Raw genomic sequence first — 48,088 nt, 5'->3', positions numbered from 1 at the left:
TACCGACGCCGATGTCGAGTACCTCTGGAAGAAGGCGTACAAACCTACGCAATGGATTCTAGAAAATGATAACGCATGGTTAATGGCAAAACTCCGTGCACCTAAAAAAGTTGCAGTTACGGCCGAGAAGTCTGTCGACTCTAGAGACGGCGCGTATGCAGCCCTTATCGAAGCGGGCGTAGATGAGCTATACAAAGTTACGAAAGATCCGAAGAGAGTGAACATTCGGAATTTGCAATCGCTGCTCCCAAGTTCGTTACCTCATGAACTGGATCTGCGCAAGCAGAAGTTTCCCCTTACTTATCAACAGATCAAGATTCATCAAGAGTCAGTATGGCATTTCCGTCTAAGAACTTTGGTGTGGACTGTCTCTGAACTCATCAGGATGAAGCTCCCGGTGAATTACTCGACGGTAAGATTGACCTCAGCGGTAGCAAGCAAGGTTTTCCTGGTTTTTTCCAGTTTCTTCGAGTGGGATCTGGAAAGCTTGGCAAGAACCGGAGTCGACGCGGAGGCCTTGCTCAGATCTACCGGCGTATCGAGGAATTGGGAGGGACCACCGGTTCCAATAAGCTTTTGAGGGCATCTGTATTCCGTCAGCGTCTGCCAACCTCAGGTGATAATAAAAATCCCATCTGGCTCCTAAGCGTAGACGCGGAGCAGGGTCCACCTTTCACATTAGTAACATTCGCGGCAGCTTTCTGAAAGCTTTCACTTGTTACTCTTTAACTCAGAAATAATTGAGCTCTGGAGATAATTATGAAAGCAATGACAGCAATGAAAGGATTTTTTGCCGCTACTATTTTGACCTTATCTGCTTTGGCCATGGCTGAGGGAGGCGGTGACCGCGTTTATGGTCGAATGATGCAAGAGAACCAACAGGCAATGGAACAATACGCCTCAAGAAATGGTAAGACACCTCCTGAAATTGTTCATTATGAATATGGTATGAACCTCGATATCCAGAAGGTCGTCAGTGTCACACAAGCCAATAAAACCTGTGGTATTGCTCCTTCGCGCATGACCTACGAAGACTCTACCGGCAAGCTTAACACCGTGGAATATAAGGTTATGGCCGACAACTGCCCACATGGAAGCTAGACCATGCAAATTATTTAAGCGCAACATAATTTTCCGTTTGTCCGAACAAGCTTACTGCCCGCTGACGTAGAAGTAATTTTCAGGACAGGCTGAAGTTATCCATTTTATGAAATCATCTCTGTCAGTTGAAAGGTTTCTAACGCGCAGTGAAGTATTGCTCAACCACCAGATACATCCCGCCTCCTTGTTTCTCCTTTGGTTTGGGAGGCGGTTTAGGCGCCCTAGTGGCGCCTTTTTTACGTTCAAAATGAGCTATGTCCTCTGCACTGCCATGACCCTGACCATGCAGGAACAAGATTAGAAGATCAGTTTCCGGGGTATTCAGCAATGACGTGGTCTGTGCCTGCTTTGGACAAGCCGATTACCTTATAAGCGTCATGTTTCCCGTCCACTTCCATTCCTGGGGAGCCGGCCGGCATGCCAGGAACGGCGATCCCGAGAAGGTCGTCACGTTTGCTCATCGCAATGATTTGCTCGGCGGGCACGTGACCTTCAACAAACTTTCCATTGATCATTGCTGTGTGGCAGGACGAGAGTCGTGGAGCAACACCGAGATCCTGCTTGACCGCGCTCATGTTGGTTTCTACATGATCAACGACGGTGAAGCCGTTAGCTTCAAGGTGCTGGATCCACTTCTTGCAGCATCCACAGTTAGCGTCACGATGGACGTCGATCGTCAGCGACTCTGCTGCATGACCAGCTGAACTGATAAACAGAGCCGCAAATGCAGCGAGGCGAAGTGCCCGACCGGGACGAAGAAAGTTATTTCGCATGGGTATGTTCCTTCCCATCAGCGTGGGTATGAGTTTTTGGCTGAGTGGCCGGAGTTTCAGGGGCGTCATGTGAAGCCTCCACAACCTGAGGATGGGCGTGTTCGGTACTTTCATCCTGAGAAGGCGCTGCGGCCGCCTCATGGGCATGAGCGCTGTTTCTCTCGCCATGATGGTCGCCTGCTTCGGCTATCTCTTCGGCTGCACTCGCGTCATGATGCCCCGCGACAACGCCTTTTTGGCCCTCATGCTGGCCTTCATGGTTATGCATTTTGCTCTCACCGCCACCGTGTTGATGACCACCGCTGCTGGTTGCTAGAGCTTTGTATTGCTCTGCATCCAATGAAGGCAGTTGCTGGAGAAAAGCGACCATTCCCCATATGTAGGGATCGGCCATGCTTTTACCCCAAGCGGGCATGCCTGTGGATTTGATTCCATGCTTGATGATCCAGAAAGCTGCGGCAGGGTTTCCATCAACGCCCAGTTTTGAAAGATTCGGAGGTGCAGGGTAAAGGCTATTACTTAACTCGGTTCCTGCAATACCCGGAGCCAGATGGCAACCGATGCACATAGAGTTGTAGTTGCCAGCACCTGCGCGGATGAGAGCTTCTTCGCTCAGGTCGGGGACTTTAATGTCGCGTGAGCGCACTTCGATCGAGCGATCCCGAGCGGTGGAAAGTAGCGCGTAAACGGGATCGGAATGTGGTTCATCCGCCCCAACATTGATCACACCAAAATAAACCACGCCGGCACCTGTTATTGCGGCAACCACCCCGGCAGCAGTCAATGTTTTCAATGTTCTTTTCATGTCAGGCCCTCAAAACCACATCCGAATACCGGCGACAAACCGGGCCTCGTTGGCATCCTCTCCTTCATCGCTGGCCAGATCTGCCGTATTGCCGTAGGAGCGGCTCCAGCTAACACCAATGTAAGGGGCAAATTGGCGAACAATCTCATAACGCAATCGGAGCCCTACTTCGGTGTTTGCCAATCCAGACCCAATGCCGCGCTGGGGATCATTTTTTCCGTAAAAATTGGCTTCGGCCGTCGGCTGCAAGATCAGGCGATTGGTCAGCAGAATGTCGTAGTCGCCTTCCAATCGAGCAGCGGTTTGACCGTTCTCACCGATGTAGGCGGTCGCTTCGGCTTCAAAGTTATAGAGGGCCATGCCCTGAATACCGAGCGCTCCCCAAGTTTGTGGTGACCCGGGTTTGAAGTCTTGTCGTACGCCGGTGACGACATCCCACCATGGACCGATGGAGTGCCCCCAAAGTGCTGAGAGTTCAGCGTTTTCCGTTACGCCATTGGTACGTTCGCCTTCCGAGCGCAACCACAGTCGGTCAACGTCACCGCCGATCCATCCTTTTGCATCCCAGGCCAATGCACTACCGTTGTCAGCATCCTGGTACTCAAATTTATCCAGCAGCATGAAGGAATTTAGTTTTTTGTCGTGGACACCATGACCAGCGACATCTGGAAAGGCGGCTGCACGGTCAGCGTCGGTAAGTACGGGGACTGGGGTTCGACTGGTGGTAGTCGCCCCTCCATCCATACTTTCCATTCCGTCCATTTGCCCGTCATCCATACTCATCTTGCTGTGATCCATAGCCCCCATCTTGCTATGGTCCATAGCTCCGATTGAGCCGTGGTCCATCTTGGAGTGATCCATCTCTTCAGCGGCGTGAACCACGACAAAGAAAGCAGGACTGGTAGAGACTGCCAGTGCTATCAACGTTGGGCGTAAAAACTTACTGGTCATGATCTCAATCTGCCTTTTTGGTTTTTTGGTCATGATCCATCGACTCATGGCTCATCTTGCTGTGATCCATTGACCCGTGATCGGGCTTTGACTCGTTTGTCGCAGTTGGAGGCTTGCTCGTTGCTTCCGCAGGAGTAGCAGGTGAATGAACACTACTATCTTCGACTGCCAGCGCCACGGACGAGAGTCCACCCATCAAGCCGACGGCAAAGAGGCAACCGACCAGCGATTTACGATTTAGGTATGTGCTCACAGATCGTCTCCTTTACTCATCAACCCGTACTTCACGGAACATGCCCATTTCCATATGGAAAAGCAGGTGGCAGTGATAGGCCCAGCGACCTAAGGCATCGGCGGTGACTCGATAGCTGCGCTTGGTACCTGGTGGCATGTCGATTGTGTGCTTGCGCACCATGAACTTGCCGTTCTCATCTTCAAGGTCGCTCCACATGCCGTGAAGGTGGATGGGGTGGGTCATCATGGTGTCGTTCACCAGGGTGATACGCAGACGCTCCCCATACTTCAGACGAAGCGGCTCGGCGTCAGAGAATTTGATGCCGTTGAAGGACCACGAAAACTTCTCCATGTGACCGGTCAGATGAAGCTCAATGGTGCGATTGGGCTCGCGACCGTCAGGGTCTTGGAAGGTGCTTTTCAGGTCTGAGTAGGTGAGCACTCGACGACCATTGTTTCGTAACCCGATGCCTGGATCGTTTAGCTTGGGCGTTGGGTTCATGGCTTGCATGTCAACCAACGGGTTGTTGGTTTCGGACGCTGGGTGAGTTTGCATTTCGCCACCCATACCGCCCATCCCTGCCATCTTGCTGTGGTCCATGCCAGCCATGTTGGACATGTCGCCTTTGTCCATTCCCGCCATCTTGCTGTGGTCCATGCCGGCCATGTTGGACATGTCGCCTTTGTCCATTCCCGCCATCTTGCTGTGGTCCATACCGGCCATGTTAGTCATGTCACCGCTGTCCATGCCGGTCATCCCGGTCATGTCACTTTGGTCCATTCCCGCCATTTTGCTGTGGTCCATGCCCGCCATGCCTGACATGTCACCTTGTTTCATATCGCCGCCGCCCATACCAGCCATGCTGCCATGGTCCATGCCCGCCATACCGCCCATACCCATGTCATCCATGGTCAAAAGCGGCCGAGGATCGATCGCAGGTACCTGTGCCTTTAATCCTTCGCGAACTGCCAAGGTTCCACGTGCATAACCGGTTCTATCCATGGACTGGGCGAAGATTGTGTAAGCTTCTTCGCTGGCAGGTTCTACGATCACGTCATACGTTTCTGCCACGGCGATGCGGAATTCATCGACGCTGACTGGTTCGACATGTTGGCCGTCAGCCGCCACAACGGTCATTTTCAAACCAGGGATGCGGACGTCGAAATAGCTCATAGCTGAGCCGTTGATAAAGCGCAGGCGCAGCTTCTCGCCCGGCTTGAAAATACCGGTCCAGTTACCGTTAGGCGCCTGGCCATTCATGAGATAGGTGTAAGTATCCCCACTGACGTCTGCGAGATCAGTGGGGTTCATTTTCATTTCAGCCCACATCTTCCGGTCGGCCACGGCAGCAGACCAACCTTGCTTGCTGACGTCGTCGATAAAGTCGCCCACGGTACGTTTGTGGTGATTGTAGTAGTCCGATTGCTTCTTGAGCTTGGCCATGACGCGACTAGGATCTTCATCGGTCCAGTCAGTCAACATCACCACATAATCGCGGTTGTATTGAAAAGGTTCAGGCTCTTTCGAGTCGATGACGATTGGACCGTAAACGCCTGCCTGCTCCTGCAAACCAGAGTGGCTGTGGTACCAGTACGTACCGTTCTGATGCACCTTGAATTTGTACTCGTACATGCCATCGGGCGCGATGCCATGGAAACTCAAACCCGGTACACCGTCCATATTGGCGGGCAGAATGATCCCGTGCCAATGAATGGAGGTGTCTTGGTCTAGGCGATTTTTCACACGCAGTGTGACCGTCTCGCCTTCGCGCCAGCGCAGCAAAGGTCCGGGCAACGAACCATTGATGGTCATGGCTGTGCGCGGCGAGCCAGTTATGTTTACAGGGGTTTCACCAATAAACAGATCAAATTCGTTACCGGTGAGAACGCTCGGCAGACCAGGACTGGTCACTGCCCATACAGGAGTGCGCCACAGACCCAGGCCGCCGAGAATGCCACCAGCGGCCAGGCCTTTAACGAATGTCCGCCTAGAGGTTTTGGAATGCATGCCGTTTATGTCCGATCAGTCAAAAGGGAAGCCGTGCGAAACAACCAATGAGTTGCTCAAACAGGTGAAGGCACTCTCTCGGGGGGTGTAATGAGCCCGAATGAGCTCGCTCGCCGTCACTAAAAACGAGTTCTTACGGCAAGCGAGCTCAGAAATTGCCACATTTGAACCACCACAGTGATTACATTTCTGTCAGCTTGGGAGCGCAGCAAGCTATTCAGCAATTCTTGTGGTCCGTCGATTTGGCTTGGCTTTCTGCGATGGGAGGTTGGGTGCTTTGCTTTTGGGCTACTTGATACGATTCCATTGAATTATTCCTAGCCGCTTCCATACGTGCGAACGCCCGGTCACCACCGCCTTCAGCCATTGCCAAAGAAGAGACGGTCAGGGCTGCGATGACGAACAAAGTTTTGATGGGGTTCATTTGAATTTCCTCGGATGAGTATTGGTAACCCCCGAATCCACATCAAGTGATGATTCTTAGGGGTGAGCTTAAGGCTCAATAGGACTATAAGACTCATCCCCTGTCAGGAACCTTAGGTGAATATTACAGTTGTGTCAGGTTGCGATATTTCTCTTGAGGAACACGCTATTTAATCCGTAAGGTCTCGATCTTCCAGCGTCACACCGCTATTTACTGAGTATCAGTTTGAGGTGCGTGACTTTGTAAGTTTCCGTTAACTTTCAAGGGGAAGATGTTTTTTTAGTTTCTTTACTGGAACTGCATATCTGAACCTGGATGCACCGCGTCAACACTTAAGTGTTCGATGTTCATGGGAAATAGTAGCGCTACTGAGGGTGATTTAGCGTGAGTATTAATTTTGAGAAAGCGCTTGGCTTCGCAGAAAGAGCGTTAATTTATCGTAGTCAAAGAGCTGAGATCCTGAGTAACAATATCGCAAACGCTGATACGCCGAACTTCAAGGCCCGAGACTTAGATTTTTCTACTGTGCTTGCAAGCCAGACAACAGAAACTCCTGCTACTCCGTTTTATTTGAAAACAACAAATGTAAAACACGTTACCGAAAAAGAATCAGCAGGTGATATTTACGGAGGTGCGTTGCTTTACAGCACACCAGCTCAACCTGCCATTGATCAAAATACTGTCGATCAGCAGGTCGAGGTCGCAAAATACACAGAAAATGGAATACGTTTCGACGCCGCTTTTACTCGGTTGAATGGAGCATTCAAAGGTTTGCTCAAAGCTCTGCGAGGTGATTAGTAGCGCAAGGGCTTGCGAGCGGTAATTGTGGCCGACGCGGCTGCTTCGGTACTCCCTGAGGGTTCACCAAGGGGAGCCCCCTGCATACGGGGCTCTGACTAGGGGCAGGTGTCAGCATTCAAGCGCTGATCTGAGAAGGAAAACCTAACGCCTCGACAGCTTTACGAATCTGCTCTGGGCTTTCGCTGCTTTCAACACTCACCTTACCGGCTGACCGATCCACGGAAACCGTAGCTTCGTTGTCCAGTGACTGAATCGCTTTGGTAATTTTGCTGACGCAACTGCCGCAACCAATGCCTGATACATCTAAGACGAACATGGTTATTCCTCTCGTGCTGAGCGGTCTCTTTTCACCGCACCGACAGCATCAACGTTGACACGATGGCAAGGTCAATAGTTATCTGTTTCGGGTTGTGAGCGTCATTCATGGGTAATTGCACAGTCTGGACCACCCTTTTGCATTTGACCTAACCAGCCATTTGCATCGGATTCGACCAGTACGCTTCTTGGCCATGACCGGCAGAGAACGGCCAAAACCGGACGCTCATCACGAACGTCTGAAGCTTGAAAGCCTGACTGACAGGCCAACACGCACAGCACCTATTAACCCTGCCTTCGCAACCCCTTCTCCAGTTGGTCTCGCCAAAACCCTAGCTCTATAGGGCGGCTTTCCAAACGCCAAGATTAGGAGTAATGTAATACTGACTACATATTAAATAGCTATCTCTACATGAAAAATTGGCTGACTCTGATTCTTGGCTTACCCACCGCTAATGCCACCGAACGCATGCGGGCTTGGCGCGCTTTGAAAGCTTCAGGTGCGGCAGTTTTGCGCGATGGTGCTTACCTGCTGCCTGATACCGGTGTCTGTCGTGAAGCGTTAGCGTCTGTCGAACGCGACATCCTGGCCATCAACGGCACCGCTTACGTCTTGCCCGTCGTCGATTCTCACGGTGAGCGCTTTGTCGAGCTGTTCGACCGTAGCGAGGACTACACCAAGCTACGCACTGAGATCGAAGCATGCCGTGCACAGCTCAATGCTGAGAACGCACTGGCCACCACCAAGCAGATTCGCAAGCTGCGCAAAGCCTACGAACAACTGGTCAACATCGATTACTTTCCAGGTAAGCCGAAGCAGCAAATTAATTTGGCTTTGCAGGAGCTAGAGACAGCGGTTAGCAGGGCCCTGTCTCCGGATGAGCCACACAGCAGCAACCAAACAATAACGACACTCTATGTTGATGATTATCAGGGACGCGTCTGGGCAACACGCAAGCGTCCCTGGGTCGACCGACTGGCGTGTGCCTGGCTCATTCGTCGCTTCATTGACGCGCAAGCTCAGATCCTCTGGCTGAACACGCCACAGGACTGTCCAGTCGGTGCCCTGGGTTTTGATTTCGATGACGCAACCTTCAGCCATGTTGGTAACCGCGTCACCTTCGAAACCCTACAAGCCAGTTTTGAGCTTCAAGAGCCCGGCCTAAACCGTATCGCCGCATTGGTGCACTACCTCGATATCGGAGGTATCCAGCCGGTGGAGGCTGCCGGTATCGAACGGGTGCTGGCAGGGCTACGTGAAACCATTACCCATGACGACCATCTGCTGGCAGCTGCAAGTGCCATCTTCGATGGCCTGCTCGCCGGGTTCGTGAAAGAGGAGCAACCCAATGAGTAAGGTTTTGGCACCAGAGGTTGAAGAGGATATGTCGAGGCCTGAACCGATTAGTCTGCGTGAGGCGTTCTGGTTCTGGCTGAAGCTCGGCTTCATCAGTTTCGGCGGGCCAGCCGGACAGATCTCGATCATGCACCAGGAGCTGGTGGAACGGCGACGCTGGATTTCCGAGCGCAGATTCCTGCATGCCCTCAATTACTGCATGTTGTTGCCTGGGCCTGAAGCTCAGCAGTTAGCAACCTACATTGGCTGGCTAATGCATCGAACCTGGGGCGGAGTTATTGCGGGTGCTTTGTTTGTACTGCCCTCACTTTTCATCCTGATCGCTCTTTCGTGGATGTATATCGCCTTTGGCGATGTCCCCGCGGTGGCCGGACTTTTCTATGGGATCAAACCCGCCGTAACGGCCATCGTGGTGCAGGCGGCACATAGAATCGGCTCTCGGGCATTGAAGAACAATTGGCTGTGGGCAATAGCGGCGGCTTCATTTACCGCGATCTTTGCATTCAATGTTCCGTTCCCGCTGATCGTCTTGGGGGCCGCGTTAATCGGCTATGTCGGAGGTCGCCTGGCTCCCGAGAAGTTCAGAGCTGGGGGGCATAGCGCCGCCAAAAAGTCCTTCGGCCCAGCCTTGATCGATGACGACACTCCGTCCCCGGAACATGCCCGGTTCAGCTGGTTGAAATTGGCATCGCTCGCACTGATCGGCGCCGTGCTATGGGCTTTGCCGATGGGGATTTTGACCGCCCTCTTTGGTTGGGAAGGAACCTTGACCCAGATGAGCTGGTTCTTTACCAAGGCGGCATTACTGACCTTTGGCGGAGCCTACGCAGTGCTCCCATACGTCTACCAAGGCGCGGTCGGTCACTATGGCTGGCTAACCCCGACGCAGATGATCGACGGGCTGGCTCTGGGGGAAACCACGCCAGGGCCGCTGATCATGGTGGTGGCTTTCGTCGGCTTTGTCGGGGCCTATGTCTTGCAAGTATTCGGTGCCGATCAAGTATTTCTGGCGGGAGCTGTGGCCGCCGCCCTAGTGACCTGGTTCACCTTTCTACCATCGTTCCTGTTCATCCTCGCGGGTGGCCCGCTGGTGGAGTCGACCCACAACGAACTCAAGTTCACGGCACCCCTTACCGCCATTACGGCGGCGGTGGTGGGAGTTATCCTCAATCTGGCGTGTTTCTTCGGCTATCACGTACTTTGGCCGAAAGGCTTCAGCGGTAACCTGGACTGGCCCTCCGCGTTGATCGCGATTGCTGCGGCGATTGCCTTGTTCCGCTTCAAGCGAGGCGTCATTCAGGTACTGATGGCCTGCGCGCTCGTCGGGTTGGCTGTGCATTTGCTGCGCTAGAAAGCATGAATTGATTAGCAATCTTTGGCGGGCATTGGGCTCGCCTGACCACCCAGCCTATTGAGCTAGGCAGGAGGTGTTCCATGAGGTGGATTACCCGTGAACGACCCAAGATCGATCGGGTTGCTTGTCCTTGGCTGATCACTCGCTTTATCGATCCACAGGCCGAGTTCTTGTACGTACCCAGCGGTGATGTGCTGCGGATTGCAGCTGAGAAAGATGCGACACCCTACGACATTCCGGGCGTAGAGCTTACCCATGAGGGTGAGTTGTGCAGCTTCGACGCGTTTGTGAAGAAGTACCAGCTCAATGAGCCCGCCTTGCAGCAGCTCGCGAAGATCGTGCGGGGAGCAGATACCTCTCGTCTGGATCTGACGCCACAATCGGCTGGGCTGTACGCCATCTCACTGGGGCTGTCGCAGCGATATTCCGATGATCATGAAATGCTTTCGCATGGACTGATCCTGTACGACGCGCTTTATGCCTGGTGCAAGGAATGCCAAGGTGAATCGCACAACTGGCCTCCTCAAATGTAAAGAGACCAGCTCGCACTGAAGCCCAGCCTAGCGCTGGGCTTTTGCCGTTTAGTGGCAGTGGTAGTCGTTCGTTTTATGGTTGCGATGGCAACCTTTTGAATCAGTACCACCACTATGCGCGAAGGCAGCAGCGGACGAAATCGAAAGTAAAGCGGCGATCAAAAGGGCAGACAGTTTCATCAGGGCTTGCTCCATGCTCATGTTTTTATACTCGTGAGACCTCTCACGCCTTGCAGAGTATGGCCAATTGCCTTCATCGAGCAAGCAACTTCCTCGCTGTTTCCCTGACATTCGATGAAAGGCTGAGTGCCTATTTCTTGAGCTGTCCCCGCCTCTAGTTTAGGATGTTGTGATATCCCCCTAGGGAGGATATAAGAACATCTATAAACGAGAAACTCGTTGCTCTCTTTCTTCGAGAAATGCTCGACAATCTAGTGGTCACACGCCTCTCCATGTGAGATTTCTCATGCTGAAAATCCTAGCCAACCGCACCTACCGTCATCTCTTTCTCGCCCAAGTAATCGCGCTCGTAGGGACTGGACTCGCCACCGTCGCGCTGGGGCTACTGGCATTCGATCTTGCGGGCGCCCAAGCGGGCGCCGTCCTCGGTACAGCCTTGGCGATTAAAATGACGGCCTACATCGGCGTGGCGCCGATTGCCGCCGCTTTTGCAGAACGCCTACCCCGTCGAGCGATGCTGGTCTCGCTGGATTTGATACGTGCCGTGGTTGCACTGGCGTTGCCGTTCGTGACCGAAGTCTGGCAAATCTATGTGCTGATTTTCGTCCTTCAGTCCGCCTCGGCAGCGTTCACTCCGACGTTCCAGGCGACCATTCCAGACATACTGCCGGATGAGGACGATTACACCCGCGCCTTGTCGCTATCACGTCTCGCCTACGATCTTGAAAGTGTCGCCAGCCCAATGCTCGCCGCCGCGTTGCTGACCGTGATCAGCTTCCATAACCTGTTCGCCGGCACCGTCATCGGGTTCCTTGCCTCAGCGGCCTTGGTCGCCACAGTACTCCTGCCAAAGGCGAAACCGACGCCACGACGCAGCATCTACGAACGAACCACTCGTGGCCTGCGCATATTCCTGGCCACTCCTCGCTTGCGGGGGCTGCTGGCTCTCAATCTGACGGTAGCGGCTGCTAGTGCAATGGTCATCGTCAACACCGTAGTGCTGGTGCAGTCGCGCTTCGCTCTGCCTCAGAGTTCTACGGCATTAGCGCTGGCTGCGTTTGGTGGCGGCTCGATGGTCGCTGCCCTGGTCTTGCCTCGATTGTTGAAAAACATCAAAGACCGAACGGCCATGCTGTTTGGCGGAGGCATATTGGTCGCAGGCTTAGCGGTTGGCATCAACCTGACCACCTACAACTTTCTGCTGCCGCTGTGGATGGTGCTTGGGGTGGGCTACTCCTTGGCCCAGACTCCGAGCGGTCGACTGTTGCGTCGCTCTGCACATGCCGAAGATCGCCCGGCGTTGTTTGCCGCCCAATTTGCGCTATCCCATGCCTGCTGGTTGATTACCTACCCATTGGCGGGATGGCTGGGTGCCAACATCAGCCTCACGGCCTCGTTTGTTGGGCTCGTTGTCGTGGCAGGTAGCGCATTGGCGGTCAGCATCGTGATCTGGCGTCCGGCCCATGATCAAGAGAGTATCAGGCACAGCCATGAGAATCTGTCGGATGACCATACTCACCTGGACGGACACAGCGGCACCGATCATGAACATCCATATGTCATTGATGATCAACATCGTCGCTGGCCGAATAGGTAACCGCGTCAACACCTGCTTTAAGGCTGCTCCAGGCAAACTGCATGATTGGCCGCCAAAATCTGAAGAGACCAGCTCGCCCTGAAAGTCAGCCTGGAGCAGGCCGGTTCCTCGAAGCACTGCCGTGGGAGTACTGCGTGCTGCAAAGCAACGGCAGATATGCACTCCATCGCTCAATCCAGAATTCACGGATCGACTTGAACATGCCGGCTGATCGGTATGTTATTATGTAACTATAAAAATCAATGAGTGATGCCGCCTTGCCTCGCCTCTCTTCCCTTTTGCCCGCCGTGACCCTGACTTGGTTGGTGGCCGCCTCGGCCTTCGCCGAACCCCGTGTTCTAACCAGCATCAAACCGCTGCAACTCATTGCTGCGGCCGTGCAGGACGGTGTCGGGACACCTGATGTGTTACTACCAGCCGGTGCTTCACCTCACCATTACACGTTACGTCCTTCGGACTTGCGTCAGGTAAAAGAAGCAGACCTGGTTTACTGGATCGGGCCAGACTTGGAGGGCTTTCTGCCTACCGTACTTGAGGGCCGAAAGGGCAAGAGCGTGGCTGTGCAGGACATGCAGGGGCTGCACCTAAGGCATTTTGGCGAGGAGCATCGACATGACGACGAGCCTGTCGGAGATCAATCTGAGGGGCATGATGCAAAAGAGCAGGCAACAGAATTGCAGGTCGATAATCATGACCAACTTCATCGACCCGGTGCACTGGATGCCCACCTCTGGCTGAGACCTGAGAATGCACGGTTGATCGCCAAACACATGGCTTCGGATCTGGCTCTTGTCGATCCAGGCAATGCCGCTCGCTACCAAGCAAATCTGGATGCCTTCGAGCAACGCTTAAAAACCCTCGATATCAAACTAAAAGCGCGCCTCAAGCCGCTGGAAGGCAAACCGTTCTTCGTCTTCCACCAGGCTTTCGACTACTTTGAGGAGGCCTACGGATTGCAGCACACTGGAGTTTTCGCAATCAACGCCGAGGTCCCGCCTGGTGCACGCCACGTCGCAGAGATGCGAGAGCGCCTCAAGGCTGCTGGACCTACCTGTATATTTAGCGAACCACCCATGCGTCCACGTCTGGCGCAAACCTTGAGCGATGGCCTGCCAGTGCATTTTGCCGAACTAGATGCGCTGGGCTTTGGTCTAAAACCCTTGTCCAACAACTACGAGCAATTGCTGATGAATCTCAGCGATGGTCTTGCTGGGTGTCTTGATCAACTTTGAAATGGAATTATGCATACGATTGAGCCGAACTGGATGATGATCGGCACAATATTTCGGGCCATAGGTCATCGCCTTTTCAGTGAAGATACGCATCTATGGCTTTGATGGGATTGCCAGACATGTCCTGCGTCAGCTTCTGCGCGGCCTCAATCTCTTGTGGCGTCATTGAAGCGGTAATCCTATCGCGCTCTTCTAACGCAATGCTGTCAGGAGCGCTCGCGGCCGCCAGGCTAAAGAGCGCATAAGCTACCACGTGATTCTGCGGCACCCCATAACCATTGGCGTATAGCACTCCGAGGTTGGATCGAGCGAGGGCTGCCCCCTGCTCGGCAGCGAGGCGATACCACTTGATGGCCTCCTTGAAGTCCTGCGGCACGCCTTTGCCCTGGACGTACATCATTCCGAGGTTGGATTGTGCGGCAGCGTTGCCCTGTTCAGCTAAAGGTCGCCATTCACGTAAAGCGGCGGTGAAATCTCCTCGCTGAAAAGCCGAGAAACCTTCATCGAAACCTGCATAGACCGTGTTCAGAACACCAAGCAGCACAAGGTAAACTGGTACATGGCGGGCGTGCATGGCGAATCCTGATTTTGTCTTGGAGCACTATCGATAATCCTAGCAAAGAATCCACCCGTCACCTTTAAGCCATGATCCGTATACCTACTTAAGGGATGTGCTGGCGTGGCCTCCTCTACCGCGAGCGAGTGAAATTGAAGAATTGCCGCCGCATAAGTGCGAACCACAAGGGCGGCCCAAGGTTGCCGTGCGCTCAGGTACTACTAAATTGAGGTTTTTGGCCAGACCAGTAAATTCGGTTCATGGGCGAGTGCCTTTCCCTTAGCGGCCGAGTCAAAGTTCAACTATGACGCCATACTTTTACCGAGGAAATCAGGAGAATGGCGGCGAGCAACGGGAGGAGATATGTTGTCGGGATCAGACCTAGTAATTGCCCGCCGATGAATGTTCCTATGATGGAACCCGCTGCCATGACCAGTATGAATGGCCGTTGAGCGCGGATTATCGAAAAGCTCTGGTCGCGGCTGTATCGCGTGAAACCCACAATCATTGTGGGCAGGCTCACAGCAAGTGAAAGACTGCCAGCGAGCTTGATGTCAGCACCGAATAGTAGAACGATTGTGGGTATTAACAACTCACCGCCAGCAACCCCCATCAATGCAGCAACTACTCCGATACCGAAGCCAACCACGATCCCGACTATAGCCAGTGTCTCGCCTTGAAGCAGGGCGACCCCAGTTGCGCTTGCCTCATGGCCGAACAGCAAAGCAACAGCGATGCCTACGAGCAGCACTGCCAAAACGCGGTACAAGGTTTTACTCTTGAGCTTGGTTGCCCATCCCGCTCCAAACCAAGCACCCGCAAGGCTTCCAGCCAGAAGCGTGACGATGATGTCCCACCGTTCAAAGACCGCAGAGTAGGGAACGCTGAATGCGCGAAATGGAAGAGCTGTGGCTACCACCACGAGGCTCATGGCCTTGTTGAGAATGACAGCCTCCAACGCACCGAAACCAAACAATCCGATGAGTAGTGGCAGCCTGAACTCTGCGCCACCCAAGCCAATCAGCCCACCTAGGGCACCGATAATAGTGCCGCTACCAAATACTATTGGTTTGTTTTTTTCTCTACTTGAGGTCATTGCTCATTTTTCTTTTCAGCGCCCTGAAACTACAAAGCTAGACTAGGATCTTTCCTGGTCCTTCTGCCAAGCTAGATAAGTGTTCACTGGAGGGCGTCGGCTGAAGTGTTGCCGTAGCCCATCAAACAAAGAGTTCGCCAACGCTTGCTGATGGCGTGCGCTGACTAACCGCTGGCAGTCCTGTGCGTTAGGGATGGTCTGAAGTAGCCATGTATTTCCCCGGCATACCACCTAGCGCAACTTTTAAACTCGCCAAATGATCAAAAAACAATCAATTCGACGAGTATTTCTTACGTTTTCGCCACCCGGACCCCACTCCGGTGGCCATTTCCCGCATTACAGGCGCACCTCTCCTGCATTCGTCAGTAAATGTCGGCGCGCCATCCACAGGTTCGACAGAGCGAACAGTGTCACCAGTTGCGCCGTGTTTTTGGCCAAGCCGCGAAAGCGCACCTTGGTGTAACCGAACTGGCGCTTGATTACCCGGAACGGATGCTCGACCTTGGCGCGCACCTGAGCCTTGGCCTTTTCAATCTTGCGCTTGGCTTTGTACAGCACGCTGCGCTTATCGAGTTTTTTGTAGGTGCTGCGGCGTGCCGCCACCTGCCAGATAACTTCACGTCCTTCATGCTCGGGCCGCTTTTCGACACCGGTGTAGCCTGCATCGGCGCAGACCACGTTTTCGTCGCCATGCAGCAATTTGTCCACCTGGGTGACATCCGCCACATTGGCCGCCGTGCCCACTACGCTGTGCACCAGACCCGATTCGTCATCGGCGCCGATGTGGGCCTTCATGCCAAAATAATACTGGTTTCCCTTCTTGGTCTGGTGCATTTCCGGGTCGCGCTTGCCGTCCTTGTTCTTGGTCGAACTGGGCGCATTGATCAGCGTTGCATCGACGATGGTGCCCTGGCGCAGCGACAGGCCGCGGTCGCCCAGATAGCCATTGATGACAGCGAGGATGCCGGCCGCCAGCTCGTGTTTCTCCAGCAAGCGGCGGAAGTTGAGAATGGTGGTTTCGTCGGGGATGCGCTCCAGGTTCAGCCCGGCAAACTGGCGCAGGATCGTGGTTTCGTACAGCGCTTCCTCCATCGCTGGATCGCTGTAGCCGAACCAGTTCTGCAGCAGATGCACACGCAGCATCGCCATCAACGGGTAGGCCGGACGGCCACCTTCACCTTTCGGATAATGTGGCTCGATCAAAGCAATCAAGCCCTTCCACGGCACCACCCGATCCATCTCGATCAGGAACAACTCCATGGGGTTTGCTTGCGCTTGCCAGCGTACTCGGCGTCGGCGAAGGTCATCTGCTTCATCGGGAAACTCGGTGGGTGGGGTCGCGGTATTTTGCCAAATCAGAAAGTCTTTTTCAGAGTTTCCCTAGGCTGACAAGCCAAGCGCTGGATCGCAACCATCCATCACCTTATCCAGCTAGATCTGCCTCCTCCAATAAGTGCCGCACAAATCCCGGCGGGTGCAGATTTCCGGGAGGTTTGCGCCAGATCAGTTGGAGACGCTTTTCAAGCCCCGGGATGGGAAGAGCTACCAGCGCGCCACTGCGAACTTCGTCTTGTACTGCGGAAGCCATCACCAACGACACGCCGAGTCCCGCCCTCACTGCTTGTTTGACTGCCTCGGTGCTGCCTAGCTGCATACCGCTGCGAGGCACGCCCAGTTCGCCAAAGTATTCGGTCAGAAGCCGTCCGGTACCGCTACCCGGTTCACCTCCCAGCATCGGCAGGTCCACCAGACGATCACGTTCTATGCACCCTGCTTCAGCCAGCGCATGGTCGGGGCTGACGATAAGCACCAGCGGCTCGACCCGCCAGAGGCGGTGTTCGAAGTCGGGGTGAGGTAGCCACCATTCCATGATCGCGGCGTCGAGCTGGCCCGCCAGTAGCTGGTCGGCCACATCCGGGTTGGCGGCGATGCGCAGATCCACCTCGCCCCTCTCATTTGCGGTCGTCAGATAGTTGCGCACGAATGGCTGGAGAAGGTAGGTGCCGATGTTGGAGCTGGCCCCGACGCGCTCACGATTGCCATGCAGGGCTTCTAGCGCCCGGGCGTGCATGTCGAGCAAGGCGGTCGCATGCGGCATGAAGGCCAGCGCCCGTGTGGTAGGCTGGCAGCCGCTACGACTGCGCTGCACCAGCGTTACGCCGACCTGCTCTTCAAGCTTCTGCAAGTGCTGCGACACCGTCGGCTGGGCCAGCCCCAACGCCCTCGCCGCGCTCTGAAAACTGCCTGTTTGAACGATCGCTACCAGGCTCTTCAGCCAGACCGGATTCAACATGCGGCAGGCTCGGCCTTGGGCAGACGGTTCGCAGCGTTGATTGGGCGCGCACCTGCCAATACCTGGATGATGTTCTGCGCTGCACAACGTTCAATCTCCAGGCGCACCGCGCGCACTGCCGACCCTATGTGCGGAGTGAACAGCGTATTCGGATGCGCGAGCAGCGCAGGATCGATCAGCCGCGGCCGGTCCGCGCGAGCCCAGTCTTCCATTTCGAATACATCCGCCGCATACCCGCCGAGCTGGCCTCGCTCAAGCGCCGCGAGCACGGCGGCTTCATCCACTACCGAACCACGACAGGGGTTTACAAGCAGAGCGCCCGGCCGTACGAGGGCAAGCAGCTCGGCGTTGACCAGATGCTGGGTATCGGCATTCAAGGGAAGCGCCAGCAGGATGAAGTCCGAGCTGGCGAAGAGTTCGCTGCACGCCACCTGGCGCAGGCCGAGCCGTTGCTCGGTTTGTGTATCCAGAGCCTTCGCCTCGTGGTACTGCAGGGTCGCGCCCCATCCCTGCAAGCGATCAGCCATGGCCAGTCCGATGGCGCCCATGCCAAGGATGCCGACCGTAGCGTTATCCAGCCCCGTGCCGTAGAACTGTGGTTGCCAGCCCTGGAACTCGCCAGAGCGGACGAACGCATCTGCTGCCCGCAGATGCCGCCCCAGCCCCACCGCCAGTCCGATCGCCAGCTCGGCAGTCGGGACCGTCAACAGATCAGGCACGAAGGTCAGCCAGACCCCGCGGGCAGTACAGGCGTCCACATCGAAATTGTCGAAGCCCTTGAGCGCGCAGCCGACTACACGCAGCTCAGGGCAGGCTTGAAGAAAGTCTGCATCGACCCGATCGGGCATGAACGCCATCATCGCCTGAGCATCGCGGCAGCGGCGCAGAATTTCCTCGCGCGTCAGCGTGCTGTCGGTCTGGTTGGTCATCAGCTCGCAATGTGGCGCCAGCAGTTGCAGGATCTCATCGTGTACTCGGTGAGTTATAACGAGTTTCGGCAGCATGGTTTGTCCTATTTGAAACGTTTGCGCAGCACGCCACTGAAGGCGTCTACTAGCGTGACCATGGCCAGGATGACCAGCAGGATTGCTGCAACCTCCTGGTACTGCATGATGCGCAGCGAGCCCATGAGTTCGAAGCCGATACCGCCGGCGCCAACCATGCCCATCACGGTGGAGGCGCGAAAGTTGTATTCCCAGCGGTAGATCGCCACGTCGGCGAACTGCGGCGTCACCTGTGGCAAAACCGCGTGCAGCAGCACTTGCATCGGCGTAGCCCCCGCCGCCCGAGCGGCTTCCACCGGCGCTTCGTCGACGTGCTCGATGGCCTCGGCGAAGAACTTGCCGACCATGCCGACCGAATGCAGACCCAGGGCAAGCACGCCCGGCAAGGCGCCGAACCCTACGGCTGCAACGAAGATGATGCCCATGATCAGCTCCGGCACCGACCGCAGGGCATTGAGCAGCACCCGGGCAACACCGAACACAAGGGGGTGCGGCGCCGTATTGCGCGCTGCAACGAAGGCCACCACCAGCGAGAACACCACTGCGATGGCCGTACCGGCGATGCTCATCGCCAAGGTGTCGATCAAGGGGCGAATCCAGCTTCGATAGCCCGAAAAGTCTGGCGGCATGGCCTCGCCTGCCAGGGTCGCGATGGAGGGCAGCCCGTTCAGCAGCGTGGTGGCATCGAGCAGCCCCACGTACCAGCAGGCCAACAGCACCACTCCGAATACAATCGCCACCTGCCCCAGCTGGCGCCACCAACCGAGGCCGAAGCCTCGAAGGATGTGCTCGCGTTGCTCTGCAGGCAGCGCCTGCACGTCGTAATGAGTAGACATATCGGTGCTCACATCGTGGCGAAGTCGAGGCCGAGCAGCGATCCCATGTTGCGGATCACATCGTAGTCGGCGTCGGTGATTGGCGCGAAGGCCTCGGCCTTGAAGTTGCGCAGCACTTCGGGATCGTCGATACCGACGAATACATCCCGCACCTTGGTTTTCAGCTCGGGGCTCAGGTTCGAGCGCATCGCCCAGGGGTACTGGGGGTATTCGCCGCTGTAACCAAGTACTTTCACCTTGCTCGGATCGATTAGGCCACGTTCGGCTACGTGATTGAAAATTACCTCCGACAGCCCACCCGCATCGGCGTTGCCGTTCGCCACGTTGACGGCAACGGCGTCATGCGTGCCCACAAAATGTTGTTCGTAGTCCTGCCCACCCGTCAAATCGGCCGTCTCAAGAAGCACGGTTTTGGGAATCAAATGGCTGGACGTCGATGCCCGGTCACCATAGGCCATCTTCTTGCCCTTAAGGTCGGCATACTCATTCACGCCTGACGCCACATTGGCGATAATCACCGAGCGATAGGTCGGCTTGCCGTCGATGACCATGGCAGCGAAGGGCTCGATGTCGCTTTTGCTTTTGGCCATGACGTAGGACAGCGGACCGAAATACGCCAGGTCGATACGGCCAAAGCGCATCGCCTCAATCATCGAGGAATAGTCGGTGGTTACGATCAGCTGCACCTTCTTGTCCAGATGCTCTTCCAGATAATCCTTCAGCGGCTGGTTACGCTTGATCAGCTCGGAGGCGTTTTCGTCCGGCAGCAGGGCAACCTTTAGCACATCCGGATCGGCATCGGCCGCTAGGGCGGACAAACTTGAAACAGCGGACAGCAAGCAAGTCAATAAGAGCGCGGATAAGCGTTTCATCGGGACATCTCCAGTGAAGGTTCGAGCATGACAGGTGGTTCAGCCGGAGCATTCGCTGGCTGAGTCGTAGAGCGGCCTGCATAGATGCGCTCAAGCTGCGCATCGGTGAGTTCCGAGGGCGCGGCATCGAAAACGATCTGAGAATCGGCCAGCCCGACGACGCGATCGGCGAAGCGGCGGGCATATTCGAGTTGATGCAGCGAAACGATGGCGGTGATGCCGTCTTCCTTGCAGATGTCGCGCAGCAATCCGAGAACACGGACCGAAGTGGCCGGGTCGAGACTGGCTACCGGCTCATCGGCCAGAATGATCGCCGGCTGTTGCGCTAGCGCACGCGCGATGCCTACCCGCTGCTGCTGGCCACCGGACAGTTTGTCCACCCGGCTTAGCGCCTTGTCTGCCAGACCGACCCGAGCGAGGCAACTGAGCGCAATCTCCTGATCGGCACGCGGCAGAGGAAACAGCGAGCGGAGCGTGTTGTGAAAGGCCAGCCGACCGGTAAGCACATTAGCCAGTGCGCTTTGACGTTCGATTAGCTGGTGGTGCTGAAAGATCATGGCGGTACGCCGACGATGCTGACGCAAGGCCGAGCCGCTGCCGAGTTCACCGAGTTCGCTGGTGACACTGCCGCCAGTGGGCGTGACGAGTCGATTGAGACTACGGAGCAAGGTCGACTTGCCTGCGCCCGAGAGACCAAGCAGCACGGTGAACTCACCACGCCGAAATGCAATCGAGGTATCGCGTAGGGCTGTCACGCCGCCTGGATAGACGACGCTCAACCGGTCGACCCGCAGCACGGCGTCCTGTATCGGATGGGGCGTCATTTGATCACCTTTCGCAATATTGCTGGCCGCACAATTGCGGTTCGCGATGCAAAGGGTAGAAATTCCTTGTTACCGCACTGCTTCTAAAGGATGACATTTCGATGAATACTTCGAATCTGCCGTAGCGGGGCGGCAAGCGAAGCCGTGGAAGAACGGGCGCAACGTAGCGTCTTTCTTCACGCGGGATACAGGAGGCTTTGATTGATACTGCTGCGGATTCGCTACAGTAACGTTGGGCCAGAACGTAATGCCATCCAAGCAAGAGAGCGCACACTAGCGGACTATAGGAGACATTCTATTCTTGCCCGTCGATTGACCTAGGCCGTTATGTGGCTGGTCGAAACCTTCAGGTGCCGCCCAACTAGACGTCTGTTGTCGCGCCCAGCTTAATGCTAGGGAAACTCTGAAGAAGACTTCCAGATTTTGGCAAAATACCCGGATTCCACCCACCGAGTTTCCCGATGAAGCAGATGACCTTCGCCGACGCCGAGTACGCCGGTAAGCGCAAACAAACCCGCAAAGAGTTGTTCCTGATCGAGATGGATCGGGTGGTGCCGTGGAAGGGTTTGATTGCCTTGATCGAGCCGCATTATCCCAAGGGTGAAGGCGGTCGTCCGGCCTATCCGCTGATGGCGATGCTGCGCGTGCACCTGATGCAAAACTGGTTCGGTTACAGCGATCCAGCGATGGAAGAGGCGCTGTACGAGACCACCATCCTGCGCCAGTTCGCGGGGCTGAGCTTGGAGCGTATCCCCGATGAAACCACCATCCTCAACTTCCGTCGTTTGCTGGAGAAGCACGAACTAGCCGCCGGCATCTTGGCTGTCATCAATGGCTATCTGGGCGACCGAGGGCTGTCGCTGCGCCAAGGCACGATCGTCGATGCCACGCTGATCAATGCGCCGAGTTCGACCAAGAACAAGGACGGTAAGCGCGACCCGGAAATGCATCAGACCAAGAAGGGTAACCAGTACTGTGTGTCACGAACACAGGTCAGATGACCTGTGCTGCTGTGCCGAAGATGGAAGTAGGCCTTCCGAAGTCGGCTTGCAGGAGCGGACTTCAAACCACCCGGTGCTGCTGCATCCAAAAGGTGTGGTGGTGAGCGACCGAGGAAAAGTCATCCCTGAGGATGGCAGGTGAGTATGGAGAAGATGAGCGAAAGCAAACCGTCCGATGACGCATCGTTATGCCCAAGGTGCTGCCGAAACTGAGGTGGAGTACTGGCTTCAGGACAAGTCGGGGCGTTACCTGCTTACGGACCCGATGGCAGCCGGTGTATAGGCGGCATGATCTTCATACAGGCTTTGGTACGGAACGTGAGAACCTTGTTCCAGATGCGAAGGAAAATGACAAATGGCCAACACCATGAGGAAGAATACCGATGCTGGAACGAGGGGCGGAGCCTCCCGTAGTAGCGATGAAGCCTCTGTAATGGAGGTGGAGCGAAGGGGCGGCGTTATCCGGCCGACGAGCGTTGCCAACCTCCGGGGATGAGTGGCGTGAGCTCGGCGAAACCTTATGACATAGCGAAACGCACGGTATGGGACGCCTACCAGCAGGTCAGGGCCAACCGCGGTGCTGCCGGCATCGACGATGAAACCATCGCCGATTTCGAGCGGGATCTGTCTAAGAATCTCTACAAGCTGTGGAATCGGATGTCGTCGGGGTCGTACTTCCCGCCTCCGGTCAAGCAAGTAGAAATTCCCAAGGCATCGGGAGGCACGCGCAAGCTGGGAGTGCCCACGGTTGGTGATCGTGTCGCGCAAACCGTGGTCAAGCTTCTCATCGAGCCGGAGCTGGACTCGATCTTCCACTCGGACTCCTATGGGTACCGGCCGGGACGATCAGCGAAGCAGGCGGTGGCGATCACGCGTGAGCGCTGCTGGCGATACGACTGGGTGGTGGAGTTTGATATCAAGGCAGCCTTCGATCAGATCAATCATGGGTTGCTGATGAAGGCGGTGCGCCTGCACATCAAGGAGGACTGGATACTTCTGTACATCGAGCGGTGGCTGGTTGCGCCGTTCGAAACGGATCACGGTATGCGCGTCCGACGCGAACGCGGCACCCCGCAAGGTGGAGTGATCAGTCCCCTCCTGATGAATCTGTTCATGCACTATGCCTTCGACACCTGGATGCAACGTACCAGCCCCAACTGCCCGTTTGCCCGCTACGCCGATGATGCGGTGGTGCACTGCCGCAGTCGAAAGCAAGCGGAGTACGTGATGCGCTCCATTGCTTCACGGCTGGCTGCCTGTGGCTTGACGATGCACCCCGAGAAATCGAAGGTCGTGTACTGCAAGGACAGTAACCGTCGCGCAGGTTATCCGCATGTGAGCTTTACCTTCCTCGGCTTCACCTTTAGGCCGAGGAAGGCGCTCAGCAAACAAGACCAGCTCTTCACGAGCTTCCTTCCGGGAGCGAGTGCGGATGCCTTAAAGCGGATGCGGCAAGCGGTACGCAGGTGGCGACTCAATCGCCAAACCCACGTGACGCTGGTCGACGTGGCTCGGCTCTACAATCCAGTGATACAGGGGTGGTCGCAATACTATGGCTCGTTCTATCGGACAGCCATGCTTGGCATCTTCCAGCACATTGACCGCGCGCTTGAACGCTGGGCCCGACGAAAATACAAGGCTCTTCATAGGCGCAAGCGGCGCATTAGCCAATGGCTGGACAAGATGCGGACTGTGGTACCCCGGCTGTTTCATCACTGGCGAGTGACCGGGCAGCAAGGTTGGATAACGGGAGCCGTATGACGCGAGAGTGTCACGTACGGTTCTGCGAGCGGCTGCGGGGGCAGTTCCCGCGGCCGACTCACCACTTCGGCATGAAGGCGCACATCGGTGTCGATGATGAGTCGGGCTTGGTGCACAGCGTGGTGGGCACGGCGGCCAACGTGGCCGATGTCACCCAGGTCGATAAGCTGCTGCACGGCGATGAGAACATGGTCGGTGCCGACGCGGGTTACACCGGCGTCGAGAAACGCCCTGAACATGAAGGCCGGGGGGGCATCTGGCAGATCGCCGCCCGCCGTAGTACTTACAAGAAGCTTGATAAGCGCAGTGCTTTGTACAAAGCCAAGCGCAAGATTGAGAAGGCCAAGGCTCAGGTACGAGCCAAGGTCGAGCATCCGTTCCGGGTGATCAAGCGCCAGTTCGGTTATGTGAAGGTGCGCTTCCGTGGTCTGGCGAAGAACACGGCGCAACTGATGACGCTGTTCGCGCTGTCGAACCTGTGGATGGCGCGCCGACATTTACTGGCGAATGCAGGAGAGGTGCGCCTGTAATGTGGAAAATGGCTGCCGCGAGGTGCTCGCGGCGGCTAAAAACACAGAAATAAGCGGGTGATCTGAGCGTTTTTGATCGATTTGCCGCTTTTAAAATCGGCAGGGGCTGAAGTCAGCCAGAAATACACAACTACTTCAGACCATCCTTAGAGATGAATCCAGTTTCAACCAGGATTGACGGTACGTCTGGCGACTTAAGTACGGCAAAGCCCGCCTGCTCCACACGCTTCTGGTGCAAAGTGGTGATGCCCGCCAAACTTCTCAGTACGGAGTGGCCCAGTTCCAGGCTCGTTGCGACTGTAGCGCTCATCGACATGTCGAGAATCACTCCTGCCAGCATGGGGTCCTTATCTTTGAGTGCGAGGCTTTTGGTCGTACCGAGTAACTCGGCGCCGTTCTCCTTCTGCGCGAGCCAGCGCGCAGTAGTGGACGTGGCTCCACCTTCCGATAGCGCATAGATCGACGCTCCGGAGGCCGTGCGCCGAGGCGCGGCGTCCGCGTGTATGGAAATGAAGATATCGGCATTGTGTTGGCGAGCAATCTCCACCCGCTTGCGTAACGGTACGTAAACATCGCTGTCGCGTACGAGTCGCACGGTAAACCCCTTTTCCCGCTCGATCCGTTTGGCCAACTGCCGAGCAATTGACAGCACCACATCTTTTTCCCGCTCGCCATTGGCCCCGACTGCTCCAGGGTCTTTACCGCCATGCCCTGGGTCTACCACGACGATGATGTCGCGCTTTGGATGAGCCGAATCATTAAGCACAACCTGCGGTGCAGCCGGCTGTATTGCCGGGGATGCCGAGTTGGAAATATCCAGCACTAAGCGATGCCCCTGTGCCTGTTCAGGTGCCAGCATGAAGGTATTCAACTGCACGGGACCTATCAGGTCCAGGACAATCCGCGTTCCTGTACCTTGAGGCCCTGAACGTATAGCGCGGATTGGCATGTTACCCAGTTGCAGTTTGCTCAAATCAAAGGCAAGGCTGGTTCCCATCAGATCGAGAATCAACCGATCCGGCGCCGTCAGGGAGAAGGTCTTGTACTGTGCTGGACCACTTAGGTCTAGCACCAGCCGAAGCTTGTCGTCGGTGTTCCATAGCCGAACATTTAGGACTTGTGCGGCTTGTAAGCCCAAAGGTAAAGCAAAGGCAAAACCGGCCAAAAATAGATTGAGTAATGAACGTCTGTGCATCTCGTTTACCGTTTTTGGGGAGAGTCCTTTCTCTGCCATTCAGATTAAGAACCGTAGAGCTTGCAGAGCGGCAAGGTGTCCCGGATAAAACCAGTAGCCCCATTGCCGCACCGGCCAGACGTTGAAGGTGAACTTCTGATGCAGCAGCCAGAGTCCGATCAGCGGAGCGGCAAATGCAGTGCTCAAGGCCAGCAATGAGTGAATTTCAAGATCCATAGCCCTGGTCACGATGCTACTGCGGGTGTTGCTCAACAGGCATAGAACTGCTGGCAGCAACCAAAGAGCACCGGGCCTCTTGATCGCTAACAAGACAGCCGCAGGAACGAGCGCGCCGTATAGCCCGTACATCAACGGGTCATCCAGCACGTAGGCAATCGCGGCAGCCATCAAGGCCATAGCGCTGCTCAACAAGGTGCGATGTTGCCATCCCCAGGCAATCACCAGCCCCAATGCCAGGGTAACCAACACGTTGAATGATCCCGAGGTGCTGATATAGCGATAAGGCACTTCTGAAATGGCGGCGAACACCAGCATCAAGGCGAGGTAGCGTCCATTCGCGGCAGTCAGTAATTCGCCCGGTTTGGAGCGCGCCACGTTGGCAGCAATGGCGACACAGAACAGCGGAAAGGAAAGCCGCCCCAGAATGAACAGATTGCTCATCTCCGGCCACACCAACCGCAAGTGATCGATGACCATGGTCAGCATCGCCAGCCACTTGATCAGATCCAGGCTACTGCTTCGGCTCTTGAGTGAGGAATGCTGGGTTGTATGAGCAGTCGTCATGTCCACCCCAGTGTGACGGCGGTCAGCAAGAGATAACGCACGCCCTTGGCCATGGTGACGATCAGCAGGAAACTCCAGAATGGCTCGCGCATGACTCCGGCGACGACCGTCAGCGGATCGCCAATGATGGGCACCCAGCTCAGCAGCAACGACCAGCGCCCGTAGCGCAGGTAAGACTGCTGGGCCTTTTCGAGCTTGCTCTCGCTCACCGGGAACCATCGCTTGTAGCGAAATCGCTCGATAGAGCGACCCAGAATCCAGTTCAGCGCAGAGCCAAGAACGTTGCCGAAGGTGGCGACCGCCAATAGCGCAGAAGCAACGTATTGGTTGGAGAGCAACATCCCGACCAACACAGCTTCAGACTGCATGGGCAATAACGTGGCGGCACCGAATGCCGCCAGAAATAGACCAAAATAGCTGGCGAGTTCGAACACTTAAACGACGCCTTGGGCGCTCAAGCCGATCCAACCATGGAAGCCTACGTACAGACCAACACCGATTATCAACACGCTGGACAGGTACGGTGCACGACGAGCCACGGTGCCCAGCCACGGCCAGCGGTTGGAAGCCTGTTTAGCACCAATAGCCGCAGCAGCTCCCACCGCCACCAAGGTGATCGCCAAGCCGATGCTGAAGCACAGGACGAGTATGCCTCCCAGCGCGACTTCTTTAACCTGAAGACACAGCAACAGAACGGTGATGGCAGCCGGACAAGGAATCAAACCACCCGTCAAACCGAACATGACGATCTGGCCCGTGGTCACCTCACGATTCGTGAAGCGCTTACGGATATCGTTGGCATGTGCGCGTTCATGCGCATCCTGATAGCCATCAATTGACAACTCCAGACCTTCCAGTTCGGAATGCGCGTGCCCGTGATCATGCTCCTGGAACGCCAGATCGTAATCATGGGAGTGGCCCGCATGCCCAAGACTCAAGCGCGCACTGAACTCATGAGGCTCCGGGATATCGACTGCCGACTCCAGAAAGCCTTCGCGCTCGACGAAAGAGAACGATTGAGTGCTGCCGTCCGGACGAGTCGTCATTAGGCGAACATCCGATGTAGCCCAAGCGTGTCCGGTCAATGTTTTCAGGCGCCAATGCGGTGGCATACCTACTTCAAAAATCGACAGTTCGATGCGCCCGTGGCCGGTATCGATTCGATGGGTTTCATCATGATGGCCATGGTCATGCTCACCGTGGTGGTGGTCATCACCTTGCTCGAACTTGAACATCTGCTCACCGCGCCAGGTACGCCACAGCATCCAAAGAGCAACTACGATGATCAGTGCAGAGGACGCAAGCTGGAAGTACGGCTCAGTGGTTTGAGCGTCCAGACCTTTGCCCAGGTACATGCCGCCGATGGCGACCAACCACACCACGGCGGTGTGCGACAGCGTCGCGGCCAGACCCAACAAAACGGCCTGTTTAACCGAACCACGAATGGCCACGATGAAAGCGGCCATCATGGTTTTTGAATGGCCCGGTTCCAGGCCATGCAAGGCACCGAGCAAGATAGCGCTCGGGAAATACAGCCAGGCGTGTGTACCGCCCTGTTGCAGCAGTTCAGCAAAGTTGGGCATGTCAGACCTAGAGGTACTTGGTGATTTGTTTGAAGGCTTCCAACGGTGCGCGCTCGCCATTGTTCAAGGCTGAGACTGTGTCCTCCAGACAGTGATCAATGTGATCCTGGATGAGCGTGCGCTTCGCTTGACATACGGCTTTTTCGACCGCATGCAGCTGCTGAGCGATGTCCACGCACTGACGCCCCTCTTCAATCATGGTGATGATGCCGCGTAAATGGCCGTCCGCCCGTTTGAGACGCTTGATGATCGCCTCGTGACTTTGGTGAGTGTGGGGATGGCTGTGTTCGTTTTCACTCATGACTTGAGCCTCGGGCCTTAATGAATTACGCTGGCATCCTATCCCCCCTTAGGGGATGCGGTCAAACGCATCAAAGCCCTGAAAAACGAGTTGAAGCCCGATCACGATGTTCAGCAGAACACTGACAACAACGGTGGTATTCGCGCTTGTCCTCGCCATGTTTGTGGCCTGGGCCGGGCATACCTATACGTTGTCAGTGACGTCGAAACAGCCTGCTTGGGAGGTTGCGCAAGACGCCCATCACTCTCATGAAGAGCTGACTGAGATGTCGTGTGCGAGCTGCTCGGATCACTATCACTCCCCGCTGACCCCTGACCATCAGCACGAAACACCGCAGCTCACTTCACTGTTGATTTTGGCCGAACAACCCAAGCTATCGGTGCGGGTTGATGCCCCGCAATATGCAGTTCCCCCTCCGCCGATATTCTTGATCAAGCGTCCACCCCGTCCTTCGTTCGCATCCTGACCATGGCCGCGCAGCGGCCTTTGATCCCTCCAACGTAGGATTTATCCATGCATTCGCACTCGATGAGCGGCGTGGGCGCATTCACTGCGCCATCGCACCGCCCGCTACTGCTGTTGTTTTTACTTGTCGCTGCACTTTTCCTCGGGATGCCCGAGGCGATGGCTCACGCCGTCGCGGAAGGTGACAAGGGCTTTATCCAGGAAAGTTCCGGCGTCATGTTGCTGCCCTTCATCTACATGGGCGCCAAGCACATGATGACGGGCTACGATCACCTGCTGTTTCTGTTCGGGGTGATCTTCTTCCTTTACCGCCTGAAGGATGTGGGGCTCTACGTCACACTGTTCGCGGTAGGCCACTCGGTGACGTTGCTGCTGGGCGTGCTGACCGAGATCAGCATCAGCTCGTACATCATCGACGCCATCATCGGTTTTTCGGTGGTGTACAAGGCACTCGATAACTTGGGCGCGTTCCAGCGCTGGTTCGGTTTCCAACCCAATACCAAAGTGGCCACGCTGATTTTCGGCCTGCTCCATGGTTTCGGCCTGGCCACCAAAATCCAGGAGTACGAGATCTCGCCCGACGGGCTGATCCCCAACTTGCTTGCGTTCAACGTCGGCGTCGAGATCGGCCAGTTGCTGGCCCTTAGTGCGATTCTCATTCTGATGGGGTATTGGCGGCGCACCGCCAGTTTCTGGCGCCACGCCTATACCGCCAACGTCGCCATGATGAGTGCCGGTTTCCTGCTGATGGGTTACCAGATCACCGGCCTGTTTATCTCCGCCTAAGGAATTCTGACCATGTTCAATACTCCGCTTCCAACTGTTAATGAATTGCCCAGCACTCGCAAACTGGTTCGTTCGACTGTCATTGCACTGCTGACTGCTATTGGCCTGCTGATGACCGTTGTCATGCCTTCGGAATACGCCGTTGATCCTACGGGTGTGGGCCGCGCACTGGGTCTGACCCAAATGGGCGAATTGAAGATCATCCTTGCCCAAGAGGCGTTGGCGGATACAGCGCCGCCGCAAGCATTAGCTCCTAGTTCAGCTCCAGCTCCAGCTCCGCAGATTGCGCAAATCCAACCTGCTGCAATACCTGTGGCCCAATCAGCGTCGGCACCGACCCCAGCCATGAAGACGAATCAAATGACCGTCACGCTCAAACCAGGTGAAGGGACAGAGATCAAACTGGAAGTGCTGAAGAACAAGACTGTGAGTTATGAATGGACAGCGGCTGGTGGGCTTGTGAACTACGACACCCATGGCGAGCCCTACAACGGTGAAAAGGGTTACTTCCACAGCTACAACAAGGGCAAGCAGGTCAAAAGTAATAAAGGCGAATTCACCGCCATTTTTGACGGCACCCATGGTTGGTTTTGGCGTAATCGCAGCAATAACGACGTGACCATTTCGTTGAAGACGAGTGGTGATTACCTGAACGTCAAACAGTAATCCGACACAGAGACGGCTGTCCTACTGCCGAAAACGCGGACTTCAGCCTGACCACAGACCATTTATTTCATCCACTTTTGAAGAGTATTCCCATGAAATCCCCAACCACTCTGATTCGTTCTGTGCTGCTGTTCTGCTTCCTGGGCTTGATGACGGCATGCGGCGGTGGTGAGAAAGGCACAACCTCCGAGAGCGCTGAGCACGGACATTCGCACGAGTAACACTCTAAAAAAACAAGGCCGCGATTGCGGCCTCGTTTTTCTGCATGACGAAAAGTTCTAGCCTATATCCCGCAAACAAATGACTGCTTTGGGTCGTCCTCTGCCGGTCATGGCCACGAAGCCTGCAGGTCAAATCCGAAGCAAATTACTGGTCAAATCGAATGCAAATGGCTGGGCAAGTCTGTGCAATTACCTAACGGATAGGCTCTCGACAGAACTGGTATAGCATCCCTTGATTCTTCTATGCCATCATCGATGCTTGTAAAATCGGAGGCTAAGGACATGGCAAACGATTTACCACCAGATTACATAGAGTTCGCGAAACAGCTGGGGTTCTCGTCACCAGAGCAGTGGGACGTGACCAGGGGAAATCTGAAAGATGGCTGGAAACGAATTCATCGTCGCATTGTGACAGGGCGGTCTCTTCGGGGGACGATTCTGGACTTTGTAGCTAGAATGAATTCGTCTGACGATCACTTTAGGCGCAAGTCCGGTGAGGTCGGGGTAACTAGGGTAACTCCAGTATCCGCGCAGGTTCAGCTTTTTGAGGATCTATACCCACAATTTGCGCCTTATGTTCCCCCTCAGACGTCGGTAGGATCTGAACACCGGATCAAAAAACCGAAAGCTCCCAAAGTCCGAAAGCCGAAAGTTAAGACGCCAATGTTTGTACAAATTGGATTTGGCTTAGTAAAGCACCTTCCGGCCACGGAAAATCGAGAGGGACAGCGTGATTCTCGACGAACACACTACACCAATCGAAAAAGCCTCAAAGAGCATAATTTACGTGCCAGGTTGGTCGCTAAGCGGATCACATGGGGATAGCGATTAATCCTGATATTTCTAAGATCTCAGTTGTTGCGCTAGATTTGTCAATTCGTATACTGCTCAATCATTTTATAAAGGTCATCTCATGTCCCGTCTTGCTGAGTTCCGTCAACTCGAAAAACACTTGGCCGAACAACTCGCTGCCCTTGAAGCCATGAAAGGCGACGAAGGCCTGAAAAAAGAAGTTGAATTCGAAACTAAGCTGCGGGCTTTGCTTGCCGAGTACGGTTATAGCCTCCGCAACGTCATCGCTCTCCTCGATCCCCAGGCAGCAAGCCGTGCTTCTACTACCGCTGCCCCGAAAAGTGTCCGCAAAGCACGTGACGTCAAGATCTACCAAAACCCAAATTCGGGCGAGTTGATCGAGACCAAGGGCGGGAACCATCGCCAGCTCAAGGAATGGAAAACTGAATTCGGCGCGGACATTGTTGAGTCCTGGCGCACTCAGTAAGATCGGTTTGAGTACAAATGAGGGCCCGGTGGGGCCCTTTTTCGTAGCCACATGCGGGGTAATCATGGATCGACATCTCTACAGGTTCAGGACAGCGGATCGTCTGCTCGGAAAAGACGCCACCGAGACCAAGGAGGCTGTGCCCGGTGAGCTTGAGAAGCTTGAGATTTACTTCGCACCGCCTGAGCAATTGAACGATCCTCTAGAGGGGTACAAGGAAATCTACTGGGCGGGTGATGAAATCGTCTGGGCGAATTTCTTTAGGCATTACCTATTGATACTAGCGCTTCGAAGCTGGGAGATTGATGACGCGGTAATGAGCGGCGTGCCACTTCCTAATGAGCTCCCAATTGGCCAGTATCCTGCTAATCTCCGGGGTGTGTACCTCTTTGCTTTCCAGGAAATGGATTACCTGCTCCAAAGTAGTGAGATATTTCAGGGGTACATCAAGGCACTCTCTAAAGCCGAGAGAAAACACTACAAGCCACAGTTGTTGCTCTACCTCAGTTCTCTGCATACGCGCTTCTTAACAATCGTACTTTCAGTAAGTTACAAGTACGAGTTAACCGGTGCACATCATCCTGAGAATCCTGGAGACCCACTAGGGGACAGTGACTTTCATCTGAAGATAATATCAAATATCGAAGCAGATGATGGCCAGCATCGTGATTTTGAGTCATACAGGCAGATTGCTGTCACAACCTCGGCGTTCTCCATCAAGGCTGCGCACGTATGGATCAATGATCATTACGGTGTGTATGACCTAATAACGGCATTTGCTCCTCGATATCTAGATCAAATCGACCAGCTAATGCACCCGAAATGGTATGTAGCCTGCTTTATGAAGGAGTGTAATAACTCCGCCATCTGGGGTAGCTACGGAGACAATCACAAAGGCATCTGCCTGAAATATAGGGTCTCAGGTGAAGACCAAGCACTATCTCTTGAAATGAATAAGCCGATAGGTCTTGGTCATAGCGGCATCATTTATGGCTTCCAGAATATGCAGTTCAAGGAAGTTTTCTACGATCGAGAACACTCGGAAATAGATTTCTTCAGATCATTAGGCAACGTCCCAAACGAGGCATTAGGTGGCTTCTGGTACAACGATGGCCAAGGAAATCTGAGTACCACTAGCGAGTGGTACAAAACTGATTCCAGTGATCTGCGAGAGAGGCACTGGAATAACCTTGATTTCGCTTTGACCTCAACGCTTCCTCAGTGGGAGTCCGAAAAAGAGTACCGCTTGGTTCTTAATTCCGGCATGGACATCACAGATAAAAAGCATCGAGTTTTGAAGTATCGGTTTTCAAGCTTGGAGGGCGTCATTTTTGGGATCAAGACGCCGTTGGAGTACAAACTCAAAGCTATTAGGATTATCAAGGCCCACTGTGAACGTGAAGGCCGTGAAGAGTTTCAGTTCTACCAGGCCTATTACGATCCGGAAACGAAAAGTATCCAACATGGCTTATTACCTGTTTCAATACACGATGCTGATATAAATGGTGGCTCTACTGAGCCTGGCGATTCATCAGCTGAAAGCTAGCTCGCAGATTCTCCACTTCTTCCGCAAGTTGGAATCAGGCATCGGGGCCGGCCACTGCCGAGTATTTATCGACGGTTGTAATCGGCGCCTATCGCTGTGCGGTCATAAGAGTAGAGGGTGCACGCTCTAACCATTGGAACAGCGATCTTCCCGCCAACGATCGTAATGTCTCCTTTGCGTCGTTATGAGCCTCTCAGCTTTGATGTCTGGGTGGTCCAATCCTCTGCAATCGGTGGTCAGTCAAATGCAAATGACTGGTCAGGTCGTATGCAAACGCATGGTCAATTGCGCTGCAATTTCGCAATTGAAGCTCAGTCAATTCGGGTATTCCTCAGTCTCAATGCATTGAAAACTACAGATGCAGAACTGACGCTCATGGCTATGGCAGCGATCATTGGCGACAGGAGGTGTCCCGTCAGTGGATAGAGCAAGCCTGCGGCAAGGGGAATACCCATCGAGTTGTAAAGAAAGGCGAAACCCAAGTTTTGCCGCATGTTTTTTACTGTTGCGACCGAAAGTGCCCTTGCTCGTAAAATCCCCATCAGGTCGCCTTTTACCAGCGTGAGTTGCGCACTATTCATCGCAACGTCAGTCCCTGTCCCCATGGCAATGCCCACATCTGCTCGCGCCAGGGCCGGTGCATCGTTGATACCGTCACCAGCCATGGCGACCTTCCGGCCGTATTGCTGGAGGTCTGCGACCAGACGCTCTTTGTCCTGAGGTTTCACTTCACCGTGGACTTCTTCAATCCCCATCTCCCTGGCGACAGCCCGAGCGGTGGTGAGCCCGTCGCCAGTAGCCATGATGATTTTGATGTCATCAGCCTTGAGCTTGGTGACTGCTTCTTTGGAGGTCGGCTTAATTGGATCTGATACTGCCAGTAACCCTGCCAATACCCCGTCGATTGCGAGGTAGATGATACTGATGCCGTCAAGACGCAACAACTCTGCACGCACTTGTAGGGGCTTGGTGTTCACGCCTGCGGCTTCCATCAACGCGGTGTTCCCCAGCTGGATCTTCTTGCCATCGACGATGCCACTGACCCCGATACCTGAACCAGACTCAAAGGATTCTGGCTTGGTGAGCTTAATGTTCTCGGTTCGGGCGTGATCGACGATTGCATGAGCCAAGGGATGTTCGCTGCCCTGATCAAGGCTGGCAGCCAGCTGAAGAACATCGTGGGGATTGAAACTTGGTGTGGCCTCCACGCTGTGAAACACTGGCCGACCCTCTGTCAGGGTGCCTGTCTTATCGACAATCAGCGTGTCGATCTTGCAAAGGTTTTCGATGGCACTGGCATCCCTGAACAGCACACCCATGCTGGCTGCTTTACCTGTCGAAACCATGATCGACATGGGCGTAGCAAGACCCAACGCACAGGGACAAGCGATGATCAGCACGGCGACAGCGTTGATCAGACCAAACACCCAACTGGGCTCAGGGCCAAAAAGCCCCCAGCCGACAAATGTCAGTATCGCAATCGCGATAACACCCATCACAAAGTAGCCAGCAATAGAGTCGGCCATTCGTTGCATTGGTGCTTTGGAGCGCTGAGCCCGAGCGACCATCTGTACGATTTGTGACAGCATGGTCTCGGCGCCGACCTTCTGCGCCTCCATTACCAAGCTGCCATGTGTATTCAGCGTGGCACCGATCAGGCTATCTCCAGCTCTCTTCATTACCGGCACTGGCTCGCCAGTGAGCATGGACTCATCCACCGCACTTTCACCTTCCAGTACTGAGCCATCAACTGGCACCTTTTCACCAGGCCTGACCCGCAGATGGTCTCCAAGGTGGACATGTGTGTGAGGAATGTCTTCTTCCTGTCCATCGGCATTGATCCGGCGTGCGGTCTTGGGCGATAGACCGAGAAGGGACTTAATGGCGGCGGAGGTTTGCGATCGGGCTTTGAGCTCAAGAATCTGCCCAAGCAAGGTGAGCGAGATGATGACCGCGGCGGCTTCGAAGTAGACGCCGATACGTCCATCTTGCATGAAGGTGGCGGGAAAGCTTTGGGGTAAGAGCGTTGCCATGACGCTGTAAAGGTAGGCTGCGGCGGTACCCAAACCAATCAGAGTCCACATGTTTGGACTGCGATTTCTAATAGAGGCTATGCCCCTTACAAAAAAGGGCCAACCTGCCCATAAGGTCACCGGTGTCGCCAGAGCTAGCTCGATCCAGTTTTGGATCGAGCCATGGAGGAGTTGTAACGAGTGTCCCGCCATGGCGAGCACTGTCACTATCACGGTTAATGGCAGCGACCACCAAAAGCGGCGGGCGAAATCCCGGAGTTCAGGATTTTCTTCTTCATCGAGCGTGGGCATGACCGGCTCTAATGTCATGCCACATTTAGGGCAGTTGCCGGGTCCGGGCTGGCGTATTTCCGGGTGCATCGGACAGGTAAACTCAGTGCCTGTTTGTACCGCAGACTCTGAAGAGGTGACGCGGGATTCGGCGCTCGAAACATTACCGCTGTAGCGTTCAGGATCAGCTCGAAACTTCTCCTGGCATTTCAGGCTACAAAATTGATATGTCTGTCCCTGATAAGACTCACCAAACTTACTTGATGAAGTGACTGCCATTCCGCACACCGGGTCACGTAGATCATCGTCATTGAGCGGAGCAGCATGGGCGTGACTGTGGTCGTGGTGGCTCGATATGGTAGGCATGGCTATTCCCCTTTTTCGTCCTTGTGGGTTGCTGCCTGATCGCCATGGCTATGTCCGCCATGTCCATGTCCAAAAAAGTGCATCAATGGACAGATCAACAGAATCAGATAAGGCCAAAATGGATAAACGTGGCTGAAATGCTCCCGCAAAACGTAAAAGGCACCAATCGCAATGAGCATGATTAGTACAACGCCTGTTTTGCGCCTCCAAAATGGTGCGGTGGTGTTTCCATCCGGATGCTGATGGTTATTCATGATCTAAACCCCACTGTGTGAGCATTGCTGTGATCTCTGCGACAGAGCGTAGCCAACTCTTGCGTCGAAGCGGTGTTAGCAGCCAGCTCTGGCTTATTTCAGGTCAAACTGACCGACCATCCCTGACTGATAATGCCCCGGCACGTTGCAGCCAAACTGAAGCCCAGTGCTGTTGTTGAAGGTCCAGATCAGCTCTTTGGTTGCGCCAGGCTCAATCAGGACGCTGTTCGGGTCGTTGTGCTCCATTCCGACCATCTTCATTCCACCCATGCTGTGGCCCATACCGCTCATCGTTTTCCCGGTACCTGTGGGGTTAAGCGTTCCGTTCTGGAACATGCTTGCCATTTCTTTTTGGTGTGCTGCGTGAGCAGCAGCTTTGCCGATGTTGAACTCGTGCAGCAGCGAACCCTCATTGCGAAGGACAAATCGAATAGTTTCACCAGGCTTTACGTCGATGCTTTCAGGTTTGAAGAAAATATCGCCCATCTCGACCTCCACCGTACGGGTAACCTCAGAGGCGACTCCAGGCTGGCCGATGTCCTCTTTCCCATGCCCTGCGCTGGCCATAGCCGTAGCACCGAAGAGTAGAGTGATTGCTGCGATGACAGGGGTAACGAGCTTAGCTTTCATGGTGACCTCGAGAGTAAGTGGGAAACACTGGCTATGCTAATGATGCGGAGCTGCCAGTTAACTGACCTGAACACTACATTTCTGTCAGTTTTCGAAATAAATACGGCGTCCAGATGACGCCGCATTTAACAGGACTGTTCAAAAAGCTCTTTTCAGGGAGTTGCTTACTGATGGTTCTCTGACAGCATCAGCTTGTGCTCGCGTTGCATTTGACTCAAAACGTCGTCGACAATTTTGTCGTGCTTTTCCATCCAGGCCAGGTGCTGCTGGGGTGACATTGAGGCGTCTGGATGATCTTTATGGAGTTGGCTCATGATGTCGCCGAGCATTTTCATATGCTCGGCCATGTGGACATGACGCTGTCCTTCAGGGGCTTTTTCAGCTTGGATCAGTACGGCTTCAGCCCTGTCGCGCAGGCCTTCCATACGCTCTATCACCCGGTCTCCGCCACTTTCAGCCCATACAGAAGCTGAGACGAGTATCGAGCTCACAAAAAACAGCATTTTCAGGCGATTCATGGGGCAACTCCTTATGGAATTGTTTTCCGGCTCCCTAACGTTTCATGCTGAAGAGTCGGTCGAGCACCAGGAAGTACTCATGCTTGAACCCTAGACAGCGCTCGCTGACATCTACCTGAAGCCAATATTACTTTTCTGTCAGTTGCTGGTTGGCTGGCGTGTTTCGTTGCAGACTGCGCTTCATCATTATCCGAGAGCCACCCTCATGAGACTTCTGGTTGCTGAAGACGAACCCAAAATAGGTATCTATTTGCAGCAAGGACTCACGGAGGCGGGGTTCAATGTGGATCGCTTTACCAATGGCAAGGTGGCGCTACAGCACGCTTTGAGCGAGGCCTATGACCTGCTGATTCTAGACGTCATGATGCCTGGGCTGGATGGCTGGGAAGTACTTCAGAAGGTTCGTGCATCCGGAAAAGATGTTCCCGTGCTCTTCCTCACGGCGCGAGATCGCGTTGAAGATCGAGTGAAAGGACTTGAACTCGGTGCAGATGATTACCTGATCAAACCCTTCGCATTTTCTGAACTGTTGGCTCGCGTCAGAACGTTGCTGCGTCGGGGTAACGGCGCTCCCTCGCAAACCTATATGAAACTGGCTGATCTGGAGGTGGACCTGCTCAAGCGTCGGGCCATTCGTGGAGGTAAACGCATAGACCTTACGGCCAAAGAGTTTGCGTTGCTTGAGCTGTTGCTACGACGTCGAGGGGAGGTGCTGCCAAAGTCACTTATCGCCTCCCAGGTTTGGGATATGAACTTCGACAGCGATACCAACGTTATCGAGGTTGCAGTGAGAAGGTTGAGGGCCAAGATAGATGACGACTTTGAGGTCAAGTTGATTCATACCTCTAGGGGGATGGGTTACATGCTCGACGCGCCTGATTCGGAGTCGGAATGAACCGAATGTCCCTGACGACCCGTATGAGTCTGATGTTCATGCTCGCGGTAACGGCCGTGCTTACGGTCGCCGGACTCAGTTTCAATAACCTCAGTCGGCATCACTTTAAGATGCTGGATCAGCAGGCATTGAACGAAAAGCTCCACTCGACCCAGAGAATTTTGTCCGGGTTGAACAGCATCGATCAACTCAGCGAATTTAAGCCTGAGCTGGAGGCGCTGCTGGGGGCTCACCGTGATTTGACTGCCCTAATAATCGATGGTGACGGCAAGCTGCTGTTTGCTGATCCCGGTCCGGTAGATATTCCGAAGGAGTTCCGCACAACCACAAACAACAACGTCTGGGAGTGGCGGGAGCAAGGGCAGATGTTCCGTGGAGTGACGGCACAAGCCGTTGTGACGGGGCAAGACAAGCCGTTGACAGTCATTTTGATCTTTGACGTTACTCAGCATATGTCCTTTTTCGAGACGCTTGAACGATGGTTTTGGATAGGGTTGGTGATCAGCGCATTGGTCAGTGCTGCACTCGGCTGGATGGTAGCAAGCAGTGGCATGCGGCCCATTCGCCAGGTCACGCGGGTCGCTGCCTCAATGTCAGCAAAATCACTCAAAGAGCGCATCCCCTTAGCACCCGTTCCCAAAGAGCTTCAGCAAATGGTGCTGTCGTTTAACGCAATGTTGTCCAGGCTCGACGATGCATTTGTCCGGTTATCGAACTTTTCCGCAGACATTGCCCACGAACTACGGACCCCCGTGAGCAACTTGATGACCCACACCGAAGTGGTGCTTTCAAGAAAAAGGAATATTGAGGACTACGAAGACAACCTGTACTCAAATCTTGATGACTTGAAGCGTATGAGTCGGATGATTGATGACATGCTTTTTCTGGCGAAATCTGACAACGGTCTGATCACACACGAGAACAAACCAATAGACCTCGTGGAAGTAGTGGAAAAATTGCTTGAGTACTACCGCCTTTTGGCTGATGAGCGAGGGATTCAACTCAAGGTTTCAGGAAGGGGCAGCGTCCGAGGCGATGTCCTTATGCTCCACAGAGCCATTTCTAACCTGCTCTCTAACGCGCTTCGCTACACCTCTGAAGGGAAGACGATCAGTGTCGAAATCCTCCAGAAGGAGATGTCGGTATTGGTCGTCGTGGAGAACCACGGAGAACCCATTGCCCCCGAACATCTTGAAAAGCTTTTCGATCGTTTTTATCGCGTGGACCCAGCGCGGCGAGAAGGGAGTCCAAGCAACGCAGGGCTAGGTCTGTCGATTACCCGATCAATTATTGAGGCGCATGATGGCAAAATCTGGTGTACGTCATGTGACGGGAAAACGGCCTTTCATCTAGAGTTTCCTAGTGTTGACTTGGAGGTCAGCTGAACAACGGCGTATTTGTGATCAACGGCGATCTCTCAGCCTGCGCCCAGCGTCCACTTTCGTTATTTTTGAATGAGTGAAAACCCTAGTATCTGGGGCACGCGGTCTCGTCTTTAAGTCTCGCTACGCCCGCCAATTCGAGGCCAAACACCGCGTCAAGCTGACTGAAATGTAATCGAACAGTTTGCGTTCGTGTGGCATCGTGTTCTTGCACTGTGACGTTGGGGCCTAGTGAGTTTCTCGTGTTCAACCTGACCTAGAACACGGAGGCTACTAGCTAATCATCAGTGGTTTTAACAAGAATCGAAAAGTAAAAATTAGATATTCCAAACAAACCTCGAATCAACAGCTCTTGCTGTGAGGAGTCTTGCATGTCATTCCTTAAAACTACGACCGTAGCTGTTGCACTTACCGCTGGTTTGCTTCTGAGTGCAGTTGCTCAAGCACATCCAAAGCTCCTTTCTTCCACTCCGGCAGAAGGCTCGAATGCGGCGGCCCCTTCGAAAATTGAACTGCACTTTTCTGAGAATCTCACCACTCAGTTTTCCGGTGCAAAACTAATCATGACCGATATGCCTGGCATGCCGAACTCCCCAATGGGTGTTAAGGCCGCCGTCGCTGGTGGCGGTGATCCGAAAACGATGGTGATTACACCGGCAGCACCTTTGACCACCGGTACCTACAAAGTCGAATGGCGTGCTGTCTCCTCGGACACTCACCCGATCACCGGCAACTTCTCATTTAAAGTGAAATGATTTATGAGCGACTCAATAAATATTGTGGTTCGCTTTGCTCTTTATTTCGACCTGATGCTGTTATTCGGATTGGCAATTTTCGGCTTGTACAGCCTCAGGGGAAAGGAAAGAGTATCGGGCACGGTCTTGAATTTTGAGTCGCTTCTTTACGGTACTTCCGTTGCAGGTGTAGCTCTGTCCCTTGCCGCGATGTTGTTGCTTGCGAAAGCAATGAGCGGTGTGTCGGAGCTTATGGAGCTACATCGTCATATTTTTGAAATGGTCCTTATGGGGACTGACGTCGGGTTGACCTGGATGGTCCGAATAGCTGCCTTGGTGATGGCAATTATTGGCGTCGCGTTGAACAAGCGATTTCCAACACCCAGTCTCTGGATCGTCACTGTATGCGGAGCGATTGCGTTGGCGACGTTGGCATGGACAGGGCACGGCGCCATGGATGAGGGCAGTCGACGCTACTGGCATTTCATCACCGACATTTTCCACCTATTAGCCGCAGGTGGCTGGTTGGGCGCTCTATTGGCATTCGCTCTACTGCTGCGGTTGAAATCGCTAAAGGGCGAACAAGAAGCTCAAATTCTTGCACGGGTACTGACTGGTTTTGAGTCGGCCGGCGGAGTGATTGTTGCGATCATAAGCGTTACGGGCGTAGTAAATTACCTGTTTATCGTTGGCCCACACCTCGATGAAGTGATGCTCAGTACTTATGGCCAGCTGCTGTTTTTGAAAATATTGCTCTTTGCTGGGATGATCGTTTTAGCCACGCTGAACCGCTTTCACCTAAGTCCGGTATTGGAGCGGTCAGTTCGAAATGGAGAATACTCTGCCGCAGTCAATGCCTTGCGCCGCAGCATGACACTCGAGTTTTTAATGGCAGTCGTCATAATTTGTCTTGTCGCATGGTTAGGCACTTTAAGTCCGGAAATGGAAATGAGCGCGGAATAGAGGTTGGTGACAGCCGACTAAGGAGTCTAGAAGGTGAATTGTAAGGGCCATTTCCACCGGCTACACTCCAGCCCATGAAACGCTACCTACGGTTTTGCCTGATTTTCCTGATTAGCCTGGCGCTCCCCCTCAGCGGGATGGCGGGTGTTCAGGCGCCGACTGAGCCCTGCCCCATGAAAACCATGGGCATGGCGATGATGGACGGCATGGGTCAAGACTGCTGCCATGACATGAAAAGTCCCACCGAGCACGGCAAACCCTGTAAGCCAGGCCAGGAGTGCAAGACTGGTGGCATGCTGCAAGTCTCCATCATCAAGCCTCCTATCACCTTATCCAGCCCCCTCGTACTGTCCTTCTCCCTAGATTCCCATCCAGTACAAACCCCGTCAGGGGTATGGCGACCGCCCCGCACTTGATTCCTGTACCACACTCAGCCTCATTCCGCGTTAGCGGGATGGCATATCTGCGTGCATGTCTGATGAAGCGCGCAGTGGATCATCACAGGAATCGTGAACATGAACTCCAAGTGCTATTGCACAGGGTGGTCCCTCGTGGCCGGCCTGGCGGCAAGCGTACTGGCATTGCCGAGTCTCGCTGCCGCATTGACACTCGATGAAGCTTTGCAGCTGGCTGAAAACAATGCGCCGTCGCTGACTGCACAAGACGCGAAAATTCAGGCTGCCAGTAGTGCGGCCATCCCCGCTGGTGAACTACCCGATCCCAAGTTGCTGCTAGGCGTACAGAACTACCCCATTGGCGGTCCGGATCGCTGGAGCATCGATCAGGACTTCATGACTATGCAAATGGTCGGAGTCAGTCAGGAGATGCCCAACAGTGCCAAGCGCAAAGCCCGCATCGAGGTCGCTGATGCAGCCATTAACCGCGCCGCAGCTGAGCGCCGGGTCGAACGTCTAAAGGTTCGTCAGGCCACGGCGCTGGCCTGGATCAACAGCTTCTCCGTTGAGCGTAAAGACGCGCTGTTCCAGGATTTCTACAAAGAAAACCGTCTGCTGGCCGATACCGTCCGTGCACAAATTGCCGGCGGCCGCGCTCAACCTGCTGATGCAGTAACGCCCAAACAGGAAGCGGCACAACTGGAAGAGCAGCAGGACGATCTGATTCGCCAGAGAGCGCAGGCCCGAGCGGCTCTGAAGCGCTGGATTGGCCCGGCCGCCAACGACAAACCTGTGGGCAGCTTGCCTGAATGGCCTGTCGAAGCCTCTGGCTACTCTCATAAGCTGCAACATCACCCAGAATTGGCAGCGTTTGAGCCTATGACCCGCGAAGCGCAAGCCAAGGTCCGTGAAGCCGAGGCGGAAAAACAGTCGGATTGGAGCTGGGAAGTCGACTATCAGCATCGTGGTCGACAGTTCGGCGACATGGTCAGCGTGCAACTTTCCTGGGATCTACCACTGTTTCCTGATTCTCGGCAAAACCCCAAGATTGCGGCCAAACACGCTGAACTCAACCAGCTTGAGGCTGAGCGCGAAGCGCTGTCACGCGAGCATACCCAGCAACTGGAGGACGAGCTGGCCGACTATGAACGCCTGAATCGTGCCGTGCATCGAACCCAGGACAGCCTATTGCCCTTGGCCAAGGAAAAGGTCGAGCTCAGCATGGCCAGCTATCGGTCCGGCAAAGGCGATTTGAGCTCCGTTGTCGCCGCCCGCCGCGAGCTCATCGAAGCCCGTCTCAAGCAGATTGATGTGGAAGAGCAGCGAGCGCTGACCAGCGCGCGCCTGTATTTCGCCTACGGGGAGTCCAGCCAATGAACCTTAGAAAGTGGAACGGGGCATTGCTGGTAGGCCTCTCGCTGGTATTGGGTGTTGCCGGTGGTTACTGGTTCGCTCAGCAGGGCATGAGCGAAGTACCTGGTGCAGCCCCAGAGCAGAGCCTCCCCTCTCTGGACGAACGCAAAGTACTGTATTGGTACGACCCTATGTCCCCGCAGCAAAAGTTCGATAAGCCGGGTAAGTCGCCCTTCATGGACATGCAGTTGGTCCCTCAGTACGCCGACATCAAAGGGGACAGCGCATCCGTTCGCATTGATCCAAGCCTGACTCAGAATCTCGGTGTGCGACTGGCTACCGTCAGTCGAGGTGTGTTTGCTTCGAGTCTGGAGGTTGTCGGTGTGTTGGCTTTCAACGAGCGGGACGTCGCCGTCATTCAAGCCCGTACGGCGGGTTTCGTCGAGCGCGTGTATGCCCATGCTCCTGGCGACGTGATCAAAGCCAATGCCGCCATGGCGGATATCCTTGTACCTGAGTGGGCTGCGGCTCAGGAGGAGTTTCTCGCACTCAAGCGCAGTGGCGATGCGGGCTTGCTGGCAGCGGCTCGCCAGCGCTTGCGGCTCACCGGGATGCCGGCGGCATCAATTGCTCAAGTAGAGCGCAGTGGCAAAGTCCAACCAAACCTGACCCTCACCAGCCCTATTAGTGGTGTGCTGCAAGAGCTCAATGTGCGCGAGGGTATGACGGTGGCCGCCGGCGAGACACTGGCACGCGTTAATGGTTTGAGTAGCGTCTGGCTGGCCCTGGCCGTTCCGGAGACTGAATCTGGATCGATCCTCATGGGGCAAGCGGCAGAGGCGCGTTTGCCCGCGTTCCCTGGGGTTGTGCTCAAGGGCGTCGTCAGCGCGATTCTTCCGGAAACCAATCCGGATAGCCGCACCCTTCGCGTCCGCGTCGAGTTACCTAACCCAGAAGGCCGTCTCAGGCCGGGTATGACCGCACGAGTGAGCCTCAATCGTTCAACGGAGCAAAGTGTGTTGTGGGTGCCGAGCGAGGCCGTCATTCGCACCGGTCGACGTGCCCTGGTGATGCTCGCTGAAGACGCTGGCCGCTATCGTCCTGTTGAAGTGTTGATCGGGCAGGAAAACGATGGCAAGACGGCGATCTTGAAAGGTCTGGAAGAGGGCCAGAAGGTGGTTACCTCTGGCCAGTTCCTGCTCGACTCGGAGGCCAGTCTCAAGGGTATCGTTGCAAACTCAGAGGAACAGTCACCACCCAGCGCAGCAGCCTCCAGTTTTCATGAGGCGGATGGGCAGATCGTTGAGATCAACGACAAAGAAGTCACACTCGCCCATGGCCCCTTCAAAACGCTGGGCATGCCTGGCATGACGATGACGTTCCCGCTCGCCAATCCGGCGCTGATGCAGGGCCTCAAAACGGGCGACAAGGTCCGGATTGCAGTGAGTCAAACCGACGATGGCTTGCGTGTTGAGCGTCTAGGGAAATCAGGGGGCCAGCTATGATTGCTGCCCTGATTCGTTGGTCAGTGGCCAACCGATTCCTGGTGCTACTGGCGACACTGTTCGTCACGGCTTGGGGCATTTGGTCGGTGCAGAGCACGCCCATCGATGCGCTGCCGGATCTCTCCGATGTTCAGGTGATCATCCGCACCCCGTATCCGGGACAGGCACCGCAGATCGTCGAGAACCAGGTGACCTATCCGTTGGCCACCACCATGCTTTCGGTGCCTGGCGCCAAGACCGTGCGCGGCTACTCCTTCTTTGGTGACAGCTTTGTCTATGTGCTGTTCGAAGACGGTACTGACTTGTATTGGGCCCGCTCGCGGGTGTTGGAGTACCTGAGCCAAATACAAAGTCGCTTGCCGGCCAGCGCCAAACCGGCGTTGGGGCCGGATGCGACAGGAGTGGGCTGGATTTTCCAGTACGCGCTGGTAGATCGCAATGGCGGACACGATCTGGCGCAACTTCGTGCACTTCAGGACTGGTTCCTCAAGTTCGAACTCAAGACTCTGCCCAACGTTGCCGAGGTGGCCACCGTGGGTGGCATGGTCAAGCAGTACCAGGTGCAGCTTGATCCGCTCAAACTGGCCAGCTTCGGTATCACGCAGGCCGAGGTGGCCGACGCGATCGGCAAGGCCAATCAGGAAACCGGTGGTGCCGTCCTGGAGATGGCAGAGACCGAGTTCATTGTGCGGGCTTCCGGCTACTTGAAAACGCTCAATGATTTTCGGGCGATCCCACTCAAGCTGGGATCGGGCGGTGTGCCGGTGACCCTTGGCGATGTCGCCACCATTCAGTTGGGACCGGAAATGCGGCGTGGCATTACTGAACTCGACGGTGAAGGCGAGACCGTCGGTGGCGTGGTGATTTTGCGCAGCGGCAAGAATGCTCGGGAGACCATTGCGGCGGTCAAAGCCAAACTCGACGAACTGAAAAGCAGCTTGCCGGCGGGGGTGGAAATCGTCACCACCTACGACCGCAGCAAACTAATCGACCGCGCGGTGGAAAATCTCAGCCACAAACTGCTCGAAGAGTTCATCGTCGTCGCGTTGGTGTGTGGCATCTTCCTCTGGCACCTGCGTTCATCTCTGGTGGCAATCATCTCCCTGCCGGTGGGGGTGCTGATCGCCTTCATCGTGATGCGCTATCAAGGGATCAACGCCAACATCATGTCCCTAGGCGGAATTGCCATCGCCATCGGTGCCATGGTCGACGCTGCCGTGGTGATGATTGAAAACGCGCACAAGAAGGTTGAGGCCTGGCACGTGGCCAATCCGGGGGAGGAACTGAAGGGTGAACGTCATTGGCACGTGATGACCGAAGCGGCGGCTGAAGTTGGACCAGCACTGTTCTTCTGTTTGTTGATCATTACCCTATCGTTCATTCCGGTGTTCACCCTGCAAGCGCAAGAGGGGCGGCTATTCGGCCCGCTGGCTTTCACCAAGACCTACGCCATGGCCGCAGCGGCGGGATTGTCAGTGACCTTGGTGCCGGTGTTGATGGGCTACTGGATTCGGGGACGAATTCCCAGTGAACAACAGAACCCGTTGAACCGGTGGCTGATCCGGATCTACCAGCCGGCTCTGGATGCAGTCTTACGACGACCGAAGATCACGCTGCTGGTCGCGTTGCTGGTTTTTATCAGCGCACTATGGCCAATGTCGCGCTTGGGTGGCGAGTTTCTTCCGCCTTTGGACGAGGGCGACCTGCTCTATATGCCTTCGGCTCTGCCGGGATTGTCGGCGCAGAAAGCGGCGCAACTGCTGCAACAGACCGACCGCCTGATCAAGACCGTGCCGGAGGTCGAACATGTCTTTGGTAAAGCCGGTCGTGCTGAAACTGCCACCGACCCGGCGCCGTTGGAGATGTTCGAAACCACCATCCAGTTCAAGCCACAGGAGCAATGGCGCCCAGGTATGACTCAGGAAAAACTGGTGGAAGAGCTGGATCGAGTGGTGCGAGTTCCTGGGCTGACCAATATCTGGATACCACCGATACGCAACCGAATCGACATGCTGGCCACGGGGATCAAGAGTCCTATTGGGGTGAAAGTTGCCGGCACCAACCTGACCGAGATTGATGCCGCTACCCAGGCGGTCGAGCGGGTGGCCAAGGATGTGCCCGGCGTCAGTTCTGCGCTGGCCGAGCGACTGACGGGTGGTCGCTATATCGATGTGGATATCGACCGCAAAGCCGCCGCCCGCTACGGGCTGAATATCGACGATGTGCAGTCCATCGTGGCCGGCGCTATCGGCGGTGAAAATGTCGGCGAGACCATTGAAGGGCTCGCACGCTTCCCGATCAACGTGCGTTATCCACGGGAGTGGCGTGACTCGCTCGGTGCCTTGGAGCAATTGCCGATCTACACCCCGCTAGGGAGCCAGATCACCCTCGGCACGGTGGCGAAGGTCAAGGTCAGCGACGGCCCGCCGATGCTCAAGAGCGAGAATGCACGGCCCTCTGGTTGGGTATACATCGACGTGCGTGGCCGGGACATTGCCTCGGTAGTCGCCGATCTACGCCGGGTCGTCAGCGAGCAGGTCAAGTTGCAGCCCGGCATGAGCCTGAGTTACTCAGGACAGTTCGAATTTCTCGAAAGGGCCAACGCACGACTCAAACTGGTGGTGCCTGCCACGCTGTTGATCATCTTCGTGCTGCTTTACCTGACATTTGCACGCTTTGACGAGGCCCTGCTGATTATGGCCACTTTGCCATTCGCACTGTCTGGCGGGGCATGGTTTCTCTATCTGTTGGGATTCAACCTGTCGGTTGCCACCGGGGTCGGCTTCATCGCCCTGGCCGGCGTTTCTGCCGAATTTGGCGTGATCATGCTGCTCTACCTGAAAAATGCCTGGGCCGAGCGTGAAGACGTCGGCGACCGCACTGAGCGCGGTCTGGTTGCGGCGATTCGTGAAGGCGCTGTGCAGCGCGTTCGACCCAAGGCCATGACCGTTGCGGTGGTTATCGCTGGTTTGTTACCAATACTTTTGGGAAGCGGTACCGGCAGCGAGGTGATGAGCCGCATTGCCGCCCCGATGATTGGAGGTATGGTTACGGCGCCCTTGCTATCGCTGTTTGTGATCCCGGCGGCCTATCACCTCATGCGTCGTCGACACTTGTCCGTTGAGCCTGGCAAGCACTGACGCGTAAAAATGCATACAAAAGGGGCTGCGCTTGCAGCCTCGTTTGAGCTGCACAGCCCGTTCTCATCAGTCCTACGCGCGGTATGTATCGAAATTAGCAAGTTTATGTCTTTTGCATAAACTCGCTAATTTCGATACATACGCTGTGGTCAGTGCCATTACCCACCAGCACTTGCCAGAAAAACGAACGCTGCGAACACTCCGTTTCGATGAGCCACAAACAGCATCCTGCTTATAGCCGACTCAGCATTCGTCACCCTTAGATCTCTCTTGAAATCGAGGCAAATGACCCTAATATGATCTTATCTTGCCATCATCGTTTTCAATCATGGATGTTTCTCGGGGGTAGGTCGGAATGGCAGAACAAGAAGACGCTAAGCCCGCAAG

At 55.0% G+C, this 48,088-nt stretch carries 45 protein-coding genes and 3 pseudogenes; 23 read left to right on the top strand and 25 right to left on the bottom strand.

The window, feature by feature from the left end; all coding sequences use genetic code 11:
• Positions 1–580, top strand: a pseudogene (locus BLS87_RS31675) (TniQ family protein); the annotation flags it as partial.
• Between the two features lie 188 nt (positions 581–768).
• Positions 769–1,101 carry a DUF2790 domain-containing protein gene (locus BLS87_RS31670; protein ID WP_032874284.1) on the top strand — a complete coding sequence of 111 codons (333 nt, stop codon included), beginning with the start codon at positions 769–771 and terminating at the stop codon, positions 1,099–1,101.
• Positions 1,102–1,406: 305 nt separating this feature from the next.
• Here the strand turns inward: BLS87_RS31670 and BLS87_RS31665 are convergent, their stop codons facing one another.
• The 6 genes from BLS87_RS31665 to BLS87_RS31645 form a co-directional block, all read right to left on the bottom strand.
• The gene (locus tag BLS87_RS31665; protein ID WP_024078245.1) at positions 1,407–1,874 is read right to left on the bottom strand and encodes a DUF411 domain-containing protein; all 468 of its coding nucleotides are present in this window, start codon (positions 1,872–1,874) and stop codon (positions 1,407–1,409) included.
• Positions 1,864–2,679 (bottom strand): c-type cytochrome, encoded by an 816-nt coding sequence (locus BLS87_RS31660; RefSeq protein ID WP_024078244.1) that lies wholly within the window; start codon positions 2,677–2,679, stop codon positions 1,864–1,866. Before BLS87_RS31660 ends, BLS87_RS31665 begins: the two co-directional genes overlap by 11 nt.
• Positions 2,680–2,688: 9 nt before the next feature.
• Positions 2,689–3,663 (bottom strand): copper resistance protein B, encoded by a 975-nt coding sequence (locus BLS87_RS31655; protein WP_019821351.1) that lies wholly within the window; start codon positions 3,661–3,663, stop codon positions 2,689–2,691.
• The gene (locus BLS87_RS34010) at positions 3,635–3,883 is read right to left on the bottom strand and encodes a hypothetical protein (protein ID WP_154502361.1); all 249 of its coding nucleotides are present in this window, start codon (positions 3,881–3,883) and stop codon (positions 3,635–3,637) included. The genes BLS87_RS31655 and BLS87_RS34010 overlap by 29 nt, the downstream gene beginning before the upstream one ends.
• A 12-nt stretch (positions 3,884–3,895) precedes the next feature.
• The gene (locus BLS87_RS31650) at positions 3,896–5,872 is read right to left on the bottom strand and encodes a copper resistance system multicopper oxidase (RefSeq protein ID WP_024078243.1); all 1,977 of its coding nucleotides are present in this window, start codon (positions 5,870–5,872) and stop codon (positions 3,896–3,898) included.
• Between the two features lie 217 nt (positions 5,873–6,089).
• Positions 6,090–6,296 carry a co-regulatory protein PtrA N-terminal domain-containing protein gene (locus BLS87_RS31645; RefSeq protein ID WP_019821356.1) on the bottom strand — a complete coding sequence of 69 codons (207 nt, stop codon included), beginning with the start codon at positions 6,294–6,296 and terminating at the stop codon, positions 6,090–6,092.
• 384 nt (positions 6,297–6,680) lie between these two features.
• On the opposite strand from BLS87_RS31645, the gene flgB reads away from it, so the two are divergent.
• A complete protein-coding gene (flgB, locus tag BLS87_RS31640; protein WP_019821357.1) occupies positions 6,681–7,094 on the top strand; it encodes a flagellar basal body rod protein FlgB in 414 nt (137 codons plus the stop codon).
• A 118-nt stretch (positions 7,095–7,212) separates the two neighbouring features.
• Here flgB and BLS87_RS31635 read toward each other — a convergent pair whose 3' ends face one another.
• Positions 7,213–7,413 (bottom strand): heavy-metal-associated domain-containing protein, encoded by a 201-nt coding sequence (locus BLS87_RS31635; protein WP_019821359.1) that lies wholly within the window; start codon positions 7,411–7,413, stop codon positions 7,213–7,215.
• A 411-nt stretch (positions 7,414–7,824) separates the two neighbouring features.
• On the opposite strand from BLS87_RS31635, the gene BLS87_RS31630 reads away from it, so the two are divergent.
• From BLS87_RS31630 to BLS87_RS31620, 3 genes are all read left to right on the top strand, one after another.
• A complete protein-coding gene (locus BLS87_RS31630) occupies positions 7,825–8,769 on the top strand; it encodes a chromate resistance protein ChrB domain-containing protein (RefSeq protein ID WP_024078242.1) in 945 nt (314 codons plus the stop codon).
• Positions 8,762–10,120 carry a chromate efflux transporter gene (gene chrA, locus BLS87_RS31625; protein ID WP_019821362.1) on the top strand — a complete coding sequence of 453 codons (1,359 nt, stop codon included), beginning with the start codon at positions 8,762–8,764 and terminating at the stop codon, positions 10,118–10,120. Before BLS87_RS31630 ends, chrA begins: the two co-directional genes overlap by 8 nt.
• Positions 10,121–10,203: 83 nt before the next feature.
• Positions 10,204–10,656 carry a chromate resistance protein ChrB domain-containing protein gene (locus tag BLS87_RS31620; RefSeq protein ID WP_019821364.1) on the top strand — a complete coding sequence of 151 codons (453 nt, stop codon included), beginning with the start codon at positions 10,204–10,206 and terminating at the stop codon, positions 10,654–10,656.
• A gap of 48 nt (positions 10,657–10,704) precedes the next feature.
• On the opposite strand, the gene BLS87_RS34005 is transcribed toward BLS87_RS31620, so the two are convergent.
• The gene (locus tag BLS87_RS34005; protein ID WP_232925663.1) at positions 10,705–10,857 is read right to left on the bottom strand and encodes a YHYH domain-containing protein; all 153 of its coding nucleotides are present in this window, start codon (positions 10,855–10,857) and stop codon (positions 10,705–10,707) included.
• A gap of 265 nt (positions 10,858–11,122) precedes the next feature.
• On the opposite strand from BLS87_RS34005, the gene BLS87_RS31615 reads away from it, so the two are divergent.
• Positions 11,123–12,433, top strand: coding sequence for an MFS transporter (locus BLS87_RS31615; protein ID WP_019821365.1), 1,311 nt, complete (start codon positions 11,123–11,125; stop codon positions 12,431–12,433).
• A gap of 242 nt (positions 12,434–12,675) precedes the next feature.
• Positions 12,676–13,665 (top strand): zinc ABC transporter substrate-binding protein ZnuA, encoded by a 990-nt coding sequence (gene znuA / locus BLS87_RS31610; protein ID WP_019821367.1) that lies wholly within the window; start codon positions 12,676–12,678, stop codon positions 13,663–13,665.
• Between the two features lie 76 nt (positions 13,666–13,741).
• On the opposite strand, the gene BLS87_RS31605 is transcribed toward znuA, so the two are convergent.
• From BLS87_RS31605 to phnC, 8 genes are all read right to left on the bottom strand, one after another.
• Positions 13,742–14,239, bottom strand: a complete 498-nt coding sequence (locus BLS87_RS31605) for a tetratricopeptide repeat protein (RefSeq protein WP_019821370.1) — start codon at positions 14,237–14,239, stop codon at positions 13,742–13,744.
• Between the two features lie 280 nt (positions 14,240–14,519).
• Positions 14,520–15,317 carry a sulfite exporter TauE/SafE family protein gene (locus BLS87_RS31600; protein WP_019821372.1) on the bottom strand — a complete coding sequence of 266 codons (798 nt, stop codon included), beginning with the start codon at positions 15,315–15,317 and terminating at the stop codon, positions 14,520–14,522.
• Between the two features lie 336 nt (positions 15,318–15,653).
• Positions 15,654–16,633 (bottom strand): IS5-like element IS1384 family transposase gene (locus tag BLS87_RS31595; RefSeq protein WP_244165931.1). Its coding sequence is split into 2 segments (ribosomal slippage): positions 15,654–16,579 and positions 16,579–16,633, totalling 981 coding nucleotides; the frame shifts between segments, so codons are not numbered across the junction.
• A 107-nt stretch (positions 16,634–16,740) separates the two neighbouring features.
• Complete coding sequence (locus BLS87_RS31590; protein WP_010466239.1) at positions 16,741–17,610, bottom strand: LysR family transcriptional regulator; 870 nt, start codon at positions 17,608–17,610, stop codon at positions 16,741–16,743.
• The gene (gene ptxD, locus BLS87_RS31585; protein ID WP_003118429.1) at positions 17,604–18,614 is read right to left on the bottom strand and encodes a phosphonate dehydrogenase PtxD; all 1,011 of its coding nucleotides are present in this window, start codon (positions 18,612–18,614) and stop codon (positions 17,604–17,606) included. Before ptxD ends, BLS87_RS31590 begins: the two co-directional genes overlap by 7 nt.
• 8 nt (positions 18,615–18,622) lie before the next feature.
• Complete coding sequence (gene phnE, locus BLS87_RS31580; RefSeq protein ID WP_010466252.1) at positions 18,623–19,450, bottom strand: phosphonate ABC transporter, permease protein PhnE; 828 nt, start codon at positions 19,448–19,450, stop codon at positions 18,623–18,625.
• Positions 19,451–19,458: 8 nt separating this feature from the next.
• Complete coding sequence (gene phnD, locus BLS87_RS31575) at positions 19,459–20,322, bottom strand: phosphate/phosphite/phosphonate ABC transporter substrate-binding protein (RefSeq protein ID WP_010466255.1); 864 nt, start codon at positions 20,320–20,322, stop codon at positions 19,459–19,461.
• Complete coding sequence (gene phnC, locus BLS87_RS31570) at positions 20,319–21,146, bottom strand: phosphonate ABC transporter ATP-binding protein (protein ID WP_003118432.1); 828 nt, start codon at positions 21,144–21,146, stop codon at positions 20,319–20,321. The genes phnD and phnC overlap by 4 nt, the downstream gene beginning before the upstream one ends.
• A gap of 461 nt (positions 21,147–21,607) precedes the next feature.
• On the opposite strand from phnC, the pseudogene BLS87_RS31565 reads away from it, so the two are divergent.
• The 3 genes and pseudogenes from BLS87_RS31565 to BLS87_RS31550 all read left to right on the top strand — a co-directional run.
• Positions 21,608–22,120: pseudogene (locus BLS87_RS31565) on the top strand (IS5-like element ISPre1 family transposase); the annotation flags it as partial.
• 519 nt (positions 22,121–22,639) lie between these two features.
• Entirely contained in the window at positions 22,640–23,908 is a 1,269-nt protein-coding gene (ltrA, locus tag BLS87_RS31555; protein WP_010466266.1) for a group II intron reverse transcriptase/maturase, read from the top strand.
• 59 nt (positions 23,909–23,967) lie between these two features.
• A pseudogene (locus tag BLS87_RS31550) lies at positions 23,968–24,438 on the top strand (IS5 family transposase); the annotation flags it as partial.
• A gap of 130 nt (positions 24,439–24,568) precedes the next feature.
• Here the strand turns inward: BLS87_RS31550 and BLS87_RS31545 are convergent.
• Genes BLS87_RS31545 through BLS87_RS31525 form a run of 5 tightly spaced genes read right to left on the bottom strand, consistent with a single transcriptional unit; the run spans position 24,569 to position 28,300 of the window.
• Positions 24,569–25,633: an N-acetylmuramoyl-L-alanine amidase gene (locus BLS87_RS31545; RefSeq protein ID WP_041161326.1), complete on the bottom strand. Its 1,065-nt coding sequence runs from the start codon at positions 25,631–25,633 to the stop codon at positions 24,569–24,571.
• A gap of 39 nt (positions 25,634–25,672) precedes the next feature.
• Positions 25,673–26,416, bottom strand: a complete 744-nt coding sequence (locus BLS87_RS31540; RefSeq protein WP_024078238.1) for a TraX family protein — start codon at positions 26,414–26,416, stop codon at positions 25,673–25,675.
• Positions 26,413–26,850 carry a YqaA family protein gene (locus BLS87_RS31535; protein WP_024078237.1) on the bottom strand — a complete coding sequence of 146 codons (438 nt, stop codon included), beginning with the start codon at positions 26,848–26,850 and terminating at the stop codon, positions 26,413–26,415. Before BLS87_RS31535 ends, BLS87_RS31540 begins: the two co-directional genes overlap by 4 nt.
• Complete coding sequence (locus BLS87_RS31530) at positions 26,851–27,999, bottom strand: nickel/cobalt efflux protein RcnA (protein WP_024078236.1); 1,149 nt, start codon at positions 27,997–27,999, stop codon at positions 26,851–26,853.
• A gap of 7 nt (positions 28,000–28,006) precedes the next feature.
• Positions 28,007–28,300, bottom strand: coding sequence for a metal-sensing transcriptional repressor (locus BLS87_RS31525; RefSeq protein WP_024078235.1), 294 nt, complete (start codon positions 28,298–28,300; stop codon positions 28,007–28,009).
• Positions 28,301–28,813: 513 nt separating this feature from the next.
• Between BLS87_RS31525 and BLS87_RS31515 the strand changes: the two genes are divergently transcribed.
• The 4 genes from BLS87_RS31515 to BLS87_RS31500 all read left to right on the top strand — a co-directional run bounded on the left by BLS87_RS31515 (position 28,814) and on the right by BLS87_RS31500 (position 33,263).
• Complete coding sequence (locus tag BLS87_RS31515; RefSeq protein WP_024078233.1) at positions 28,814–29,551, top strand: HupE/UreJ family protein; 738 nt, start codon at positions 28,814–28,816, stop codon at positions 29,549–29,551.
• A 12-nt stretch (positions 29,552–29,563) separates the two neighbouring features.
• Positions 29,564–30,217, top strand: a complete 654-nt coding sequence (locus tag BLS87_RS31510; protein WP_024078232.1) for a hypothetical protein — start codon at positions 29,564–29,566, stop codon at positions 30,215–30,217.
• Positions 30,218–31,351: 1,134 nt separating this feature from the next.
• Positions 31,352–31,717, top strand: coding sequence for a histone-like nucleoid-structuring protein, MvaT/MvaU family (locus BLS87_RS31505; protein WP_024078231.1), 366 nt, complete (start codon positions 31,352–31,354; stop codon positions 31,715–31,717).
• A 64-nt stretch (positions 31,718–31,781) separates the two neighbouring features.
• Positions 31,782–33,263: a DUF2971 domain-containing protein gene (locus tag BLS87_RS31500; RefSeq protein ID WP_041161059.1), complete on the top strand. Its 1,482-nt coding sequence runs from the start codon at positions 31,782–31,784 to the stop codon at positions 33,261–33,263.
• Between the two features lie 311 nt (positions 33,264–33,574).
• On the opposite strand, the gene BLS87_RS31495 is transcribed toward BLS87_RS31500, so the two are convergent.
• The 4 genes from BLS87_RS31495 to BLS87_RS31480 form a co-directional block, all read right to left on the bottom strand.
• Positions 33,575–35,932: a heavy metal translocating P-type ATPase gene (locus BLS87_RS31495; RefSeq protein WP_024078229.1), complete on the bottom strand. Its 2,358-nt coding sequence runs from the start codon at positions 35,930–35,932 to the stop codon at positions 33,575–33,577.
• 2 nt (positions 35,933–35,934) lie between these two features.
• Complete coding sequence (locus BLS87_RS31490) at positions 35,935–36,186, bottom strand: DUF2933 domain-containing protein (RefSeq protein ID WP_019821297.1); 252 nt, start codon at positions 36,184–36,186, stop codon at positions 35,935–35,937.
• A 93-nt stretch (positions 36,187–36,279) separates the two neighbouring features.
• Complete coding sequence (locus BLS87_RS31485) at positions 36,280–36,816, bottom strand: cupredoxin domain-containing protein (protein ID WP_024078228.1); 537 nt, start codon at positions 36,814–36,816, stop codon at positions 36,280–36,282.
• Positions 36,817–36,980: 164 nt separating this feature from the next.
• Positions 36,981–37,334, bottom strand: a complete 354-nt coding sequence (locus BLS87_RS31480) for a co-regulatory protein PtrA N-terminal domain-containing protein (protein WP_024078227.1) — start codon at positions 37,332–37,334, stop codon at positions 36,981–36,983.
• Between the two features lie 205 nt (positions 37,335–37,539).
• Here BLS87_RS31480 and BLS87_RS31475 point away from each other — a divergent pair, with 205 nt between their 5' ends.
• From BLS87_RS31475 to BLS87_RS31440, 8 genes are all read left to right on the top strand, one after another.
• Entirely contained in the window at positions 37,540–38,229 is a 690-nt protein-coding gene (locus tag BLS87_RS31475) for a heavy metal response regulator transcription factor (RefSeq protein WP_024078225.1), read from the top strand.
• Complete coding sequence (locus BLS87_RS31470) at positions 38,226–39,614, top strand: heavy metal sensor histidine kinase (RefSeq protein WP_024078224.1); 1,389 nt, start codon at positions 38,226–38,228, stop codon at positions 39,612–39,614. The genes BLS87_RS31475 and BLS87_RS31470 overlap by 4 nt, the downstream gene beginning before the upstream one ends.
• Before the next feature lie 368 nt (positions 39,615–39,982).
• Positions 39,983–40,366, top strand: coding sequence for a copper homeostasis periplasmic binding protein CopC (gene copC, locus BLS87_RS31465; RefSeq protein ID WP_019821291.1), 384 nt, complete (start codon positions 39,983–39,985; stop codon positions 40,364–40,366).
• Between the two features lie 3 nt (positions 40,367–40,369).
• Positions 40,370–41,308 (top strand): copper homeostasis membrane protein CopD, encoded by a 939-nt coding sequence (copD, locus tag BLS87_RS31460; RefSeq protein WP_019821289.1) that lies wholly within the window; start codon positions 40,370–40,372, stop codon positions 41,306–41,308.
• Positions 41,309–41,382: 74 nt separating this feature from the next.
• Complete coding sequence (locus tag BLS87_RS34840; protein WP_019821287.1) at positions 41,383–41,724, top strand: hypothetical protein; 342 nt, start codon at positions 41,383–41,385, stop codon at positions 41,722–41,724.
• A 99-nt stretch (positions 41,725–41,823) separates the two neighbouring features.
• Positions 41,824–43,080, top strand: a complete 1,257-nt coding sequence (locus BLS87_RS31450) for a TolC family protein (RefSeq protein ID WP_019821285.1) — start codon at positions 41,824–41,826, stop codon at positions 43,078–43,080.
• The gene (locus tag BLS87_RS31445; protein WP_019821283.1) at positions 43,077–44,561 is read left to right on the top strand and encodes an efflux RND transporter periplasmic adaptor subunit; all 1,485 of its coding nucleotides are present in this window, start codon (positions 43,077–43,079) and stop codon (positions 44,559–44,561) included. Before BLS87_RS31450 ends, BLS87_RS31445 begins: the two co-directional genes overlap by 4 nt.
• Positions 44,558–47,701 (top strand): efflux RND transporter permease subunit, encoded by a 3,144-nt coding sequence (locus tag BLS87_RS31440; protein WP_019821281.1) that lies wholly within the window; start codon positions 44,558–44,560, stop codon positions 47,699–47,701. The genes BLS87_RS31445 and BLS87_RS31440 overlap by 4 nt, the downstream gene beginning before the upstream one ends.
• The last annotated feature ends 387 nt before the right edge of the window (positions 47,702–48,088 follow it).

It is taken from the genome of Pseudomonas abietaniphila (genome assembly GCF_900100795.1).
Lineage (GTDB): Bacteria > Pseudomonadota > Gammaproteobacteria > Pseudomonadales > Pseudomonadaceae > Aquipseudomonas > Aquipseudomonas abietaniphila.
Note: the sequence above shows the minus strand (reverse complement) of the source record. Positions and strands in the feature narration are given on the sequence as shown.

Coding starts and splice junctions, on each gene's coding strand:
- BLS87_RS31670 (WP_032874284.1), top strand. CDS start 769: ATGACAGCAATGAAAGGATTTTTTGCCGCTACTATTTTGACCTTATCT.
- BLS87_RS31665 (WP_024078245.1), bottom strand. CDS start 1,874: ATGCGAAATAACTTTCTTCGTCCCGGTCGGGCACTTCGCCTCGCTGCA.
- BLS87_RS31660 (WP_024078244.1), bottom strand. CDS start 2,679: ATGAAAAGAACATTGAAAACATTGACTGCTGCCGGGGTGGTTGCCGCA.
- BLS87_RS31655 (WP_019821351.1), bottom strand. CDS start 3,663: ATGACCAAAAAACCAAAAAGGCAGATTGAGATCATGACCAGTAAGTTT.
- BLS87_RS31650 (WP_024078243.1), bottom strand. CDS start 5,872: ATGCATTCCAAAACCTCTAGGCGGACATTCGTTAAAGGCCTGGCCGCT.
- BLS87_RS31645 (WP_019821356.1), bottom strand. CDS start 6,296: ATGAACCCCATCAAAACTTTGTTCGTCATCGCAGCCCTGACCGTCTCT.
- BLS87_RS31635 (WP_019821359.1), bottom strand. CDS start 7,413: ATGTTCGTCTTAGATGTATCAGGCATTGGTTGCGGCAGTTGCGTCAGC.
- BLS87_RS31630 (WP_024078242.1), top strand. CDS start 7,825: ATGAAAAATTGGCTGACTCTGATTCTTGGCTTACCCACCGCTAATGCC.
- chrA (WP_019821362.1), top strand. CDS start 8,762: ATGAGTAAGGTTTTGGCACCAGAGGTTGAAGAGGATATGTCGAGGCCT.
- BLS87_RS31620 (WP_019821364.1), top strand. CDS start 10,204: ATGAGGTGGATTACCCGTGAACGACCCAAGATCGATCGGGTTGCTTGT.
- BLS87_RS34005 (WP_232925663.1), bottom strand. CDS start 10,857: ATGAGCATGGAGCAAGCCCTGATGAAACTGTCTGCCCTTTTGATCGCC.
- BLS87_RS31615 (WP_019821365.1), top strand. CDS start 11,123: ATGCTGAAAATCCTAGCCAACCGCACCTACCGTCATCTCTTTCTCGCC.
- znuA (WP_019821367.1), top strand. CDS start 12,676: ATGAGTGATGCCGCCTTGCCTCGCCTCTCTTCCCTTTTGCCCGCCGTG.
- BLS87_RS31605 (WP_019821370.1), bottom strand. CDS start 14,239: ATGCACGCCCGCCATGTACCAGTTTACCTTGTGCTGCTTGGTGTTCTG.
- BLS87_RS31600 (WP_019821372.1), bottom strand. CDS start 15,317: ATGACCTCAAGTAGAGAAAAAAACAAACCAATAGTATTTGGTAGCGGC.
- BLS87_RS31590 (WP_010466239.1), bottom strand. CDS start 17,610: ATGTTGAATCCGGTCTGGCTGAAGAGCCTGGTAGCGATCGTTCAAACA.
- ptxD (WP_003118429.1), bottom strand. CDS start 18,614: ATGCTGCCGAAACTCGTTATAACTCACCGAGTACACGATGAGATCCTG.
- phnE (WP_010466252.1), bottom strand. CDS start 19,450: ATGTCTACTCATTACGACGTGCAGGCGCTGCCTGCAGAGCAACGCGAG.
- phnD (WP_010466255.1), bottom strand. CDS start 20,322: ATGAAACGCTTATCCGCGCTCTTATTGACTTGCTTGCTGTCCGCTGTT.
- phnC (WP_003118432.1), bottom strand. CDS start 21,146: ATGACGCCCCATCCGATACAGGACGCCGTGCTGCGGGTCGACCGGTTG.
- ltrA (WP_010466266.1), top strand. CDS start 22,640: ATGAGTGGCGTGAGCTCGGCGAAACCTTATGACATAGCGAAACGCACG.
- BLS87_RS31545 (WP_041161326.1), bottom strand. CDS start 25,633: ATGCACAGACGTTCATTACTCAATCTATTTTTGGCCGGTTTTGCCTTT.
- BLS87_RS31540 (WP_024078238.1), bottom strand. CDS start 26,416: ATGACGACTGCTCATACAACCCAGCATTCCTCACTCAAGAGCCGAAGC.
- BLS87_RS31530 (WP_024078236.1), bottom strand. CDS start 27,999: ATGCCCAACTTTGCTGAACTGCTGCAACAGGGCGGTACACACGCCTGG.
- BLS87_RS31525 (WP_024078235.1), bottom strand. CDS start 28,300: ATGAGTGAAAACGAACACAGCCATCCCCACACTCACCAAAGTCACGAG.
- BLS87_RS31515 (WP_024078233.1), top strand. CDS start 28,814: ATGCATTCGCACTCGATGAGCGGCGTGGGCGCATTCACTGCGCCATCG.
- BLS87_RS31510 (WP_024078232.1), top strand. CDS start 29,564: ATGTTCAATACTCCGCTTCCAACTGTTAATGAATTGCCCAGCACTCGC.
- BLS87_RS31505 (WP_024078231.1), top strand. CDS start 31,352: ATGTCCCGTCTTGCTGAGTTCCGTCAACTCGAAAAACACTTGGCCGAA.
- BLS87_RS31500 (WP_041161059.1), top strand. CDS start 31,782: ATGGATCGACATCTCTACAGGTTCAGGACAGCGGATCGTCTGCTCGGA.
- BLS87_RS31495 (WP_024078229.1), bottom strand. CDS start 35,932: ATGCCTACCATATCGAGCCACCACGACCACAGTCACGCCCATGCTGCT.
- BLS87_RS31490 (WP_019821297.1), bottom strand. CDS start 36,186: ATGAATAACCATCAGCATCCGGATGGAAACACCACCGCACCATTTTGG.
- BLS87_RS31485 (WP_024078228.1), bottom strand. CDS start 36,816: ATGAAAGCTAAGCTCGTTACCCCTGTCATCGCAGCAATCACTCTACTC.
- BLS87_RS31480 (WP_024078227.1), bottom strand. CDS start 37,334: ATGAATCGCCTGAAAATGCTGTTTTTTGTGAGCTCGATACTCGTCTCA.
- BLS87_RS31475 (WP_024078225.1), top strand. CDS start 37,540: ATGAGACTTCTGGTTGCTGAAGACGAACCCAAAATAGGTATCTATTTG.
- BLS87_RS31470 (WP_024078224.1), top strand. CDS start 38,226: ATGAACCGAATGTCCCTGACGACCCGTATGAGTCTGATGTTCATGCTC.
- copC (WP_019821291.1), top strand. CDS start 39,983: ATGTCATTCCTTAAAACTACGACCGTAGCTGTTGCACTTACCGCTGGT.
- copD (WP_019821289.1), top strand. CDS start 40,370: ATGAGCGACTCAATAAATATTGTGGTTCGCTTTGCTCTTTATTTCGAC.
- BLS87_RS34840 (WP_019821287.1), top strand. CDS start 41,383: ATGAAACGCTACCTACGGTTTTGCCTGATTTTCCTGATTAGCCTGGCG.
- BLS87_RS31450 (WP_019821285.1), top strand. CDS start 41,824: ATGAACTCCAAGTGCTATTGCACAGGGTGGTCCCTCGTGGCCGGCCTG.
- BLS87_RS31445 (WP_019821283.1), top strand. CDS start 43,077: ATGAACCTTAGAAAGTGGAACGGGGCATTGCTGGTAGGCCTCTCGCTG.
- BLS87_RS31440 (WP_019821281.1), top strand. CDS start 44,558: ATGATTGCTGCCCTGATTCGTTGGTCAGTGGCCAACCGATTCCTGGTG.